The 57671-nt window shown below is 40.6% G+C and carries 57 protein-coding genes and 1 pseudogene (2 of these 58 cut by a window edge); 50 read left to right on the forward strand and 8 right to left on the reverse strand.

From position 1 onward, the window contains the following. On the forward strand, positions 1–125 hold the 3' portion of the coding sequence (locus LS684_RS20760) for an outer spore coat protein CotE (protein ID WP_169215919.1). It extends 412 nt beyond the left edge of the window; only the last 125 of its 537 coding nucleotides appear in the window; its start codon lies off the left edge, out of view; its stop codon occupies positions 123–125. A 142-nt stretch (positions 126–267) separates the two neighbouring features. On the opposite strand, the gene LS684_RS20765 is transcribed toward LS684_RS20760, so the two are convergent. Then, complete coding sequence (locus tag LS684_RS20765; protein ID WP_233811749.1) at positions 268–1257, reverse strand: YeiH family protein; 990 nt, start codon at positions 1255–1257, stop codon at positions 268–270. A 149-nt stretch (positions 1258–1406) separates the two neighbouring features. Between LS684_RS20765 and LS684_RS20770 the strand changes: the two genes are divergently transcribed. From LS684_RS20770 to LS684_RS20835, 14 genes are all read left to right on the forward strand, one after another. After that, the gene (locus LS684_RS20770) at positions 1407–3575 is read left to right on the forward strand and encodes a DNA topoisomerase III (RefSeq protein WP_233811750.1); all 2169 of its coding nucleotides are present in this window, start codon (positions 1407–1409) and stop codon (positions 3573–3575) included. 99 nt (positions 3576–3674) lie between these two features. Further along, positions 3675–4196, forward strand: a complete 522-nt coding sequence (locus LS684_RS20775) for an ankyrin repeat domain-containing protein (RefSeq protein ID WP_233811751.1) — start codon at positions 3675–3677, stop codon at positions 4194–4196. 279 nt (positions 4197–4475) lie between these two features. Beyond that, the gene (locus LS684_RS20780) at positions 4476–5924 is read left to right on the forward strand and encodes a carbon starvation CstA family protein (protein WP_169215915.1); all 1449 of its coding nucleotides are present in this window, start codon (positions 4476–4478) and stop codon (positions 5922–5924) included. A gap of 615 nt (positions 5925–6539) precedes the next feature. After that, a complete protein-coding gene (locus tag LS684_RS20785; protein ID WP_169215914.1) occupies positions 6540–7430 on the forward strand; it encodes a nitrilase-related carbon-nitrogen hydrolase in 891 nt (296 codons plus the stop codon). A gap of 94 nt (positions 7431–7524) precedes the next feature. Beyond that, on the forward strand, positions 7525–8880 hold the full coding sequence (locus tag LS684_RS20790; RefSeq protein ID WP_233811752.1) for an NAD(P)-dependent oxidoreductase: 1356 nt from the start codon (positions 7525–7527) through the stop codon (positions 8878–8880). Between the two features lie 23 nt (positions 8881–8903). Beyond that, entirely contained in the window at positions 8904–10190 is a 1287-nt protein-coding gene (gene preA, locus LS684_RS20795) for an NAD-dependent dihydropyrimidine dehydrogenase subunit PreA (protein ID WP_225003056.1), read from the forward strand. Positions 10191–10207: 17 nt separating this feature from the next. Further along, on the forward strand, positions 10208–11635 hold the full coding sequence (gene hydA, locus LS684_RS20800; RefSeq protein ID WP_233811753.1) for a dihydropyrimidinase: 1428 nt from the start codon (positions 10208–10210) through the stop codon (positions 11633–11635). A 128-nt stretch (positions 11636–11763) separates the two neighbouring features. Further along, positions 11764–13236 (forward strand): NCS1 family transporter, encoded by a 1473-nt coding sequence (locus tag LS684_RS20805; protein ID WP_233811754.1) that lies wholly within the window; start codon positions 11764–11766, stop codon positions 13234–13236. Further along, on the forward strand, positions 13236–13499 hold the full coding sequence (locus LS684_RS20810; protein WP_432418838.1) for a hypothetical protein: 264 nt from the start codon (positions 13236–13238) through the stop codon (positions 13497–13499). The genes LS684_RS20805 and LS684_RS20810 overlap by 1 nt, the downstream gene beginning before the upstream one ends. 21 nt (positions 13500–13520) lie before the next feature. Further along, a complete protein-coding gene (locus tag LS684_RS20815) occupies positions 13521–13694 on the forward strand; it encodes a hypothetical protein (RefSeq protein WP_225003059.1) in 174 nt (57 codons plus the stop codon). An 80-nt stretch (positions 13695–13774) separates the two neighbouring features. Beyond that, the gene (locus tag LS684_RS20820) at positions 13775–15373 is read left to right on the forward strand and encodes a PucR family transcriptional regulator (RefSeq protein WP_233811755.1); all 1599 of its coding nucleotides are present in this window, start codon (positions 13775–13777) and stop codon (positions 15371–15373) included. A gap of 145 nt (positions 15374–15518) precedes the next feature. Beyond that, on the forward strand, positions 15519–16985 hold the full coding sequence (locus LS684_RS20825; RefSeq protein ID WP_233811756.1) for a CoA-acylating methylmalonate-semialdehyde dehydrogenase: 1467 nt from the start codon (positions 15519–15521) through the stop codon (positions 16983–16985). Between the two features lie 21 nt (positions 16986–17006). Further along, on the forward strand, positions 17007–18362 hold the full coding sequence (locus LS684_RS20830) for an aspartate aminotransferase family protein (protein ID WP_284701594.1): 1356 nt from the start codon (positions 17007–17009) through the stop codon (positions 18360–18362). A gap of 102 nt (positions 18363–18464) precedes the next feature. Beyond that, a complete protein-coding gene (locus tag LS684_RS20835; protein ID WP_233811757.1) occupies positions 18465–18833 on the forward strand; it encodes a VOC family protein in 369 nt (122 codons plus the stop codon). Between the two features lie 162 nt (positions 18834–18995). Here the strand turns inward: LS684_RS20835 and LS684_RS20840 are convergent, their stop codons facing one another. Further along, entirely contained in the window at positions 18996–19883 is an 888-nt protein-coding gene (locus tag LS684_RS20840) for a VanW family protein (protein ID WP_349293134.1), read from the reverse strand. Positions 19884–20015: 132 nt separating this feature from the next. Here LS684_RS20840 and LS684_RS20845 point away from each other — a divergent pair, with 132 nt between their 5' ends. The 4 genes from LS684_RS20845 (at position 20016) to mutL (ending at position 26245) form a co-directional block, all read left to right on the forward strand. Beyond that, positions 20016–20834, forward strand: a complete 819-nt coding sequence (locus LS684_RS20845) for a hypothetical protein (protein ID WP_233811758.1) — start codon at positions 20016–20018, stop codon at positions 20832–20834. Positions 20835–20948: 114 nt separating this feature from the next. After that, positions 20949–21566 carry a DedA family protein gene (locus LS684_RS20850; RefSeq protein WP_233811759.1) on the forward strand — a complete coding sequence of 206 codons (618 nt, stop codon included), beginning with the start codon at positions 20949–20951 and terminating at the stop codon, positions 21564–21566. Positions 21567–21732: 166 nt separating this feature from the next. Further along, complete coding sequence (gene mutS / locus LS684_RS20855) at positions 21733–24351, forward strand: DNA mismatch repair protein MutS (RefSeq protein WP_233811760.1); 2619 nt, start codon at positions 21733–21735, stop codon at positions 24349–24351. A 13-nt stretch (positions 24352–24364) separates the two neighbouring features. Further along, the gene (gene mutL / locus LS684_RS20860; RefSeq protein WP_233811761.1) at positions 24365–26245 is read left to right on the forward strand and encodes a DNA mismatch repair endonuclease MutL; all 1881 of its coding nucleotides are present in this window, start codon (positions 24365–24367) and stop codon (positions 26243–26245) included. Between the two features lie 58 nt (positions 26246–26303). Here mutL and LS684_RS20865 read toward each other — a convergent pair. Then, a pseudogene (locus LS684_RS20865) lies at positions 26304–26751 on the reverse strand (DUF4385 domain-containing protein). A 225-nt stretch (positions 26752–26976) separates the two neighbouring features. On the opposite strand from LS684_RS20865, the gene LS684_RS20870 reads away from it, so the two are divergent. The 4 genes from LS684_RS20870 to spoVK all read left to right on the forward strand — a co-directional run bounded on the left by LS684_RS20870 (position 26977) and on the right by spoVK (position 32212). After that, positions 26977–29349 carry a penicillin acylase family protein gene (locus tag LS684_RS20870; RefSeq protein ID WP_233812131.1) on the forward strand — a complete coding sequence of 791 codons (2373 nt, stop codon included), beginning with the start codon at positions 26977–26979 and terminating at the stop codon, positions 29347–29349. 303 nt (positions 29350–29652) lie between these two features. Continuing rightward, on the forward strand, positions 29653–30606 hold the full coding sequence (gene miaA, locus LS684_RS20875) for a tRNA (adenosine(37)-N6)-dimethylallyltransferase MiaA (protein ID WP_284701596.1): 954 nt from the start codon (positions 29653–29655) through the stop codon (positions 30604–30606). Between the two features lie 28 nt (positions 30607–30634). Continuing rightward, positions 30635–30871, forward strand: coding sequence for an RNA chaperone Hfq (gene hfq / locus LS684_RS20880; protein ID WP_169215898.1), 237 nt, complete (start codon positions 30635–30637; stop codon positions 30869–30871). Positions 30872–31258: 387 nt separating this feature from the next. After that, the gene (gene spoVK, locus LS684_RS20885) at positions 31259–32212 is read left to right on the forward strand and encodes a stage V sporulation protein K (protein WP_169215897.1); all 954 of its coding nucleotides are present in this window, start codon (positions 31259–31261) and stop codon (positions 32210–32212) included. Positions 32213–32278: 66 nt separating this feature from the next. Here the strand turns inward: spoVK and LS684_RS20890 are convergent, their stop codons facing one another. Next, positions 32279–32887: a trimeric intracellular cation channel family protein gene (locus LS684_RS20890; RefSeq protein WP_169215896.1), complete on the reverse strand. Its 609-nt coding sequence runs from the start codon at positions 32885–32887 to the stop codon at positions 32279–32281. 199 nt (positions 32888–33086) lie between these two features. Here LS684_RS20890 and hflX point away from each other — a divergent pair, with 199 nt between their 5' ends. The 4 genes from hflX (at position 33087) to glnA (ending at position 37564) form a co-directional block, all read left to right on the forward strand. Then, the gene (gene hflX, locus LS684_RS20895; protein WP_233811762.1) at positions 33087–34340 is read left to right on the forward strand and encodes a GTPase HflX; all 1254 of its coding nucleotides are present in this window, start codon (positions 33087–33089) and stop codon (positions 34338–34340) included. An 18-nt stretch (positions 34341–34358) separates the two neighbouring features. Next, positions 34359–35636 (forward strand): methionine gamma-lyase family protein, encoded by a 1278-nt coding sequence (locus LS684_RS20900; protein ID WP_169215894.1) that lies wholly within the window; start codon positions 34359–34361, stop codon positions 35634–35636. 139 nt (positions 35637–35775) lie between these two features. Then, a complete protein-coding gene (locus LS684_RS20905) occupies positions 35776–36192 on the forward strand; it encodes a MerR family transcriptional regulator (protein WP_169215893.1) in 417 nt (138 codons plus the stop codon). 37 nt (positions 36193–36229) lie between these two features. Then, the gene (gene glnA / locus LS684_RS20910) at positions 36230–37564 is read left to right on the forward strand and encodes a type I glutamate--ammonia ligase (RefSeq protein ID WP_169215892.1); all 1335 of its coding nucleotides are present in this window, start codon (positions 36230–36232) and stop codon (positions 37562–37564) included. Between the two features lie 108 nt (positions 37565–37672). On the opposite strand, the gene LS684_RS20915 is transcribed toward glnA, so the two are convergent. The 4 genes from LS684_RS20915 to LS684_RS20930 are packed head-to-tail and all read right to left on the reverse strand — an operon-like array spanning position 37673 to position 40630. Then, positions 37673–38824, reverse strand: a complete 1152-nt coding sequence (locus tag LS684_RS20915; protein ID WP_233811763.1) for a site-specific integrase — start codon at positions 38822–38824, stop codon at positions 37673–37675. An 8-nt stretch (positions 38825–38832) separates the two neighbouring features. Continuing rightward, on the reverse strand, positions 38833–39171 hold the full coding sequence (locus LS684_RS20920; protein WP_233811764.1) for a zinc ribbon domain-containing protein: 339 nt from the start codon (positions 39169–39171) through the stop codon (positions 38833–38835). 27 nt (positions 39172–39198) lie between these two features. Then, positions 39199–40263 (reverse strand): ImmA/IrrE family metallo-endopeptidase, encoded by a 1065-nt coding sequence (locus LS684_RS20925; RefSeq protein WP_233811765.1) that lies wholly within the window; start codon positions 40261–40263, stop codon positions 39199–39201. Next, entirely contained in the window at positions 40235–40630 is a 396-nt protein-coding gene (locus tag LS684_RS20930; RefSeq protein ID WP_233811766.1) for a helix-turn-helix domain-containing protein, read from the reverse strand. The genes LS684_RS20925 and LS684_RS20930 overlap by 29 nt, the downstream gene beginning before the upstream one ends. Positions 40631–40752: 122 nt before the next feature. Here LS684_RS20930 and LS684_RS20935 point away from each other — a divergent pair, with 122 nt between their 5' ends. The 23 genes from LS684_RS20935 to LS684_RS21040 form a co-directional block, all read left to right on the forward strand. Next, positions 40753–41013, forward strand: a complete 261-nt coding sequence (locus tag LS684_RS20935) for a helix-turn-helix transcriptional regulator (protein WP_233811767.1) — start codon at positions 40753–40755, stop codon at positions 41011–41013. Positions 41014–41101: 88 nt separating this feature from the next. Beyond that, the gene (locus tag LS684_RS20940; RefSeq protein WP_233811768.1) at positions 41102–41392 is read left to right on the forward strand and encodes a helix-turn-helix domain-containing protein; all 291 of its coding nucleotides are present in this window, start codon (positions 41102–41104) and stop codon (positions 41390–41392) included. Between the two features lie 81 nt (positions 41393–41473). Beyond that, a complete protein-coding gene (locus tag LS684_RS20945) occupies positions 41474–42217 on the forward strand; it encodes a phage antirepressor KilAC domain-containing protein (protein ID WP_233811769.1) in 744 nt (247 codons plus the stop codon). Positions 42218–42282: 65 nt separating this feature from the next. Continuing rightward, on the forward strand, positions 42283–42453 hold the full coding sequence (locus LS684_RS20950) for a hypothetical protein (RefSeq protein WP_233811770.1): 171 nt from the start codon (positions 42283–42285) through the stop codon (positions 42451–42453). A gap of 267 nt (positions 42454–42720) precedes the next feature. Beyond that, positions 42721–44253 (forward strand): AAA family ATPase, encoded by a 1533-nt coding sequence (locus tag LS684_RS20955; RefSeq protein ID WP_233811771.1) that lies wholly within the window; start codon positions 42721–42723, stop codon positions 44251–44253. After that, positions 44241–44837 carry a hypothetical protein gene (locus LS684_RS20960; RefSeq protein WP_233811772.1) on the forward strand — a complete coding sequence of 199 codons (597 nt, stop codon included), beginning with the start codon at positions 44241–44243 and terminating at the stop codon, positions 44835–44837. Before LS684_RS20955 ends, LS684_RS20960 begins: the two co-directional genes overlap by 13 nt. A gap of 80 nt (positions 44838–44917) precedes the next feature. Continuing rightward, positions 44918–45454 (forward strand): hypothetical protein, encoded by a 537-nt coding sequence (locus LS684_RS20965; protein ID WP_233811773.1) that lies wholly within the window; start codon positions 44918–44920, stop codon positions 45452–45454. Next, entirely contained in the window at positions 45454–46350 is an 897-nt protein-coding gene (locus LS684_RS20970) for a RecT family recombinase (RefSeq protein ID WP_233811774.1), read from the forward strand. Before LS684_RS20965 ends, LS684_RS20970 begins: the two co-directional genes overlap by 1 nt. A 6-nt stretch (positions 46351–46356) precedes the next feature. Then, a complete protein-coding gene (locus LS684_RS20975; protein WP_233811775.1) occupies positions 46357–46524 on the forward strand; it encodes a hypothetical protein in 168 nt (55 codons plus the stop codon). 12 nt (positions 46525–46536) lie between these two features. Beyond that, complete coding sequence (locus LS684_RS20980) at positions 46537–47343, forward strand: winged helix-turn-helix domain-containing protein (protein ID WP_233811776.1); 807 nt, start codon at positions 46537–46539, stop codon at positions 47341–47343. Next, positions 47343–47726: a replicative helicase loader/inhibitor gene (locus LS684_RS20985; RefSeq protein WP_233811777.1), complete on the forward strand. Its 384-nt coding sequence runs from the start codon at positions 47343–47345 to the stop codon at positions 47724–47726. Before LS684_RS20980 ends, LS684_RS20985 begins: the two co-directional genes overlap by 1 nt. Then, positions 47707–49038 (forward strand): replicative DNA helicase, encoded by a 1332-nt coding sequence (dnaB, locus tag LS684_RS20990; RefSeq protein ID WP_233811778.1) that lies wholly within the window; start codon positions 47707–47709, stop codon positions 49036–49038. Before LS684_RS20985 ends, dnaB begins: the two co-directional genes overlap by 20 nt. Before the next feature lie 13 nt (positions 49039–49051). Beyond that, positions 49052–49237 (forward strand): Fur-regulated basic protein FbpA, encoded by a 186-nt coding sequence (locus tag LS684_RS20995; protein ID WP_233811779.1) that lies wholly within the window; start codon positions 49052–49054, stop codon positions 49235–49237. Next, a complete protein-coding gene (locus LS684_RS21000) occupies positions 49234–49764 on the forward strand; it encodes a RuvC family protein (RefSeq protein WP_233811780.1) in 531 nt (176 codons plus the stop codon). The genes LS684_RS20995 and LS684_RS21000 overlap by 4 nt, the downstream gene beginning before the upstream one ends. Before the next feature lie 38 nt (positions 49765–49802). Continuing rightward, entirely contained in the window at positions 49803–49928 is a 126-nt protein-coding gene (locus tag LS684_RS24175) for a hypothetical protein (RefSeq protein ID WP_267930436.1), read from the forward strand. A gap of 16 nt (positions 49929–49944) precedes the next feature. Continuing rightward, positions 49945–50418, forward strand: coding sequence for a hypothetical protein (locus tag LS684_RS21005; RefSeq protein ID WP_233811781.1), 474 nt, complete (start codon positions 49945–49947; stop codon positions 50416–50418). Between the two features lie 1232 nt (positions 50419–51650). Continuing rightward, positions 51651–52109 carry an ArpU family phage packaging/lysis transcriptional regulator gene (locus LS684_RS21010; protein ID WP_233811782.1) on the forward strand — a complete coding sequence of 153 codons (459 nt, stop codon included), beginning with the start codon at positions 51651–51653 and terminating at the stop codon, positions 52107–52109. An 89-nt stretch (positions 52110–52198) separates the two neighbouring features. Continuing rightward, positions 52199–53173, forward strand: coding sequence for a hypothetical protein (locus LS684_RS21015; protein ID WP_233811783.1), 975 nt, complete (start codon positions 52199–52201; stop codon positions 53171–53173). Continuing rightward, positions 53151–53726: a hypothetical protein gene (locus tag LS684_RS21020; protein WP_233811784.1), complete on the forward strand. Its 576-nt coding sequence runs from the start codon at positions 53151–53153 to the stop codon at positions 53724–53726. The genes LS684_RS21015 and LS684_RS21020 overlap by 23 nt, the downstream gene beginning before the upstream one ends. 716 nt (positions 53727–54442) lie before the next feature. Then, complete coding sequence (locus LS684_RS21025) at positions 54443–54940, forward strand: hypothetical protein (protein ID WP_233811785.1); 498 nt, start codon at positions 54443–54445, stop codon at positions 54938–54940. A 243-nt stretch (positions 54941–55183) separates the two neighbouring features. Beyond that, positions 55184–55516: an HNH endonuclease gene (locus tag LS684_RS21030; RefSeq protein WP_233811786.1), complete on the forward strand. Its 333-nt coding sequence runs from the start codon at positions 55184–55186 to the stop codon at positions 55514–55516. A 219-nt stretch (positions 55517–55735) separates the two neighbouring features. Continuing rightward, positions 55736–56077: a P27 family phage terminase small subunit gene (locus LS684_RS21035; RefSeq protein ID WP_233811787.1), complete on the forward strand. Its 342-nt coding sequence runs from the start codon at positions 55736–55738 to the stop codon at positions 56075–56077. Continuing rightward, positions 56074–57671 carry the 5' portion of a terminase TerL endonuclease subunit gene (locus LS684_RS21040; protein WP_233812133.1) on the forward strand. 46 nt of this gene lie beyond the right edge of the window, so 1598 of the gene's 1644 nt are visible here — the first part of the coding sequence; it begins with the start codon at positions 56074–56076; the stop codon falls past the right edge of the window. The genes LS684_RS21035 and LS684_RS21040 overlap by 4 nt, the downstream gene beginning before the upstream one ends.

Raw genomic sequence — 57671 nt, forward strand, 5'->3', positions numbered from 1 at the left:
GAGAAACAAAAGTATGTGTCCTTGTAAATCCTGAAGGTTGTGACGATGAAGACTGGGATTGTGACTTGGATGATGAAGAATTCGAAGAGTTAGATCCAGACTTCTTAGAAGGAGACGAAGAATAACGTTTACTAGGAAGACGGCCTCTTCCTAGTTTTTTCTTCTTCTTGGTTTAAAACAATTAGTGCATAAGGGATGGGAATCAGTACAAGGAGCATCTAGAAAGATGCTCTTTTTTTATTTGTAGAACCCAGCAAAGGGAAGGTATCAGAGAATAAGGTATAAACTTATGACAGCACAGGTAAGGGATGCAATCAGACCCGTCAGTATAGGTTTGAACCCCAACCTGACAAGGTCTCGTATTCTCACTTGCAGACCGACAGCCGCCATCACCATGATGATCAAGAATTTGGAAATGGTTTTCATGTACGTTTCGATCATTACTGGAATCCATCCAATAGTATGGAGTACGGAGACCCCCAAAAATAAGAAAACAAACCAAGGGAATGCCTTTAAGTATTGCGATTCACCATCAGTTCCGCTTCTTAGGATAAAGGGTAAACAAAACATAACAGGGATCAAAAATAATGTGCGTGCGAGCTTGACCGTTGTAGCAACATCTCCTGCTTCATCCCCAAATGCATAACCTACTGCCACGGCTGATGATGTGTCATGCACAGATGTACCCGCCCAAATACCGAACGATAATTCAGTCATATTGAGGAGGTGGCCAATGAAAGGGTAAGTGATAAAAGCAATCAGATTAAAGAATACAATGGTCGATAATGCATACGCAGTTTCATTTTCTCTGGCCCCGATAATTCCTTTAACAGCTGAAATGGCAGTGGCACCGCAAATGCTTGTGCCGATCCCGATCAATAAGCTCAGTCGTCTATCGACTCCAAGCCATTTACCCACGAAATACGTCACAGTGATCCCCAAGGAAACCGAAAGAAATATCACCCATAATGCCCTTTGTCCGATATGAAGGATATCAAATAAGCTCAACCCCACCCCTAGAAATACAATCGCCACTTTCAAGAGGGTTTTAAGGGTGAAATGTATACCAGGATTAAATGTGGATGGAATGCTGACGGTATTTTGGAGAAGGACTCCGATTAATATGGCAAACAGCATACTGCCGACGAGAGGGAAGAGTGATCCTAAACCTTTAGATAATAAACTGATTAATACAATGATGATAATGCCCCAAGCTTCTCTGGGAAGAAAGGACCTTTTATGTAAGTCATGCTGCAATGTCCAATAGCTCCTTTATGAAAAATCAACTAGTCATAAGTATAGTATAACCCCTTAGAAACGTGAACTCATAAGCACTAATCATTTTATTGTATGTTAAAATAGAATGGTTAAAAAACAAAACACCCAGTATTGAAAGGATTTTTTTTATGAAAAAGATATTAGTTCTGGCAGAAAAGCCTTCTGTAGGAAGAGATATTGCCAGAGTTCTCCATTGTACAAAAAAAGGAAACGGATATTTAGAAGGAAGCGAATATATTGTCACCTGGGCCCTTGGACATCTTGTAACATTAGCGGAGCCTGAAAGGTATGATGAAAGATATAAGTCATGGAACCTTGAGGACCTGCCTATGCTTCCTCCATCCCTGAATCTGGTAGTCATTAAAAAAACAGGTAAGCAGTTTAATGCAGTCAAAACACAAATGAACCGTCCCGATGTAAAAGAAATTGTCATTGCAACAGATGCAGGAAGGGAAGGGGAGCTTGTTGCCCGCTGGATCATCGAGAAAGCGAGAGTAAACAAACCATTGAAGCGGTTATGGATTTCATCCGTTACAGACAAAGCAATTAAAGATGGGTTCAGTAGACTGGAAGATGCAAAAAAATACGAAAATCTTTATGCTGCCGCCCAGTCAAGGTCTGAGGCAGATTGGTATGTGGGGATGAATGCCACCAGGGCTTTGACAACAAAACATAATGCACAGCTATCATGCGGACGAGTACAAACCCCCACTTTAAGCATCATTGCTCAAAGGGAAGAAGAGATCAGAAACTTCAAACCACAGCCTTTTTATGGCATTCATGCCGTAACAGAGCGTGGTGGGTTTATTTGGACCAATAAGAAGAATAGTGATACGAAGACTTTTTCTAAAGAAGAAATCAAGAAGGTTATGGAATCTCTGAAAGATAAAGATGAACTTACGATACAGTCCGTTAAAAAATCATTAAAGAAAAATTTTGCCCCTTCTTTATATGATCTGACTGAACTTCAAAGGGATGCTCATAAGTTCTTTGGCTTTTCTGCCAAAGAAACTCTGTCCGTTATGCAGAAATTGTACGAGCAGCACAAGTTGATCACTTATCCTAGAACAGACAGTAAACATTTATCCAGTGATATGGTCGCGACACTGAGTGACAGGTTAAAAGCTGTGAATGTACAGCCTTATCGTAAGATGGCCCATACTGCATTACAAGGCTCAGTAAAGCTATCTAAAGCTTATGTAGATGATCAAAAGGTGACGGATCACCATGCCATCATTCCAACGGAAGAGACACCATCATTGCAACGTTTACAAGATCGTGAAGGGAAAATCTATGATTTGATCGTCAAACGATTCCTGGCCGTTTTCTTTCCTCCTTATCAGTATGAACAAACCACTGTAGAAGCATCTTTGGGTAAGGAAATGTTTCAAACGAAAGGGAAGCGGATAGTTGAAATGGGCTGGAAAGAAGTATATGACTTTGATTCAGAGAAAGATCAACTAGTAGCAAAAATGGAAAAAGGGGATACGTATCGTATACTGTCTGTGAAAGAAACAGAAGGCCATACAAGCCCCCCGGGCCGCTTCAACGAGGGAAGCCTCTTATCTGCCATGGAGAACCCAAAAAGGTTCATGAAAGAAAGCAGTAAAGAACTTCTTGAAACGATACACGAAGCGGGAGGTCTCGGAACAGTCGCGACAAGAGCAGATATCATCGAAAAACTCTATAATTCAGGGGTTATCGAGTCAAGAGGAAAAGAAATTCACATCACTTCAAAAGGGAAGCAGTTATTGGATTTAGCGCCTGAAGAATTACAATCACCGACCCTTACAGCAGAATGGGAGCAAAAGCTAGAGCAAATCGCAAACGGCACCCTAAATAAAACAGCATTTTTGAAAGAAATCAAGGATTACACAAAGAAATCTGTCAGTGAAATTAAGAATTCCACAAAGAAATTCTCCCATGACAATCTAACGGGTACGAAATGTCCCGACTGTGGAAATCTAATGCTGGAGATTAAAAACAAGCATGGCAAGAAATTGGTCTGTCAAGACCGGGAATGCGGTCACCGGAAACATATCAGTAAAAAAACGAATGCACGCTGTCCGAACTGCCATAAACGCCTGGACTTAAGAGGGGAAGGAGAAGGACAAATGTTCACGTGTGTATGTGGGCATAGGGAAAAACTGTCAACCTTCAATGATCGAAGAAAAAAAGAAAAGAATAGTAAAGCAACAAAACGGGATGTAAATAAATATCTGAAAACACAGCAAAAAGAAGAGCCAGTCAATACCGCATTGGCCGATGCTTTAGCCAAATTGAAATTGGATCAATAATATAATGATAGGGAGGATTTCCTTTTTTGGGATTTCTCCCTATCTTTTTTTTATTTAAATTGATAGAATATTTTTAATTATAAGAAAGAGGTGAGCAGGGTGACTTCTCCATCAATTGTAGAATTCTTTGCATTCATAGAAAGAGGAGACATGGCGGCAGTAGAAAAGTCTTTAAGAAATGACACGAATCTGTGCAATGCAGAAAATGAATTGGGGCTAACGGCTTTAGGGGTTGCCGCCCATAATGGCCAACTTGAAATTGTCCAAGTATTATTGAATTTTGGGGCAGACATTCATTCTGTGTCAAATTCAAAAGTTGCCTGTATTCCCTCTAATACGGCCTTGCATGCCGGAATTGCTGGTAAGGCATCCAGGGAGCTGGTAGAGTTCTTATTAGATCAAGGAGCGAACGTAGATCAACCTGATTCATCCGGTTACACCCCTTTACATATTGCTGCCTTCGGCGGAAGTGAAGAAATCGCTTCTCTACTGCTGGCTCATGGAGGAAATCAAGAGAATCATCCAGGAAGTGAACGGTCTCCTTTGGAGATTGCAAGGGAGAAGAACAATAAAGAATTTCTTAAAGCTCATAAAGAATTTTTAAAGGGAAAAGTTCAATAAGTTGCTTTTCTTGGAGCGCGACTCACATAAGAGGGGCGCTTTTTTATTAGGATTGATCAAGCCTGGAAGGAACAACATTTGAGAGTCAAGGCGATAAAAAATCAACGTTCTCCCCGGTTGATGAAATCCCTTCCATTGTTTGTTCATCAAGGCTTGATGCAGTAGATTGGAATTTGTTTTATTCGGAATAAAAAATATTTTTAGAAAATTCTGTTGTTATTTGTCGGTTCCCGTATTAGAATAAACGTTAAATTCAATTACTGAAGGGAGGACATCGTGATGCTAACATTTCTTGCATCCATCTGTATTTTAGTAGCAGGCTATTTCATTTATTCAAAGGTGGTAGAGAAGATTTTCGGTATTGATGATTCAAATGTGACACCTGCATACACCAAGAAAGACGGTATGGATTACATGCCTATGAGCTGGTGGAGAGCAAGCCTGGTTCAATTATTGAACATTGCAGGGTTAGGACCGATCTTCGGTGCTATTTTAGGAGCTCTGTATGGACCGGTAGCATTTATATGGATTGTGATTGGTACACTGTTTGCCGGAGCGGTTCATGATTACTTTTCAGGAATGTTGTCCCTTAGACATAATGGCGCTCAATTTCCATCGATCGTTGGAAAATACTTGGGGAAGCCGGTCCAATCTTCAATGAACATTTTATCGATTGTCCTCATGGTACTCGTAGCGGCAGCTTTTACATCGGGCCCTGCTCAGCTGATGGCAGAGGTGACACCACTTAATTTTATGACATCCCTTGTCATTATTTTTACATATTTTCTTATTGCGACTGTCTTACCGATCAATAAGATCATTGGTAGGATTTATCCGTTCTTTGGAGCCATCCTGATCTTTATGGCGGTATCAATCGGAATCGGTTTATTCTTTTTTGAGCATCCCGTACCGAATTTAACATTTGAAAATTTGCATCCAAATGAATTGCCCCTTTGGCCACTGCTGATGGTGACTGTATCATGTGGAGCGATTTCAGGATTCCATTCCACTCAAAGTCCCATCTTAGCAAGAACATTGAAAAGAGAAAGTGAAGGCAGGAAAGTATTCTATGGTGCAATGGTCGCCGAAGGGATCATTGCATTAATATGGGCTGCTGCAGGAATGGCATTCTTCAATGGAACAGGTGGTCTTCAAGAAGCATTGGCCGCTGGAGGACCTGCCGGAGTGGTCAATGAGATCAGCAAAACGACTTTGGGTACTTTAGGTGGAGTGCTGGCAGTCCTGGGGGTCATTGTCCTTCCAATTACAACAGGGGATACGGCGTTGAGATCTTCAAGAATGATGCTGGCTGATTTGATGAAAGATTTCCGGAAGAAGGAATTTGACGGGAAATGGACGCCAATATTCCTAGTCTTCCCTGTGGCAATCCCGACATTTTTACTTACACAAATAGACTATACTTTCCTATGGAGATATGTAGGCTGGTCCAATCAGGTAGTTGCCACTGTCATGTTGTGGACTGCTGCAATCTATTTGCTGCAGCAGGCAAGGTTTCACTGGATCTGCAGTATTCCTGCATTATTTATGACAGGAGTTGTTAGTTCGTATATCTTTTATGCTCCAGAAGGTTTTGGTTTGCCTTATTCCACAGCGATGCTGATCGGTTCCATCATCTGGTTGGCTGTCTTGGCTTGGTTTGTCCTTCAAGTGATAAAATACAACCCGAAGAGACAACAATCATTAGAGGTGAAGTCGGTCAGTTCATAACGATTAGCAACAGAATAGAGACTGGGACACAGAAGTGTTTTAGTCGAAGATCAATCCGAACAATCATTCAATTGAAAAATCGAATGATTGTTCGGATTTTTAATTGGTTTTGTTTGAGCAAAATTTGGTTTTCTCCCTATTCTAGCTGTTCATTGGAGCGGGGGGCGAAACTCCTGCAGTAAACCAGTGACATGTGGATCGTACGGATCGACATCGGTATGAGAAACCGATCAATTTTAATTTTAAGGAATAACCTGTGAAAAGCGTCAATGGATTTTCAGTTTTTGTCGAATAAAAACTGAATTTTTGAAAGATTAAAACAAATCATTCTACAAATTTCGTATTTCCCATATGCTATTTTAATAGAAACAAGCATTCTTTCAGATAAGGATGATTGAGATTTGGATGTACATATTGACAAATGCGTTACGGGATTAGAGTTACAGATTGTATAGTGCATTATGTAAAAGTACAAGTTAAAATTAAGTGAAAATACTTAAAATTCAGATTTTTTTACTCCGTCTTTTGAAAACTAGTGAGTGTGGACAAATGAATTAAAAAATAATGAAAGCGCTTACTATTTTAATAATTCTATTTGTGTAGGGGGAAATGAAAATGTCAGATTTAGTGAAAATCGGACTTATTCAAGCTTCTCATGATGTTGATGGAAGCGAAGCTGTTGATGTCCACAAAGAGCAGGCAATTAAAAAACACGTAGAGCTGGTAAGGGATGCAGCAAAAAAAGGAGCTCAAATCATTTGCCTTCAGGAGATATTCTATGGTCCTTACTTTTGCTCAGAACAAAATCCCAAGTGGTATGATTCTGCTGAAGAAATTCCCAACGGTCCCACAACCAGACAGTTTCAGGCATTAGCCAAAGAGCTGGGCGTCGTCATCGTCCTCCCAATCTATGAACGTGAAGGGATTGCTACTTACTATAATACGGCAGCCGTCATCGATGCAGATGGATCCTATCTTGGAAAGTATCGAAAACAGCATATTCCACATGTCGGGGTCGGGGAAGAAGGCTACGGATTCTGGGAGAAATATTACTTTAAACCAGGCAACCTTGGATATCCGGTTTTTGATACGGCTTATGCAAAAGTGGGGGTTTATATTTGTTATGACCGTCATTTCCCTGAAGGGGCCCGTCTTTTAGGATTGAAAGGTGCTGAAATTGTATTCAATCCATCTGCTACAGTAGCAGGGTTGTCTGAGTACTTATGGAAACTTGAACAGCCGGCTCATGCAGTGGCAAACGGATATTATTTAGGAGCGATCAACCGTGTAGGGTATGAAGGTCCGTGGAACATGGGGGAATTTTACGGACAATCTTACCTGGTAGACCCAAGAGGCAGCTTTGTTTCCATTGGTAGCAGAGACCATGATGAAGTCATCATAGGAGAAATGAATAAAAAGCTTTTACGTGAAGTTCGCGATACGTGGCAGTTTTATCGTGACCGCAGGCCGGAAACGTATAACGATATGACCGCTTTACTTCCTTAGATTATAGAGGCTGACGATCAATCATCATTGTCAGCCCTTGGGTGTTGAATCGGATCGTGTTGGAAAAACAGGAAATGAAGAGGGGGAAGCCAGTTTGTCTAATACACTTTCATTACTCAATCTTGAGAAGAATTTTCTTGAAGCACATGAAGGGTTAAGCAATAAGGAAGCGGTGGAGGAAGCAAACCGCTGTTTGTATTGTTATGATGCACCATGTATTCAGGCATGTCCGACAAGCATTGATATACCTTCATTTATTAAAAAAATCGCATCAGGGAACTTGAAGGGATCGGCGAAGACCATTATGTCGGCAAATCCTGTAGGTGCAAGCTGTTCACGTGTCTGTCCGACTGAAGAGCTTTGTGAAGGAGCTTGTGTGTTGAATCATTCCACCAAACCCATTATGATCGGCGACCTTCAGCGTTATGCAACTGACTGGGCAAGACACAATGATAGTGTCCTTTTTGAAGCTGGTGAGCCAAATGGAAGGAAAGTAGGCATTATCGGCGGGGGGCCAGCAGGTCTGTCAGCAGCAAGGGAACTTGCACGCTTGGGTTATGAAGTGACAATTTATGAGGCGGAAAAGGAAGCTGGAGGATTAAATACGTATGGCATCGTATCTTTCCGCCTGCCTCAGTCCATTTCTTATTGGGAAGTGGAACAGGTGAAAAAATTAAATGTCGATATCCGAACCGGTGTGAAGGTGGGGCAGGATATATCTGCTGATGACATTCTGGAGTCACATGATTTTGTCATCCTGGCAGCAGGGATGTCCCATGTTCCCGCACTGAATATTGAAGGGGAACAATTAAAGGGTGTCCATGACGCAATTGAATTTGTCAAGGCAACTAAGGGTGGCGAACTCACTAAAGACTACGTAGGCAAAAAAGTGGCAGTGATAGGGGCCGGGAATACGGCCATTGATGGAGCAACTTGTTCCGTGCGCCTAGGTGCGGAAAATGTGAAGATTTTATACCGCCGTACTCAGGAAGAAATGACGGCTTATGATTTTGAATACGAGTTCGCCAAACAGGATGGAGTAGAATTCCGCTGGCTTACGGCACCTCAAAGAATCATCGGAAATGATGCAGGGGAAGTGACCGGGATCGAATGCATCAAGATGGAATTAGGTGAGCCAGGTGGAGATGGGAGAAGGCGTCCCATTCCTGTAGAGGACTCCCAATTCACCCTGCCAGTGGATGCGGTCATTAAGGCAATCGGCCAGACAAGGCATCTATCACTGATTGAACAATTCGGTTTAGACCATTTCGACGGGGTAGTAAAAGTGAATCAGGAAACCTTTCAAACATCTAATCCAAAGATCTTCGCCTGTGGTGATATTGTTTTTGGTAAAGGTATCGGAGAAGCGATGGTCGTTACAGCTGCAGAACAGGGGAAGCAGGCAGCCTATCATTTACATGAACAATTGTCTAACGTTCAAATGAATTAACATTGTCTTAAGGGGGGAAAGTCATGGCAAATTTAAGTATTGATTTAGCAGGGATAAAATCACCTAATCCTTTTTGGTTGGCGTCAGCTCCGCCAACGAACTCAGGCTACCAGGTTCAAAGAGCCTTCGAGGCAGGCTGGGGCGGTGCAGTTTGGAAGACATTGGGGGAGCCGATCATTAATGTATCTTCAAGATTCGCGGCTGTCAGCTTTAATGGACAAAAAGTAGCCGGGTTCAACAATATCGAACTTATAACCGATCGACCTCTTGAAGTGAATTTAAAGGAAATATATGAGACGAAGAAGCGTTTTCCTAATCATGCCATCATTGCATCATTGATGGTAGAACCCAAACAGGAAAAATGGCATGAAATAGTGAAGAAGGTTGAAGATGTAGGCGTGGATGGACTTGAGCTGAATTTCGGATGTCCCCATGGAATGGCTGAAAGGGGAATGGGATCTGCATCAGGTCAAGTACCGGAATTAGTCGAAAAGCAAACCTTTTGGGCGAAGGAGGCGGCTAAGACACCGGTAATCGTAAAGCTGACACCGAATATCACAGACATTACGGTCACTGCTGAAGCAGCTGTCCGGGGTGGTGCAGACGCCGTCAGCATGATCAATACCATTAACAGCCTAGCAGGTGTAGACCTGGATTCTTGGAATACCATACCCCATGTTGCCGGGAAAGGGGCTCATGGAGGATATTGTGGACCTGCAGTGAAGCCGATTTCATTGAACATGGTTGCAGAATGTGCAAGGAATCCGCGAATCAATGTACCGATTTCAGGAATGGGCGGAGTATCCAATTGGCAGGATGCCGTCGAATTTATGCTCATGGGGGCTTCCGGGGTCCAAGTCTGTACTGCTGCCATGCATCACGGTTTTAGAATCGTCGAGGATATGCTGGATGGACTGAATAATTATCTGGATGATAAAGGGATCGCTTCTGTTAAGGATATCGTAGGGAAATCAGTGCCGAAATTTTCAGACTGGGGTAACCTTGATCTGAATTATAGTGTTGTGGCCAAAATCAATCCGGATGTTTGCATTAACTGTAATAAGTGTCATATAGCCTGTGAAGATACATCCCATCAATGCATCGACATGCTGAAAGATCCAAAAGGAAACAGCTACCTTAAAGTAAGGGAAGAGGATTGTGTAGGATGCAATTTATGCTCGATTGTATGCCCGGTTGATGGAGCCATCGACATGATTGAAGTTCCAAGCGGTCATATGCCGATGACCTGGAATGAGCGTCAGGCTGCAGTCGCAAATGTATCCGGCGCTAGAGAAAATGCAGTGAAATAAGTCTGGAGGTACAAAAAATGGATAAAATCATTCAAAATGGAACGATTGTGACAGCTACCGACACATATAAAGCGGATATTTTAATACAACAGGGAAAAATTGCAGCCATTGGGAAAGAATTTGAAGTTTCAAATGCAGAAGTCATCGATGCGAAAGGGAAATATATCTTTCCAGGAGGGATTGATCCCCATACGCATTTGGAAATGCCATTCGGGGGAACGGTATCAAAAGATGACTTTGAGACTGGAACCATTGCTGCAGCATTTGGAGGTACGACGACACTGATAGATTTCTGCCTGACCAATAAGGGAGAGCCGCTTCAGAACGCCATAGATACCTGGCATGCAAAGTCCAGAGATAAGGCTGTGATCGATTACAGTTTTCATCTGATGATCGGGGAAATCAATCATGAAGTCCTCTCTCAGCTACCTGAAGTAATAGATAAGGAGGGAATAACCTCTTTCAAAGTTTTTATGGCATATAAAAACGTCTTCCAGGCAGACGATGAAACGCTGTTCAGAACATTGATTGCTGCTAAGGAATTGGGAGCACTCGTCATGGTGCATGCAGAGAATGGCGATGTAATTGAGTATTTAACTGAAAAAGCATTGGCTGAAGGCAAAACTGAACCAATTTTTCACGCGTTGACGAGACCGCCTGAGCTCGAAGGGGAAGCAACTGGGCGAGCAGCTAAACTTACCGGGTTGGCAGACTCTCAATTATACGTTGTACATGTGTCCTGCTCAGAAGCCGTGGAGCAAATTTCTGCGGCCAGAAGCAAAGGGTTGAATGTTTGGGGAGAGACCTGCCCTCAATATCTGGTACTTGATCAGACCTATTTGGAACGTCCAAACTTCGAAGGGGCTAAATATGTTTGGTCTCCGCCCCTCCGTGAGAAGTGGCATCAAGAAGTACTGTGGAACGCCTTGAAGAGCGGTCAGTTGCAAACATTGGGATCCGATCAATGCTCGTTTGATTTTGCTGGCCAAAAGGATCTTGGCAAAGAAGATTTCACTAAAATTCCGAATGGCGGACCCATCATTGAGGACCGTGTATCTATATTATTCTCAGAAGGAGTTGAAAAAGGGCGGATAAGTTTAAACCAGTTCGTTGATATCATGTCTACGCGCAGTGCAAAGCTGTTTGGACTGTACCCTCAGAAAGGAACCATAGCAGTAGGTTCAGATGCAGATCTGGTCATTTTTGATCCAGATTCTGAAAGAGTGATCTCTGCTGCAACCCATCATATGGCAGCAGATTATAACCCGTTTGAGGGTATGAAGATCAAGGGAGAACCTGTTTCAGTATTATCGAGGGGTAAATATGTCATTAAAGACAAACAGTTCGTAGGCAAGCTTGGAACAGGAATGTATATTAAGAGAGCGAAATACGGTAAGCTTCTTCTGAATGAAGAGAGTGAAGCATTTCAATCTTCAAAGTCATAGTAAATATGGTAGCCATGCACCCAAATAATAGAACCACTCCTGCCAGAAGAAGGGTATCTCCTTCTTCTTGCCTCTCTTATAAAGAAAAGGATTTGCCATTCGAAGCAAACAAATAAGGGGTGTTCGTGTTGAAAAAGAGCTATTTGAAATCTCCAGATTTATTACCGATTAAAGAAAGTGAAAGAAAAATCACCAAGCTGGGTTATTCATTTATGTGGGTAGGGATGGTAGTGGTCCTTGCAACCTTCGCCATCGGTGGAGCAGGAGTCGTTTCTTTACCCTTGCCGCTTGTTGTGCTTGCCACCATCATCGGGTCACTTGCCATCGGACTGTTCATTACATTGACGGGAGATATCGGAATTGAGCATGGAGTTTCCTTCCCGGTATATATGAGGGCTCCGTTTGGAACGATTGGAACACATATCCCTTCAATTGTACGTGGTCTGGCTGCATCGATGTGGTTTGGCATAAACACCTATTTCGGGGCAACTGCAATGAACGGTATTTTAAATATTTTATCTGGTTTCGATAACTGGTTTGTTTGTTTCCTGATCTTTGCGGTACTGCAATTGGTGAATACAGCCCTCGGCATAAAAGCGGTGGAGCGTTTTGCAGACCTGGCGGCACCGGTCATTATTCTTATTTCTGTATGGATGTATTCTTCCCTGTCCGAGTCAGCTGCTTCTCAAGGGAGAGACATTTGGAGTTGGGTTGAAAGTCCGGTAACGGGCGCCGCTACATTTACAGCCTTCCTGGTGGTCATCTTTAGTAATATGGGGTTTTGGGCAACGCTATCAGCTGACATCCCGTCCATCTCACGATTCATGAAGGCCCCCAAAAATGAGCGGAACTGGTTTAAAAGAAACAAAAGCTCATTGATTGGTAATCTTATAGCCCTTCCTATTACCCAGGCATTCATGGTGCTGATCGGGGGGATATCATACATTGCCGTTTTAAACTATGATCCTGTTGTCGCTCTGCAGGAAGCAGCGAGCGGATTCATTTTAGGGATCCTGCTCCTAATGATTGTCCTTGCTCAATGGTCTACGAATATTGCTGCAAATATTGTACCGGCGGCAACGATCTTCTCTAATGTGGGAGGTCCTAAATTTCCATTTTGGGCAGGTGTCGTTACGGCCGGTATTGTAGGTACGATCGTCCAACCGTGGAATTTATTCGGGATCATCATCCCTGTCCTTCTTTTTGTGGGAGGAATTCTGTCTGCAATCGTGGGGATTTTGATAGCAGACTATTATTTCATCCGGAAACGAAGAGTGAATGTGCCTGCATTATATGAGGATAAAGGACAGTTTAAGTATATGAACGGAGTCAACCTGGCTGGGTTCATTTCATGGATCTTGGGAGGAGTGGCTTCCTATTACGTTCCCAATTTCTCCTTCTTAGTCGGCTTCGGGGTTGGGGCCCTTTCTTACTATGTATTAGCGAAATTCTGGTGGTTCAAGAAATTCGAACAGGCAGAACTGCTGGATCCGAGTGATGAGAAGTATCTTGGTTTGTCTGTAGGGCGTGACTGGGAAATTGAAGTTGAAGAAGATGTCATGGTCACTGAAGGATCTCCAACCGGCACAAGTTTTTCTTAATGTATTCAGAACAAAACGTTTCAGGTCGTATTAGAAGAAATGGTGGAAAGGGTGTCGTCATGTCCGATTATCAAGAGTTCTTAAGCGAACGGGATAAAATTGATTTTCTCATTCAAAAAGGGTTCAAAATTGAAAACATCACGGAGAACCTGAGTGGGGCATTCGTTCTTTTCAAGCATAAGGAAAACAAAAGAAGGGCAACCCTCCATGTGAAAACGGCAAATGCAAGAAAATATTTTTCCAACCTGCTGCTGGAGAAGTAAGGGTTGAAAGGGGAGTCTTGGATGAGTGATGTGAATGAACCGTGTGAGGGAAAGGAACTTCCACTCTTACCTCGAAATCTGCAAACGTCTGAAGAGTTAATCGATTGGGTGTTATCCGTCTTATCTTCCCATCAACTTTCAGATGAGGACCTATTGAGTTGGTGGAATGAAGAGATTCAGTTTGCGGTCTCCTAAATAAGAATAAAAGGAAAAAAGGATTGGTCACTCCAATCCTTTTTCTCCATTTTTCCATGGCAAACCATAAGGAGCGAAGCATGAAAAGTAATTACTATTTATCGGTAGAAGATATTCTAGGCAGAAGATATTTTGAGCATGCTAAAGTGATTGCCGGCCTTAATGGACTCAGCCGACAGGTGAAGTGGGTTCATGTTGTCGAGGTGACATCCATAAAGAATCTACTCAATGGACATGAGATGATTCTAACTACAGGGATGGCCCTGAAGGAAGAAGAGCCCTTTCTATCTCTCCTGGAACAACTGATCGAAACGGACGCAGCCGCCATTTGTATTGAACTGGACACCAATATTTCCACTATACCAATGTCTGTTTTGAAATGTGCAGATGCATTTGATTTTCCAATCATTGTCTTCCAGAAGGAAGTACCATTTGTCAGTATTACGCAGGATATACACTCTGTTTTAATCAATCAACAATATGACATGATCAAAAAGCTGGATTTTTACGCACAGGAGTTAAATAAGAAGCTGCTCTGCGTCAAGCATTATAAAGAAATCCTTCATGTATTACATAAGGAGCTTTCAGTACCGGTCCTTTTTCAATTGAAGGAACAGGAGGCTGAAATATACCCACCTCTTTGCCCTCCGGAAGAAGAGAAGATACGAAAAAGTTATATCAGTCCTGGAAGGTCCAACAATCATATTGCTACGGCCAAGGTAATTTTATTTGATCAGGAATATGCACAACTAGGCATTTATCGAAGCGATCATCCTTTTAGTGAATATGAACTTCTCATATTAGACAGAACTTCAACGGCATTGGCCCAATTTTTAATGAGAGAATTGTACTTTAATGAGCAAAAACGACAGGAAGATTCAAAGTGGATCACCACCTGGCTAAAAGGAGAACAGTCTTACGATAGACTCTCCATATTTCTGGATGATTTAAAACTGTCAATCTACGGAGGCGTCGTATGTATTTGCCGGACGAATAAGCTGATTGAACAAGAACCCATCGATTTGACTTATTTTAACCTTGTAACCAGGAGCATTTTTGAACAGCTAGGCTTTCATGTATTACCTGAAAGAGTGGGAAATAATCTCGTGTTCATTCTTCTTGATACAAGGAGGACAGGGGATTGGAAGGCAAGAGCCACCTCTGCCTACAATAAGCTGCTGCAATCTGACTTCTTTAAAGAGGCAACACATACTGTTTTTGCGACAGGCAAATACCAGGAAGAGACAATGGATATCTATAAAAGCTATGAAACTGCGAAAGACAGCCTAATGTTCCAGTCAAAGATCGATGCTTCTAAATCCTTTATTTTCTTTGATGAATTGCATCTGTACAGATTGATCTCCATTGTAAGCAACAATGTTAATCTTGGGGAAATGATTGAAGAATACCTTTCACCACTCCTCGATTATGACCGAGACCATGATGGGAATTTAGTACAGACGTTGAAGGTTTTCCTTGCCTGTCAAGGTTCTAAACAGGAAACATCCAAACAATTATTTATTGTAAGACAAACGCTCTACCATCGTTTGAAGAAAATTGAAGATCTACTTGGAGAAGATTTTATGACTTCCGACAGGCGCGTGGCCATTGAATTTCTGTTGGCAGCCCATGATTATTTGCAGCCAGTAACCTCGGTGAAAAAGCTGAAGATCAATTAATAAAATAATGTCCATTTCATGAGGAAGGTTCTTTTACACATTGTCTAATGAAAGCACTACCAATTTCTTTCATAATGAAATTATAGGGATGCGACAGGTTCAATACATCAAGTGCAAATCCATTAATTAGAAGGAGGAACTTAAAATGACGATCATAAAAAAAGATGTGGCAGTATTAAAGAATTATATTGGTGGTGAGTGGGTTGATTCCCTTAGCTCACAAACATTAGAAGTTTTGAATCCGGCTACGAATGAAGAAATTGCAAGAGTGCCGATTTCTACCAAAGAAGACGTTGCAAGGGCGGTGAAAGCAGCGAAAGAAGCATCCCTTACCTGGAAGAAGACTCCTGTTCCAAAGCGGGCTCGTATTTTATATAAATACCATTCCCTGCTTTCTGACAATCATGAGGAGCTGGCGAAACTTGTTGTACAGGAAAATGGTAAATCCTTTAAAGAGGCGTATGGAGAGGTGCAGCGTGGGCTTGAATGCGTGGAATTCGCATGTGGGGCTCCTACCCTCATGATGGGTGAAACGTTAAGTGGGATTGCAGAAGACATAGATTCAGAAATGTTCCGTTATCCACTGGGTGTAGTGGGGGGGATCACTCCTTTTAATTTTCCGATGATGGTACCTCTTTGGATGTTTCCCCTGGCAATCGCGTGTGGTAATACATTCGTTTTGAAACCGTCTGAGAGAACTCCGATTTTAGCCAATAGACTGGCAGAGTTACTTACAGATGCTGGTATGCCGCACGGCGTATTAAATGTTGTACATGGCGCTCATGGTGTGGTAAATGGACTGATTGAGCATAACGATATCGCGGCCATTTCGTTTGTAGGATCCCAACCGGTGGCTAAGTATGTTTACCAGCAGGCTGCCTCTCAAGGAAAAAGGGTTCAGGCATTATCTGGAGCGAAGAACCATCATGTCGTCATGCCTGATGCGGACATGAATAAAGCGGCTGATCATATTATCAGTTCAGCGTTCGGTAGTGCGGGGCAACGTTGTATGGCGTGCAGTGCAGTGGTGGTTGTAGGCGATAATGAGCCCTTTATCAAGGCCTTGAATAAAAAAGCAGACGAACTATGCATGGGGAACGGGATGGACGAAGAAGTCCTTCTGACTCCAGTCATTCGAAAAGAACATCGGGAAAAAACACTAGGGTATATCGAAAAAGGCCTTAAAGAAGGTGCGTCTCTCATAAGGGATGGACGAAAAGAAATGGACGAATTCAAGGAAGGGAACTTTCTGGGTGCCACCATCTTTGACCATGTTTCACCCGAGATGACCATTGCAAAAGAAGAAATGTTCGCTCCAATCCTTAGTCTTTTGAGAGCCAAGGATCTGGAAGAAGGACTGGAGTACATCCGTCAATCCAGATATGGGAATGGCGCAACGATTTACACGAAAGATGCAAAGGCAGTCAGACAGTTCAGAGAAGAAGCTGATGCTGGAATGCTCGGTATTAATGTCGGGGTTCCGGCAACGATGGCGTTCTTCCCGTTCTCAGGGTGGAAAGATTCTTTCTACGGTGATATGCATGTTAATGGTAAAGATGGAGTAAATTTCTATACTAGGAAGAAAATGATCACTTCTCGATTTGATTTTTAATCAGAGTTAGGAGGAACCTTCATGGTGAAAGCAGGTCAATCTCAAGATTTATGGTTAAAGAATGATGAGAAGCTCCTTTGGCATTCCATGAAACCATACAATCCTGATGCAACAATGGTTGTAAAGGAGTCAAGCGGCTCGTGGATAACGGACAAAGATGGTCAAAGATTTCTGGATGGCATGGCAGGACTTTGGTGTGTGAATATTGGTTACGGTCGACAGGAGTTAGCAGAGGCTGCCTATGAACAGCTAAAAAAGATGGCTTATTTTCCACTGACACAAAGTCATCAGCCGGCGATTGAGCTTGCGGAGAAATTAAACCAATTGCTTGGTGATGAGTATGTCATTTTCTTCTCTAACAGTGGATCTGAAGCCAATGAAACCGCCTTTAAGATTGCCAGGCAGTATCACCAGCAAAATGGGGAGCATGGCAGGTATAAAATCTTTTCAAGATATAGAGGCTATCACGGAAACTCAATGGGGGCCCTTGCAGCAACCGGGCAAGCACAGAGAAAATATAAATATGAGCCTTTAGCACCGGGATTTATCCATATTGCCCCGCCTGATTCCTACCGGGACGAAGCATCAGGTGATCACCCTCATGAACTTCCCGGTGTAAAGGCTATAGACCAAGCGATGACATGGGAGTTGAGTGAAACAGTAGCGGCGTTAATCATGGAACCGATCATCACTGGTGGAGGAGTTCTCATGCCACAGGACGGTTACATGAAAGCAGCGAAGGAAGTATGTGATAGGCATGGCGCTCTCTTGATTGTCGATGAAGTGATCTGCGGGTTTGGGCGAACAGGTAAGCCTTTTGGATTTATGAACTATGATGTAAAGCCTGATATCATTACGATGGCGAAGGGGATCACCAGCGCGTATCTTCCCCTGTCTGCAACAGCTGTGAAGCGTGAGATATATGAAGCGTTCAAAGGTTCTGAGGAATATGATTACTTCCGTCACATTAATACATTTGGTGGGAACCCGGCAGCTTGTGCCCTGGCCATGAAAAACATCGAAATCATGGAAAACGAAAGGTTATTCGAACGATCTTCCGAGCTTGGTGAAAAAGCCCTGAATACATTGAAGAATCGTCTGCAAGATCATCCCTATGTTGGAAATGTCAGAGGGAAAGGGTTATTGATCGGGATAGAATTGGTAAGAAGCAAAGAAACGAAAGAACCATTGGACGTTTCAAAAGTAAATTCAGTAATCTCATATTGTAAACAAAATGGGGTGCTCATCGGGAAAAATGGAGCAACCGTAGCCGGCTACAATAATGTGCTCACATTGTCCCCTCCATTAAATATCGAAGAGAAAGACCTGGACCTATTATTATCAACCGTCATGGAAGGAATCGGACAATTATCATGATTAATGGGAAAACATCTGCCAAAGCAGATGTTTTTCTTTTTAAACAAATTCTATTTAATGGTAATATATAGTAGGTAGGAACAATGAGGAGGGGAAACATTCGTGAGTATTCTTTTTAAAGGTATTGACCATATTCAAATCGCGGCTCCCATAGGAAGTGAAGAAGAAGCCCGATCATTCTTTACTGATATTCTCGGTTTGAAGGAAATACAGAAACCCGAAAACCTTAAAGGAAGAGGCGGGTGTTGGTTCCAAATTGGCCCTCAAGAAATTCATGTTGGGGTACAAAAAGATTTTATGCCTACAACTAAAGCACATCCCGGTATACTTGTTTCCAATTTACCATCTCTTAGACAAACTCTGATTGAGAAAGGGATCAAGGTAAAGGAAGATTCCCCAATCAAAGGCAGAGATCGTTTTTTTGTCTCTGATCCCTTCGGTAATCGGTTAGAATTTCTCGAATATGATTAAAATAATTCTCACCTCATAAATAATAAGGTGTTCATTATATGTTCTCATTGTGTAACCTAATGAATGTCAGTTTCACCATAAGAACAGAACTTCTCCCATGACACTGCAACGTATGCTGATAATAAAACGTTTGTGGCCTGTGATAGATCTTCGCCTTGACCTTTACGGATGTAAAGCGCTGGGCACATTTCTCTTTTTCACATTAATAAATTCCGAAGAGTAGATCGTAATGTGAACTTGCCCGTCTCTTACTTTTGCCCTGATAAGCAATGGCTGGTTATAGGTGTTCTTAAAAACAAAGTCAGGTCCGTACCAGCTGACAGTAGCGTCTCTGCCATCAGGCACGTAAGGAACACGTTTTGAGTGGTGATATAGCTCAACTATTTCAACACCTGCCTGGTCCACCGCATTGAACAAGGTAGATGACACCTGGCATATCCCTCCGCCAATATCTTCTGAAAGTTCCCCTTTCAATATGACAGGGGCTTTTTTATATCCTTTATCCCTTGTCCTTTTTCCTACCACACCATTGAATGAGAACTCTTCTCCAGGGAATACGACCGTATTGTTGATTTTTTCGGCTGCCAGAGAGATGTTTTGGGAACGTTCCACATTATGGACATTAAAGTAAGTGACGTAGCTACCAATCTGCTCGGTCCGTATATGGGCGATTGTCTCACTATCTACTTTTGGATACATTACTTTAAGAGGGGCAGTCAAATGATTTTTGTCTCTGGAAATTAAGTAAGAAAGGATAAATTCGCGAAATTTTATTTCATCAAGTTTGTAACCTGGTTTTTCAGAAACGATTTGGTTACTCTCATTGAGATATGCATTCTGAGGGGGGAGAAAGACCTCTTTTCTTACTTCAGATATCAACATTTCATATCGCTCTTCGTTTAATAAGGGTTCATCTACAAATGGTACATATAAGGCATTTTGTTCTATTGAGATTGTTTCCTCTTTAGGAAGGTGAATATGCAATGGGTTTTGAGCATGTACGACAGGTAGTAATAAGAGACAGAATGTACTAAGTTTCATCATAAGCATATGCCCCGCCCCCCTTTCGTTTGTAGTATGGATAAGAAGGGGTTCTTTCATGTTAGAAGATAATTGCCAAAAATTGATGGTCATTTAATTGAGGTGGTGATTAAAGACTAAGGAAAAAAAGAGGTTTCGTACATGCTTTTTCTATTCAGATTCATTATGGTTGTGTCATTATTGACTGTTTGCTTCCCTAAAGCTGCAGAGGCAATGCCTGATTTTAATATAGAAATAGTACCTTGGGAGCAAGTAGAAGAAATCATTCCAAACCGGACTTATTTTACAATCATTGATGTGGAAACGGGTCTGTCATTTAAAGTGCAAAGAAGAGCTGGAAATAAACATGCAGATGTTCAACCTGTGACAAAAAAAGATACGAAGATTATGAAATCCATCTATGGAGGGAAATGGAGCTGGGATCGACGAGCGATTCTGGTGTTAGTACATGATCAGCTCATAGCGGCATCCATGAACGGTATGCCTCACGGTGCAGGAGCGCTTCAAAATGACTTCCCTGGACATTTCTGTGTTCATTTCTACGGAAGTACGACTCATAAAACCCCGACACCGGATTTAGGGCATAAAATCATGATTTTAAAAGCAGGCGGGGTATTGGATGAATTTCTGTACAAATCGGATCCTTATGAATTGATTAGGGTAATGGAGATTGCCGTCAATCAGCATGATGAAAGGCTCCTCTCAAAAGTGATGAGTAACAACGACATATCAGCAAAGGAAATTCTTCACAAGGTGAGACATATTGAAGTCACACAGAAGTCGATTCTTCCTGTAGAAGATTTACCTGTCCTGGTAGGAATGGAGCTTCAAGTCAGTGTGAAATGGATACAGACCGATCAAACACAACAAACAAAGTCCATTTCTCTTATCGTACGTAAAGAAGCGGTGGAGGATCAATGGAAACTAGACGGTCAGTCATTCCTTTCAATGATGGAATAAGAATGTACGACATTTCGTTCCTCCAGTGGATGAAATCTTTTCTATCTTAAAGTGTTATTCATATTAGAAAAGGGGAAAAGGGTATATATAATGAATCATGGAGGGACCAAACCGATGTTTGAGTTTGTCATAAGCTTAATAAAGGATCTTGGCATGTGGGGATTGTTCGCAGGGAATGCCATTGAAGCATCATCCCTGCCATTTCCGGGGGCACTCGTAACCTTAACCTATGGATACTTATTAGATCCTACCTGGATGGAATTAATAGTTCTTGCAACCACAAGCAGCTTGGTTTATACGGTTTTTAGTTATATCCCATATGGTATTGGACATAAATTAAAAGATAAAATTAAAGAGAAAACCAGTTCGAAAAAAATGGAGAAAGGACAGAAATGGTTTCGGAAATGCGGCTTGTGGAGCATTGCCATCACAAGACCTCTTGGGATTGGTAACTATATCTCCTATGTTGCAGGAATCAGTAAAGTGAACAAATGGAAGTTCGGTGGATTAACATTCATGGGCATATTCCCCATTACCTTCACGATGTTGATTGTGGGGAAAAATGGCAATCTCAAAAATGTACAGACCTTGATGAATGACATTCAAACGTATGTCATTGTTGGAGTTGCTGTATTGGCGGCTGGTTTCTTTTTCGTTAAATTTCTGATCAAGCCCAAGGAAAACACCGGCTGTTTGGACAAAGAATCAACCATGGCAAAGCAAATAGAATAAGAAAGATCGATTCACTCCTGAGTCAGGGAGTGAATTTTTTGTTAAAAGAGATGACGCTAAAGAACGATTTTGGTTTCCTCAAACTACTAAATGCTTCATATCTTTCACCTGTGGTATAATAAATAGTTGAGAATAGAAGATTTACTGGAAAGGTTTGAATGAAACCATGACACAATATACCCCAATGATAAAACAATATTTACAGGTAAAGGCAGAATATCAGGATGCCTTTTTATTTTTCCGTTTAGGCGATTTCTATGAAATGTTTTTCGATGATGCCATTGCTGCATCTCAAGAACTTGAAATAACATTGACAAGCCGTGACGGGGGAGGAAAGGAACGGATTCCCATGTGCGGTGTCCCTTATCATTCTGCTCCCAATTACATAGAGCAGCTCATAGACAAAGGCTTTAAAGTAGCAATCTGCGAACAAACAGAAGACCCCAAACAGGCAAAGGGAGTTGTCAGACGGGAAGTCGTACAGCTCATTACACCTGGAACTGTTATGGATGGTAAAGGATTAAATGATAAAGAAAACAACTATATCGCTTCTGTGACAGATTTTAATGATCAAACGTTTGGGTTGGCATATAGTGATTTATCAACGGGGGAAACGAAGGTGACTCTGGTTACGGACGGTCTCCACGCTGTCTTAAATGAGCTCTCCACCATCGGGGCTAAGGAAGTGGTCATTCACCCGGATCTTATGAAAGAAGTGCAGGATAGGATTAAGGAAAGAAACGATGTGACATTATCCTATGAGAGGGAAGCAAACCCAGGGGAAGCTTTTGCCCATCTTGTCGAAAATTTGAGAAATGAAAAACTGAAATCGGCATCCTCCACTCTTCTCCATTATCTTTTCCGTACACAGAAGAGAAGCCTTGATCATCTCCAAGCAGTTGAAACGTATCAGCAGCATCAATTTATGAAAATGGATTACTATTCGAAACGTAATCTGGAGTTGACAGAAACGATCCGATCCAAGGGGAAGAAAGGATCTCTTCTCTGGTTATTAGATGAAACGATGACGGCCATGGGAGCACGACTATTGAAACAATGGATAGATCGTCCCCTCATTCATAAGCAGGAAATCGAAAGACGTCAAACGATCGTTGAAGTGCTTCTGGAAAGATTTTTCGAGAGAGAGGACCTTAGGGAAAGGCTGAAAGAAGTGTATGATTTGGAAAGGCTGTCTGGACGGGTCGCGTTCGGGAATGTGAATGCACGAGATCTTGTTCAGTTGAAGAAATCCCTTCAGCAAGTACCATTCCTAAAGAATCTGGTGGAATCACTGGGAAATGAAGTAACAGACGACTTTGTGACAAAACTTGATCCATGTGAAGAATTGATGGATCTCCTTGAACAGGCTCTTGTGGATAATCCGCCTTTATCCATCAAAGAGGGAAGCATTATCAGGGAAGGATATCACGAGGAGCTTGATCAGTTCCGTGATGCAAGTAAGAACGGGAAATCCTGGATTGCGCAATTAGAGCGGGATGAAAGAGAACGGACGGGAATAAGGTCTCTGAAAGTCGGATTCAATAGAGTTTTCGGTTACTATATAGAAGTAACAAGAGCAAATCTTCACCATTTGGAAGACAACCGTTATGAAAGAAAACAAACGTTAACAAATGCAGAGCGGTTCATCACGCCTGAGCTGAAGGAAAAAGAAGCACTTATCCTTCAGGCTGATGAAAAAAGCGTAGATCTCGAGTATGAACTGTTCGTTTCCATTCGAGAAAGAGTGAAGGAATTTATTCCACGCCTCCAAAAGCTTGCCAGACTAATAAGTGAACTGGATGTTCTTCAGTGCTTTGCAACGGTGAGTGAAAAAAGGCATTATACCCGTCCGGTTTTTAATGAAGAGAGAAGGATCGTTCTGAAGGACGGACGCCATCCGGTTGTGGAAAAGGTGATGGGTGCACAGGAATACGTCCCAAATGATTGCAATATGGACCATGAAAGAGAAATCTTTCTTATCACAGGACCGAATATGTCAGGGAAAAGTACGTATATGAGACAGGTGGCTTTAACGAGTATACTTGCCCAAATTGGCTGCTATGTTCCGGCTGCAGAGGCAAATCTTCCAATCTTTGATCAAGTATTCACGCGAATCGGGGCTGCCGATGACTTGATTTCCGGTCAAAGCACATTCATGGTTGAAATGTTAGAGGCGAAAAACGCAATCATTCACGCAACTCAGCAGAGTTTAATCTTATTCGATGAAATCGGGAGAGGCACTTCCACTTATGATGGGATGGCACTTGCTCAAGCCATTATCGAATATATTCATGAACATATAGGAGCAAAAACGTTATTCTCGACTCATTATCATGAGCTGACGGTTCTTGATGATGAGTTATCAAAGGTTAAAAATATACATGTCAGTGCCATGGAACAGAATGGAAAACTTGTTTTCCTCCACAAGATCAAGGAAGGTGCCGCTGACAAAAGTTACGGAATCCATGTTGCCGAGCTTGCAGAGCTCCCTGAATCCCTGATTAAGAGAGCGAATGAAATCCTTCTTGAGCTAGAACGAAAGGAAGATTCATCTATTTCTAAGGAATTAGCGGCCACAATGGAAACCAATACACAGAAATATGAACAAACAGAAGACTTGACCCAGCTTTCCTTTTTTGGTTCTGAAAAGAGGGAAAGGAAAGAAACTCTCTCTTCTAAAGAAAAGAAATGCCTGGAAGAGTTGAAGAACTTGGATATTCTTGAAATGACACCATTAGATGCACTGAACTCACTGTACACGATCCAAAAGAAATTAAAAAATTAAAGGAGGAGGAACGGTGGTAAAGATATTTCAGCTTGATGATTCACTCTCGAACAAGATCGCAGCCGGTGAAGTGGTTGAAAGACCTGCATCCGTTGTAAAGGAACTCCTTGAAAACAGCATAGATGCAGGGGGATCAATGATCGAGATTCATATTGAAGAAGCAGGATTGCAGTCGATACGGATCATCGATAACGGGGATGGTATTGAAGAAGATGATGTGAAAACAGCATTTAAGCGACATGCAACGAGTAAAATTAAAGATGAAAATGACTTATTCCGTATTCGAACCCTTGGATTTAGAGGGGAAGCTCTCCCGAGTATTGCTTCTGTCTCACATTTCACATTGAAAACGAGTACCGGTGATGGCCCAGGAACGTGTATTGAGCTTGAAGGCGGAGAAATCCATACCTTTGAGAAGTCATCTTCAAGGAAAGGCACAGATATCACAGTTTCACAACTGTTCTACAATACACCCGCTCGATTGAAATATATGAAAACCATTCACACTGAGCTTGGTAACATTACAGATGTAGTGAACAGAATAGCTCTTGCACACCCTAGCGTGTCCATCAAGCTCCTTCACAATGGGAAATCTTTATTGCATACCAATGGGAACGGGGATGTATTACAGGTATTGGCAGCGATCTACGGCCTTGGAATCGCCAAGAAGATGGTTCCAATCGAAGTGAATTCCCTGGATTTCAGAGTGAAAGGGTATATTTCCCTTCCAGAGGTTACTAGGGCTTCGAGAAATTATATTTCGACGATGATCAATGGACGTTTCATCAAGAACTATGCTTTAGCGAAAGCAATAGGGGAAGGGTACCATACTCTTCTGCCGATCGGACGTCATCCTATCGTATTACTCAGTATAGAGATGGATCCGATCCTGGTAGATGTGAATGTGCATCCTTCTAAGATGGAAGTCCGCATCAGTAAAGAAAATGAATTGAATTCCTTGGTGACGGAAGGGATCAAAGCAGTCTTCAAAGGAAAAGAATTGATCCCTTCAGGTGCGGGTTCACCGAAAGTTGCACGAGCTGAATCAGAGCAAACGTTTATGAATCTGGAACATTCCCCCATCCCTGGACCAAAGGTAGAAAGAACAGACTTTGTTGACAGAGTAAAGGAACGACCACTTCCTCAAGATGAGATCATTGAGCTTTATAAACCAGTGCCGCTCATGGAAAAACCGTCTGAGTCTGCAAAGCAGGTAGCTGTTGAACCGCATGAATCCTCTTTTGTGGTTGAAGAAAATGAGGAGGACCTGATAAATGGGACTGATGAGGATACGGGAGTAAATCAATCTTATCGAGTGCCGCCTCTTTATCCAGTTGGACAAATGCACGGCACGTATATATTCGCTCAAAATGATCGAGGATTATACATTATTGATCAACACGCAGCTCAAGAGCGCATCAAATATGAGTTCTTTAAGGAAAAGGTGGGGGAAGTGGCAAAGGAGCTCCAAGAACTCCTGGTCCCTCTCACGCTTGAATTTTCTACAGATGAGTATATCAAAATAAATGACTATCGCTCACTTCTGGAAGATGTAGGGGTGTTCCTCGAAGAGTTTGGATATAACAGCTTTATCGTTCGGTCTCACCCACAATGGTTCCCAAAAGGGGAAGAGCAAGAAACGATCGAAGAGATGATTGAACAAGTATTAAAGATGAATCGGGTGGATATAAAAAAACTCAGGGAAGAAGCAGCCATCATGATGAGTTGTAAAGGGTCCATCAAAGCGAACCATCATTTGCGCAAAGAAGACATGGAGGCGTTACTGGATGAGTTGAGAAGGACAAGTGATCCATTTACCTGTCCACATGGCAGGCCGATCATCATTCACTATTCAACATATGAAATGGAAAAGATGTTCAAACGAATTATGTAAGCGTAGACTAAGAGGATGAATCCCTATGATTCATCCTCTTTTAATGCCTGTATGTTTTTTACCCGAATTTATCCTGGTGTTCTCTTTTCATCTTTAGATATTCTTCATCTTCTCTTACCAGTTTCCATTTCACTTCAAATAGGGCAGCCGATTTTGCTTTCTCATTGTCCAATCTTCTTTCCTTGATGGTGCCGTCATGATTGTATTTCTTTCCTCCTGGGTAATTGGCATATCGTCTTGCCCTTGTATACCCCATCTGTAGAAACTTCCTGGCCATGTCCATTCCTACAAAATCATTTTCTTGTTGGTACCGAAGAAACAGGTCATAAATCCTTTGAGAGGATTTTTCAGCAATCTGTGGCGTTTTGAATCGCCAGTGTGGAAGGATTTCGCTTTTGTATGGCTCGACTAATAGAACACCTTGTTCGCCCCTCCCCACACGGTATTTTTTCAGGCTGTTTTCGAAAATCAATCCCTTCGAAATCAAGATCGTAATCAAATGGCATTTCCCTATCCCTCCTTTAGATCTTGTACCCGGTATGGTGAGTTCCGTAAACAAAAAAAATGTGGTTACAATAAAAATATTATGTTAACTAAAGAGTTTGTATCATTTTCCTCACATTCAGAAATAAATAATAGAAGGAATTCCGTGCAAGGAAGGGAAATAGTAAAGAGGTATCTATATTCAGAAAATTCAATATATAAAAGGGGGATAAGGAATGCATGGAGGAATAGAGATACAGCGGGAGAAAAGGAGTAAGCGTTTTAAACTTACATTATGGATAGCGGGATCTCTCCTATTTGTCCTGCTTGTAACACTTATATTTGTAAACTATTACATTGACAGGTCCCTGCCTATTACATCAGGTACGATTTCATTAGAGGGACTGTCTGAAAATGTTGAAGTAACCAGAGACAAGGATGGTGTCCCTCATATTCTTGCTCAAAATGAAAAAGATTTGTACCTGGCACAAGGTTATGTACAAGCCCAGGATCGCTTATTCCAGATGGACCTCAGCAGGAGGCAGGCTTCTGGCCGTTTGAGTGAAGTGGTTGGTGAGAAAACCATTGACCGGGACAAGTTTTTCAGGACATTGGGATTGAGGAGGGCAGCGGAAGTATCATACGCAGCATATCCCGATGAAGCCAAGCAACTTTTGGAATGGTATGCTGAAGGCGTCAACTTGTTCATAGAAGAAGCGAAAGAAAAAGGGAGGCTCCCCATTGAATTCACTCTCCTTGGTTATAAACCAGAAATATGGACGCCGATTGATTCGTTGACTATAGGAAAGTATATGGCTTTTGATCTGGGAGGTCACTGGCAAGGGCAGGCGTTCAGATATTGGGCAATGGAACATTTGCCAAAGGAAAAAGCATATGATCTATTCCCGTCCTATCCGAAGGAGGCACCTACCATTCTCTCTGAAATTGGAGGAATGGAGGTGGACCTAGGGAAATCATTTGCAGGGGCAGTTATTCCACCTGAGTTTAATGGAAGTAATAACTGGGTTGTGAGCGGTAAGAAAACAGAAAGTGGAAAACCCCTCTTGGCAGATGATCCACATCTTTCATTGGGGACTCCTTCCATTTGGTATCAGATGCACCTGGAGTCACCACAAGTCAATGTCAGTGGCGTGATCTTTGCAGGCATCCCGGGGATAATCCTCGGCCACAATGAACAAATTGCGTGGGGGGTTACGAATACAGGCCCTGATGTTCAGGATTTATATGTGGAGAAGCGGAATGAACAAGACCCCACGCTGTTCTTATACGATGGCAAATGGGAAAAAGCAACGATTATAGAAGAGCCTATCATCATGAAGGATGGAGAGGTCATTCCTTATGAAGTGACGATTACGAGACATGGGCCGGTTATTTCGGAATTTGCCCTTCAAAATGATAGTGAAAAGGTCTTATCCATGAGGTGGACCGCACTTGATCCAAGCCTTGAACTTCTTGCCATATTGAATATTAATAAAGCGGAGAACTGGGAAGAGTTTGAAAAAGCCCTGGAGGACTTTCATGTCCCCACTCAAAACTTTGTATTTGCATCAGCAGATGGAACGATTGCCTACAAGGCAAACGGAAAAATCCCCATCAGGAAAAAAGGGAACGGATTGCTGCCTGTTCCCGGCTGGAACCCGGATTATGAATGGGAAGGGTTTATTCCTTTTGAAGAGCTACCCAAAGTGGTCAATCCAGAATCCGGCTTCGTTGCAACCGCAAATAACAAAGTAGTTTCAGATGATTACCCTTATCACATTAGCCATCACTGGGCTCAGCCTTATCGATACATGAGGATAGAGGAATATTTAGAAGGAAGAAATGACCTCTCTCTTTCGGATATGAAAGCCCTGCAAATGGATCAAGTGAATCTACATGCCCGTGAAATGATCCCTATTCTGATTGAAGATATGATGAGGGATTCTTTAACAGCTAAAGAAAAGGAAGCGATAGATCTCTTTGAGACATGGAACTTTAAAGATGATAAAAAGTTCGCTGCACCACTTATTTTTCATCAATGGATGAACGAGATTTCCACCGGCCTGTTTAAAAAAGAAGTACCAAAGGAAATGATGAAGCTGTTTGAAGGCCGACAAAGTGTCGTGGATGAACTCATTCGAAAAGCTCATAATGGTGAGGAATCGCAGTGGTTTATAGACAGGGGAGGATATCGTACGTTCCTCACATCTTCACTTACCCAAGCCTTGCTTGAGCTTGAGGAAGCCTATGGTTCATCAATGGATGAGTGGGAGTGGGGAATGTATCATCGGGTATACTTTGAACATCCTTTATCAGGAGCTTCTCCTGTGTTGAAATGGTTCTTAAATGACAGAGACCCTGAGCCGACAGGGGGTAGCAGAGTGACGGTTGGTGCAGCAAGCTACAATGAGAACGGCATCGTCAATCACGGGGCTTCTTGGAGGTTTGTCATTGATACCGAGGATATGGATAAGGGCTATCATATTGTTGGACCTGGACAGGCTGGCCATTACAAAAGTGAATGGTATCATAATCAGATTGACGCATGGAAAAACGGGGACTATCATCAAACCCATATTTCAAATCCAAAAGGAGAAAGATTAATTCTACTTGCCGAATAGATTCAGATGAGGGTATACAGAAATCCGAAAGGGTTCTAAGGAAATACCGCATGGAATAAATGACATACAAACAGTCTGGAGATGAACTTCAGACTGTTTTGTTTGACTGGCGATACAGGTACATAGGTTTATTTCTCGTTGAGATGGGTACATTCTTTTTCAAGGAAGGAGAAAAATGAGGAGGACATGGAATATTCATAAAGGAATTGGGGATACTATCAAGATGTGATTTAACAACATCTATTATTATGGTACGATAATATGTAAAGAAACAGTTACATAGAAAGCAGTGAATGTATGTCAATGATAGAAAAAGAAAAAGTAATCGTTCTTATCGGTCCGACAGCCGTTGGGAAAACGAATGCAAGTATAGAACTTGCTAATAGGTTCAATGGGGAAATCATCAGTGGGGATTCCATGCAAATCTATAAAAGGATGGACATCGGTACCGCAAAAATTACCCGAGAAGAAATGGAAGGCATACCACATCATCTGCTGGATATTAAAGACCCCCGGGAATCTTTTTCTGTTGCGGATTTTCAAGAACTTGTCAGGAAGAACATTTCAGAGATACACTCCCGTGGAAAGATTCCTTTAATCGTGGGAGGGACAGGGTTATATATTCAGTCGGTCTTATACGATTATCAATTTACGGACACCCCTGGTGACGAGGATTATCGTAAAGAGCTGGAAGCAGAACTTGAAAAGAATGGTCCTGATTGGCTTCATGGGAAGTTATTGCGTATCGATCCCGTTTCCGCAAGCAATATTCATCCCAATAATACACGGCGTGTTATCCGTGCCCTGGAAATTTATCATTGTACCGGAAAAAGAATGGCTGAGTTTCAAGCATCACAATCAAAGGAGTTGCAGTACAATGCAGCTATAATCGGATTAACAATGGATCGGGAAAAGCTCTATGAAAGAATAAACCTCCGCGTGGACATGATGATGACCCAGGGTCTATTAGAGGAAGTGAAGGAGTTATATGATGAAGGTGTCAGGAATGTCCAATCCGTTCAGGCCATCGGTTACAAAGAGCTGTATGAATACCTTGATGGTTTAATCGGACTCGAAAGAGCAAAGGAAAACCTGAAGCAAAATTCTAGAAGGTATGCAAAGCGGCAACTGACATGGTTCAGAAATAAAATGGATGTAGCCTGGTTCGATATGACAGATGAGAATCGGCACTCCGAAATAATTGAGGATATTTCAGAATTTATTGCAGGAAAGCTTCAATTAAAGTCGAATAAGTAATGTAGAGATAGAAGAGGAGGAATAACCCATGAAACAATCCATTAATATCCAAGATCAATTCCTTAATCAACTGCGTAAAGAGGGATCGCTTGTTACCGTATTCCTTTTAAATGGCTTCCAGATCCGTGGCCAGGTAAAGGGCTTTGACAATTTTACCGTGTTGTTCGAAACGGAAGGAAAACAGCAACTTGTATTTAAACATGCCATTTCAACATTCGCTCCGCAGCGTAATGTCCAAATAAATTTTGATGAACAAAACAATTAAAAGCTATATAAAGCTAAAGCTGCCCTGCAAGGGCGGCTTTTTTTATTCCTTTTTTGAACGTTTTTTAATCAATGAGTCATTCTCATGAACGAATACGATATTTAATTAATGAAACAAAAAGTAATTGAATAGGATGATAAAAGAGGGTTTTTATTCATCCCTCATTGAACATGAACGAACCGGTTATGAAATGACTATCGTATGATGAACCCTGATGAAAACAAGCGAAGAATGACTAACACTCCCTAATTTTTTTTATTTCTCGGGAAAGCGCAGGAAAAGACAGGATTCTTCTCATTTGTCGAAAAAAACAGGTAAAATATAGGCGTTTGTCACCCTAAAGCCTTCAGGGGCGTATACTGTCTTTAGAATGGTGAGGTGAAACCATTGGATCAACCAATGAGAATGAAAAATAACGGGCAAATCAGCATAGTGTTGAATTCCCAAAAACGGAGTCCGGTTCGAGATATATTGAAGCATGAATCCGTTCCTCAGTCCCTTCCTCATGAACATGTTGCGTTAAGGGAAATTGAAGAAGAACTTGGGTCTCTAGTTGGAATGGACGAAATGAAGAAAATGGTGAAAGAAATTTATGCATGGATATACGTGAACAAAAAAAGAGAAGCAATGGGGTTGAAAGCAGGAAAACAAGCACTTCATATGATGTTCAAAGGAAATCCAGGTACGGGAAAGACAACTGTTGCACGAATTATCGGAAAGCTTTTCCTTAAAATGAATGTATTATCCAAAGGCCACCTGATTGAAGCGGAAAGGGCTGATTTGGTAGGTGAATATATTGGCCATACAGCTCAGAAAACAAGAGATCTCGTTAAAAAAGCTCTTGGAGGGATTCTATTCATCGATGAAGCTTACTCCCTCGGTCGAGGCGGAGAGAAAGACTTCGGTAAGGAAGCGATTGATACACTGGTCAAGCATATGGAGGATAAGCAGCATGAATTTATCTTGATATTGGCAGGGTATTCGAGGGAAATGGATCAGTTTCTTACGTTAAATCCCGGATTACAATCGAGGTTTCCCCTTGTTTTTCATTTTCCGGATTATTCAGTTGATCAACTGATGGAAATAGGAAGAAGAATGTTGGAAGAGAAGGAATATGTATTAAGTCATGATGCAGAGAGAAAGATAAAGGAGCACCTCCATTCAGCCAAAAATACTCTTTCTCCAATGGCATTTTCAAACGGAAGGTATGTCCGGAATGTAATAGAGAAGTCGATAAGGGCTCAGGCCATGAGACTATTGATGGAGAATTGCTATGACCGGCTTGATTTATTAACCATACGCAGTAATGACCTGGTATTTAACAAAGGGTCTTCTGAATGAATATACTTAGTAAACCAGGAGAATAGCAGAATAAAAAAATGCATTCAGGGATGAATGCATTTTTCATTAAACATGTGCTCGTAAACTCTTATTGGGCAACCGCCACTTATACAAGTAGGAAAGAACACGTAATGCTGTTGTAATGACAAATAATGAATATAGTTCAAAAGGAGAATGGACAATGCCGAGCCCGATTGCTGCACCGCAAAGGACTGCCCAAACGGCATAAATTTCTGAACGGAGTACAAGGGGTTTTCGACCCGCCAGTAAATCACGGATGATGCCACCACCGCTTCCTGTTAAGACGGCAGCAACAATGATCGCGCTGATTGGGTGATTCATTTCAGAAGCATATAGTGCTCCTTGGATAGCGAAGGCGGAAAGTCCGATGGCATCAAAGAAATTACCCCATTTTCTCCAATGTTTAAGAAGATTATTAGGGAAGAGAAAGACCGCTGTAATGGAAAGGAGTGCAATCTGAAATAGCATGCCCTGCTCCCACAATGCAGACACCGGTACACCAATCAGTAAATTTCGGATGGCCCCCCCGCCAAATGCAGTGACAATTCCTAATATATATACACCGAGGATATCGTATTCCTCTTCCATGGCAATGATAGCCCCTGAAATAGCAAAAGCAATGGTACCAATAATACTCAAGACTTCCCACGTCATACTCATTCCTCCTTACGTATTACAAAATGCTACATGCCATTATGTAGAGTGAGAGGGTTCCTTCGTTTATTCAAACATACTGATTTTAACACGTGTGCACTTAATTGCAAGCATTTTTCATACCTTTTTACATAGAGTTTACGAGGGGATTTTGATATGATGAAGGTGTTCATGAAATGTACAGAAAGAAGGATGTTTATTGAAGAATGAAGTGAAGGAAAAAGTCATCCTTGTTGGATGTCAACTTGAAGATGATGACTTGCGTTTTCAATATAGTTTAGAAGAACTTGAGGAGTTGACTCAAACGGCTAATGGTCAAGTAGTGTCCATTCTCACTCAAAAAAGGGACCGTGTTCATCCAGGCACCTATATAGGGAAAGGGAAAGTGGAAGAGCTTATCCTTTTGGAAGAGCAATTTGACCCTGATATCATCATATTTAATGATGAACTCTCCCCTAGTCAAATAAGGAACCTGTCGAAAGACTTAAGTGCCAGGGTGATTGATCGCACTCAACTGATACTTGATATTTTCGCTCAGAGGGCCCGATCAAGGGAAGGGAAATTACAGGTAGAACTGGCGCAGCTTCAATACTTACTTCCCAGATTGATCGGACAGGGGGCATCCCTCTCAAGGTTGGGTGGAGGGATTGGAACAAGGGGTCCCGGTGAAACTAAACTGGAAAGTGATCGCCGCCACATTCATCGCAGAATCGATGATATCAAGACACAGCTTCAAACGATTGTGGAACATAGAGAAAGGTATCGTAAAAGAAGAAAGCGCAATAAGACCTTTCAAATTGCCCTGGTGGGTTATACGAATGCAGGGAAATCGACATTATTCAACCGTATCTCTCTGGCGGATTCCTATGAAGAAAATCAACTATTTGCCACCCTTGACCCAATGACGAGGAAAATGCCCCTTCCTAGCGGATACACGACTTTGCTTACGGATACTGTAGGATTCATACAGGATCTTCCCACTTCGTTAATCGCCGCATTTCGCTCGACACTGGAAGAGGTGAGGGAAGCTGACCTGCTTCTCCACGTTGTGGATAGTTCAAACCCCGATTACAATCAGCACGAAAAGACCGTTCAGTCCTTGCTGGAAGACTTGGACATGAGCGGACTGCCACAGTTAACGGTATACAATAAACGCGATATGGTCCACCCCGACTTTGTTCCGTCCGGTGAAGGGGCCCGCATGATCATCAGTGCATTGAATGAAGGGGATCGTGGAGACCTATTGGTGAAAATGGAAGACATCGTAAAAAAACATATGATCTCCTATCATGTGTTGATCCCGGCAAGCGAAGGAAAGCTTCTTTCTCAATTAAAGAATGAAACCATTCTAGGGAAATTGGAATTTTTAGAAGAAAACCAGATTTATGAATTGACTGGGTATCACTTGGAAGACCATCCAATCTCAGGGCATATCAAGAAATTTCAAAGGTAGAAGGGAAACAAAAACCTCATGTTTGAACAATTAATGAATGGAAATACTCTAAAACCGCTTGTAACAAGAGTGGAAGAAAACATTAAAGAAATACACAAAAAGATTGAAGACAGAGCTGAAAGTAACCAGTTTAAAGTACTCCGGTCTTATCAAAGGCACAGGGTTAGTGATTCCCATTTCATACCAACTACAGGTTATGGGTATGATGATACTGGGAGAGACACATTGGAAAGTATTTATGCCGATGTCTTCGGTGGTGAAGCAGGGCTTGTCAGGCCACAGATCATTTCAGGCACTCACGCGATCTCCATTGCTTTATTCGGGGTGCTGAGACCTGGGGACGAATTAGTATACATAACCGGAAAACCCTACGACACCCTCGAAGAAATCGTCGGCATCAGGGGTAACGGGACCGGTTCCCTTAAAGACTTCCAGATTGGTTATCAGAGTGTTCCATTACTCGAATCGGGGAAGGTCGATTATGAATCGGTCAAAAAAGCGGTCACTTCCAAAACTAAAATGATTGGGATTCAGCGATCTAAAGGATATGCCAATAGACCATCCTTTACGATTGATGAAATCAAAGAAATGATTGATTTTGTTAAAAAGATTAACCCCGGAATTGTTGTATTTGTAGACAACTGCTATGGGGAATTCGTTGAAGAAAGGGAACCTTGTCATGTAGGGGCGGATCTGATGGCAGGCTCCCTTATTAAAAACCCTGGTGGCGGCCTTGCGAAAACAGGCGGGTATATAGTAGGGAAGAAAAGGTATGTAGATGCCTGTTCCTACAGGATGACATCCCCAGGCATTGGGGCAGAGGCAGGTGCATCCCTGTACAGCCTTCAGGAAATGTACCAAGGATTCTTCCTTGCTCCCCATGTGGTTGCACAATCATTAAAGGGCGCTGTATTTACATCGGCTCTATTGACAGAGCTTGGTATGGATACGAACCCAGGCCCTCACGCAAAGCGGACAGATTTAATCCAGTCGGTACAATTCAATGACAAGGATAAGATGGTAGCATTTTGTCAGGCGATACAGTTTGCATCTCCTATCAATTCGCACTTCACACCATATCCCAACTATATGCCTGGTTATGAAGATGATGTCATAATGGCAGCCGGAACCTTCATACAAGGCTCCAGCATTGAACTATCTGCCGACGGGCCAATCAGACCCCCCTATGTAGCATATGTCCAGGGAGGGTTAACCTACGCTCACGTAAAGATCGCCGTGTGCTCAGCAGTAGATCTTTTAATAGAAAAAGGTTTAATCTCTGTGACCTCGGGATAATAAAGGAGTAACTGGATAGTCTAAATGTGACTGTCCTTTCCTTTTGAATTCTCATGTAAGAAAATCTAACATTTGATTGACAGAACTCCTGACATTACATATAATAAGGTCAAGAAGGAAATGAAAAGGAGGAATCAAGATGAGCGGAAGTGAAATTCGTCGAACGATGGCACTGTTTCCAATCAGTATTGTCATGCAGCTCACGGACCTATCAGCTCGTCAGATTCGATACTATGAAGAGCACAGTCTGATAAACCCGGCACGGACCGATGGTAATCGAAGGCTCTTTTCCTTGAATGACATTGATAAGTTATTAGAAGTAAAGGATCTGTTAGATCAAGGCATTAATATGGCTGGAATTAAGAAGATATTTGCTGTATCCAGTCACAATGAATCTGAAGTCGTATCTGACGTAAGCAATGAAAAGGAAGAAAAAGCACGACAGGATCTATCTGATGACGAGCTCCGTAAATTGCTTAGAAATGAATTAATGCATTCAGGCAGATTTACTAAAGCATCTTTACGTCAAGGTGACATGTCCCGCTTTTTTCATTAAATAAAACCTTTAATAAACTTGAGGAGGAATTACGTAAATGGCAAAGTATACTCGAGAAGATGTTTTAAGATTAGCGAATGAAGAGGGAGTCAAGTTCATTCGATTACAATTCACAGATATCCTGGGGACGATCAAAAACGTAGAAATCCCTTTAAGTCAGCTTGAAAAGGCTCTAGACAACAAGATGATGTTTGATGGTTCTTCCATTGAAGGATTTGTCCGCATTGAAGAATCAGATATGTACCTATTCCCTGATTTAGATACTTGGCTTGTGTTCCCTTGGACTGCTGAAAAAGGGAAAGTAGCACGACTGATCTGTGACATCTATAATCCGGACGGCACTCCATTTGAAGGGGATCCGCGTAACAACCTAAAGCGTGTCTTAGCAGAAATGGAAGAGCTTGGATTTACTGATTTCAATCTTGGACCAGAGCCGGAATTCTTCCTCTTCAAATTAGACGAAAATGGAGAGCCTACACTGGAACTGAACGACAATGGCGGTTATTTCGATTTAGCACCAACAGATTTAGGAGAAAACTGCCGTCGTGATATCGCATTGGAATTGGAAGAAATGGGCTTTGAAATCGAAGCTTCTCACCACGAAGTTGCTCCTGGACAACATGAGATCGATTTCAAATATGCAAGTGCATTAAGAGCTTGTGACGACATCCAAACATTTAAATTGGTAGTTAAAACAATTGCCCGTAAGCATGGATTACACGCAACTTTCATGCCAAAACCTCTTTTTGGTGTGAATGGCTCAGGGATGCATTGTAACATGTCCCTGTTCAAAAATGGAGAAAACTCTTTCTTTGATGAAAAGGGAGATTTACAATTAAGTGACACAGCCCGCCAATTCCTGGCTGGAATCATTAAGCATGCCACTGACTTTACAGCGATCACCAATCCGACTGTAAACTCATACAAACGACTGGTTCCCGGATATGAAGCACCTTGTTATGTTGCTTGGTCCGCGCGTAACCGCAGCCCGCTAATCCGTATTCCTGCTTCCCGTGGGTTAAGTACACGTGTGGAAGTACGAAGTGTCGACCCAGCGGCAAACCCATACCTTGCCATGGCAGTATTACTGGCAGCCGGATTGGATGGAATCAAAAATAATCTTCCTGCACCTAAGCCCATCGACCGCAACATCTATGTTATGGACAAAAAAGAGCGTGAAGAAGCAGGGATTGTCGACCTTCCAGCAACATTGCATGCTGCATTGGAGAACCTAAAAACAAATGAGGTAATCGTTAAATCTCTTGGTGAGCATATATTCGAACACTTCGTAGAAGCGAAAGAAATCGAGTGGGATATGTTCCGTACACAAGTACATCCTTGGGAACGTGAACAATATATCCAAATGTATTAACAGAGGAATCCCTTGACACCACTGGTGTTGGGGGATTTTTTTATTTTGGTCCAAGAAGAAAAGAAGGGAAGGGAATTTCAAATGACCAAAATACGACCAAAATCAAAGTCAAAAAAAATTAGGGTTTCTTATTTTGTTCATGTACTCTTCAAAACTTGAGACTGTCTCCTTATCGATTTTCTCACTAATATGAGCATATATATCTGCAGTTACTGCCATGCTTTTATGACCTAATCTTTCTTGAATATATTTCATACTTGCACCAGCTTCTAATAACAAGACTGCGTGTGTGTGTCTTAAATCATGAATGGGGATGCGGTCAATATTAGCTTGTTTAAGGATTTTGTTAAATGCATTAAATAAAGTGCTTTTTGGAAGATGGGATCCATCTATTTTGCTGAAAACTAAATTCAAATCATGTTTGTAATCACCTTTCAGCATATTTTTATTCTGGAACTGCCACTTTTTATGCTCTTTTAATACCTCTGCAAATGCATCTGTGATAGTAATTCTTCTGGAGGACTCAAATGTCTTCGGGTCTCCAAATAGTTTGTCCTCGGACTCTGCTTGGAAATCTAGAGTTTTGTTAACGTCAATATATTTTTTCTTTAAGTTAATATCTTGCCATTGAAGTGCAGCTGCTTCACCTTTTCTCATTCCAGTTTCAATTAAAGCTAAAAAGAAAACATAGTAAACATAATTATATTTAAAAGCAGTCTGCAAGAATGAAGGAATATCGTTTGAAGAAATGTAGCGGATGCCTTCTTTTTTATTATTTATTTGTTTAGGTATTGTAATTCCATCACAAGGGTTTTTGTCAATCATTTCAAGGATAACTGCTTTTTTAAATGCACCAAACATAGTTCCGTGAATTATCTCTATAGTTCTTTTACTATAATTCTGGCTTGCTAAATGGTTTATAAATTTTTGATACATAATGGGTTTAATAGAGGTAATTTGTATATCTTTAAAATAAGGAATAATGTGGTTCTTAATATTTCTTTGATGCAATTCGAATGTGTTTTTTCGAACAGTATTCTTTTTATAGTCGTTTAGCCAAACGACTAAATATTCTTTTAATGAGGTAGGGGACTCATTAATCCCATCTTCAATTCTTTGTTCTTGGAGTCTAGCTGCATTTTGTGCATCTTTTTTTGTGTTAAAACCACTTTTGGATTTTACTTTGTATTTTTGAGAGAAAGGATCTTTGTAAGAGATCCTGAACTCCCATTTGTCTCCGCGCTTTCTGAAAGTAGCCATATTTAGCTTCACCTGCCTAATTCTTTTCTTAATACATCTAATTCACTATATGAAATCGAGTTTTTTTCAACTTTCCAATGATCTAACATTTCATACCAGAAAAATATTGAATGGTTCCCACAGAAAGGACAGTATCTCGCATTTGAATCCAAGATCGAATTACAACTCGGATGAGTATATGCCCATCCATTCTCTAAGTATTTATTTTCATCTGCACATTTATTAATTACTGGAGAACCACAGCTTGGGCAATAATCCCTGGGCGAAATATCAAAATCTCCTTCTCCGCACATAGGACAAACAGATGTATGACCGTAAATGTTAACCTTTATACCAGAATATTTCATAAAACCACCTAAGAATTTTTAGTAATATTAAAAGGGCGAATTCATAAATTGTTCTTGTTCTTCCATTTCTTCCTTTTCAGCTTGCCAAGTCCTAAGAATTTTATTTTCAAAAAAAGTTGTTGCGTGACCACACTTAGTGCAAAATCTTGCATTTCCTTCAGCTAGCTCCCCGCACTCCCATTGAAGTTCTCCATTCCAATACTCCATGTTTCCGCATTTATTTATCACTGTAACACCACAAATTTTGCAAAATGTTCCATCATGTACTTCTTCATTTTCACACGTAGGACACGTAATTGCTCTGCCTTCATCGTCTAATTCAATTTTGTTATATAACATATCTTTTTCAACTCCTAAAATGCGAATTGTTTTGTATAGAGTGGAGGCTCCACAAACAGGACAAAACTTTATGTTTTTCTTTATTATTTCTGATCGACATTCTCTGCAAAAATGTTTGTTATTTAATTTATAAATATAGTTAGAAAAGAGTTTTATTGGTTTTGTCTTCTGGCTATAAGAAATCCCCATTTCACGGCCTCGTTGTAAAAAAGAGATTATATGAGATGATGCTTCCCAAGAAATGTGGCATAAATCTGAAATCAGCGGTACATCTATATTCCCTAAATTAGAAAGCACAGGGAGAGGAGCTAGAATCGTTCTAGCGAAACAGTTAGCTTCTTTTTCAAATACATCATATTCTGTTTCAGAAAGTGAACTTCTTGCAAAGATCGCCTTATTACTTTTTTCGTTATGCTTTAGAATGTAATGACCTAATTCATGCGCAATTGTCCACCTGACCCTTCCGATATTTTCAACTTGGTCATTATATAAAATTAAGTATTTGTCCTGAGATTTTATGTACCAGCAGCATCCCTCGTCACTGTCAGCAAACTCACAAACTTCATCAATAGTGAGTCTCCATTTATCAGCATACCAAGAATAAGTTTTTATTTTTAAATTCGGAAAAAGCTTTGCTAATTTTTTCACTTTAACTGGAAGTTCACGAACATTTGCTGTTTCTAAAAGTAGGTAAGCTTCTTTTTCAGCTTTTTTAAAATTTGGTTTAGATATCATCATCATCACCATCATCATCTTCTTCTTCAAAAGCGTCCAAAAAAGACAATTTAATTAATTCAACCATTCTCTCCATTCTTTCCTTCTCTGCTGGAGTTTTTAATCTTTTCTTAGCTCTTTGAATTTGACGTAAATCATCATCAAGGGGATTTGCTTTTCCTTGAGGATCATCAGCGCGCCCTAATAAATAATCAGTTGTAACGCCAAATATATCTGCCAATTCAAGTATTATGTTTCCTGGTGGAATTACTCTCCCTGCTTCGTAATTAGCAATATTAGTTCTTTTCATACCTAGTTGATTTGCTAAACCTTCTTGAGATAAGTTAATTGCTTGTCTACACGTCCTTATTCGCATACCCATCTTCTTCTTCTCTTCTGGATTCAACTGATTTTCCTCCTATAAATTAAAAAATTCATTTAAAATGACGCAATAAGGGTTGACGTGTTTTAAAATGACGTGATATGATGTGGTAGTCAATTAAAAGCACATCGAAAGGAGAACCGATTATGGAAGATATATCACGTCGTAGGGAAACTTTTAAATCGTACCGTAAACAATTTAAAGTTACCCAGCGTCAACTCTCTATTGACCTTGATGTAACTGAAAGCCATATCCGAAATATTGAGAGTGGTAGAGGCAATCCCGATGCAAGATTATTATTTAAACTTGCAAGGTATTTTGAGACATCTCCCGAAAAATTGTTTCCGGATTTAGCGGATGTTAAGGTAATACGTTCTTCAAAAGATCCCTCACAGTCATTATTATAAACCGTCATTTATAATAACGCAATAGAAAATAGCGTTTTTTATCCCGTATTATATGTGTTTTTAAAATTGGTTTCTAGGAGGTGATGAAATGTTTGAGATTTCAATGAAAACAGAATCAGATACTTTTAAGCAAGCTATGTATGATGCTGTTCTAGAAGTAATGATTCAAATAAACGAAGATAAGAAGCTGGGAAATGATCTTCCTGTCTTACTAAGTAAATCCCAGTTAGCCAAACACATATTTAATGTAAGTCCTCAAACATTAGATGCTCACATAATTCAGAGGGAGGACTTTCCGAAGTTTAAAGTGGGAGAAAGGTTGCTCTTTCCTAGGGATATGGTGATGGAATGGCTTAGAAAAAACATAAATGCTGATTAGTCAGTAGGTAAACTTTTTCTACCCCTGGTGCAGAATTTTGATAATTAATATTTGGAATATTTATTAGGAGGAGAGAATGAGATGAATGAATTGATAAACACTAACCAGAATGAAAATGGAGAAATCTTAGTAAGTGGTAGAGAGCTGCATGAGTTCCTAGAAGTAAAAGCAAGATACAATGATTGGTTACCTAGAATGGCTGAATATGGGTTTAAAGAAAATCAAGACTTTATAGCTATTACTCAAAAGAGAGTAACAGCACAGGGTAACTCAACGACTTATATAGAACATCATTTGAAACTAGATATGGCAAAAGAGATCTCGATGATCCAACGATCTGATAAGGGTAAGCAAGCCCGTCAATACTTCTTAGAACTCGAAAGAAAATGGAACAGTCCTGAAATGGTCATCAAACGAGCACATGAGTATCTAGAGAAAAGGGTGAAGGCTTTAAGTACAGATAACCTGGTATTACATCAACAGGTAAATGAATTACAGCCTAAAGCTTCTTACTATGACATGGTCCTTCAAAACAAATCGCTTTTATCAGTTTCAAAGATTGCTAAGGATTACGGAATGAGTGCCAGGGCAATGAATAAAAAGCTTCATGACTTAGGGGTTCAATTCAAACAAGGTGACATTTGGTTAATGTATGCAAAACATCAAGACAAAGGGTACACGCAGACAACCACCCACGTAATCGATGCTGACAAATCAAAAGTGAGCACTAAGTGGACTCAAAAGGGGAGATTGTTCATATACGACCTACTGAAAAAAGAAGGTATTTACCCAGTTATTGAGCGCCCAGATAGTCAGATAGTTTAGTTGATAATTAGTTCAGAAGTATAAATGGTTCATAACCAAATAAGAAGCAGAGGAGATTTATTAATATGAATGGTGTGTTTACCGCAAGTAGAATGATGAAAGCGAGTGAAGTACTTCAGATGTGTAGAGAGGCTAAAAAGGCTCCGGCATTACTTATCGCTGTGGAATTAGAAGCGAAAGAAAAGTTATACAAAATGTCACATGATACTGAATGTGTCAAAGTTCAATCGGCTTAATCGGCAGCCAAAACCTTGAAAGAGGGTGAGCATATTAAGGGGTACCAGGACGATCGAGGAGAGGTTATTGAAATCACATGGGAACAATATCAATCCTTCCTATGGAACGGTTTCCTGAAAGGAGTGGTGATCTTAAAGGCACCGGCGGCTCCTGAAAATGAAAAATGACCCGTGCGCCAACACGGATCATTTAAAAGGTGATTCTATACAGCAACTTTATTTAAATAGTATCGGAATCACCAACCAAAATCAACTGGAGGGTGAAAAATGCAAATCGCTTTTAAAACATTAGCACTTGAAAACTTTAAAAATCATAAATCAGTAACAGTAAAGTTCGGTGATGTTACCAACATCCAGGGCAGGAATGGCGCCGGGAAATCTTCAATAGGGGATGCAATCTCCTGGGTTCTATTCGGAACGGATATTTCAGGCAGCAAGTTGGATCCTCGGCCAATCGATACGGAAGAAGAAACGGAAACCCAGGTAGAGCTCCTGGTAAACATTGCAGGCAAGGATATCTTGTTCGGTCGTAAGCAAAAGAAAACCGCCAAGTATTTTCTAAATGAAGTACCTAAGAAGGCAACTGAGTTCAATGAGTACTTGGAAAGTCAGTTTGATAAGAACCTGATTCTCTCTTTGTTCAACCCAGCCTTTTTCTTTACTCAACACTGGCAGGATCAAAGAGCTCAGCTACTTCAATATGTGAGCGAACCACTGAACAAAGAAGTGCTGGCCGAACTTTCAAAGGTTGACCTCGAACGACTTGAGGAGCCATTGAAGAAACACTCACTTGATGACTTAGATAAACTTCATCGTGAAAAAGTGCGCTCAAGTGATAAGGCATACGAGAGAGCAGCTGAGCGTGTTGCAACCCTTGAAGAACAGATGTCAAAGCATAGCAACAAAGCAGACGATGTTCAACACGTTAAGAAAGAAGTTGAGCTTCTACATAAGAAGCGCACTGAAATCGATGAAGAGAATGCAAAGACTCAAAAGATCATCATCGAAAGAAATCGACTGGAAGGTCAAATCGATAATTTAACTTCTCAGGTTGCCAATCAAAAGGTAGTAGTTCAAGGGATTAAAGATGAAACGGTTAAGGAGCTATGTTCCACTTGCGGACAACCTTTGGACGAGTCGGCCATTCAGAAAGTAAAGGAAGACAGGGTGAGGCGATTCAATAAAGAAGTCGCAAAAGGACAGGACCTTGTTAAAAAAGTAAACGAGCTTAAAGGAAAACTTGCTGAAATTCAGGATCCAGGTGAAATAAATCGAGTTGAGTTAAACGATATTGAAGATAAATTGATGCAGCTACAAATAGCGATCAGGGATTCAGAGCAATCAGCAAACTTGGAATCTGATCATAAGGAAGCAATGGAGAAGAAGGAAGCCTTTCGAAAAGAACTGGTCACATCAAAGGCAATTGTCGATGCTATCAAAAAGTTCAAGTCTAAGCGATCGGAATTAATGGTCAGCAAGGTGGATGAGCTATTTACCACAATATCCATCAAGCTCTTTGAAACTCTTAAAAACGGAGAAGAGAAGGCGACATTCGAAATTGAAATGGATGGCAAGCCATACAGCAAGCTTTCCACTGCAGAGAAGATTAAAGCAGGTCTGGAGTTGATTGAGGTATTAAGCCAGCAGTCAGAGGTTATTGCTCCGACATTTGTAGATAATGCCGAATCGATTCTAAACTTCACTGCACCGGCAGGTCAGCTAATTGTGGCCAGGGTGAAGGATGAGGATCTAAATATTAAAACTGTAGAAACAGAGGGGGCTAAATATTGGCGAAGATAAATATTGAGTTGGAACTGGACTGGTTTGGAGAAGAAGACAACTTGGATGATGTAATCAAAAGTCAGGTTATATCAGGTTTGCAAGATAGACTTATTCAAAAGGCCGAACAAAAGGTGCTTGCAAAAATCGAAAAGGAAGTTGAATTAAAAGCAAATGAAGTTGCTGATAATTTCATTCATGGTGCATTGGAAAATAAAATCAGTGAATTGAAAATCCCATATAAGAAAAACGGTTGGGGTTCAGAAGTTGAGTTAATACCGATAAGCGAATTTATTGGAATCCGGTATGAAAGCTATCTCACTGAAAAAACCCTTGATGGAGATGGAAAAGAAGCACGTTATAGCAGTGATAAAAAACTCTCAATCTCTGAATATTTCATTAAGAATTACCTTGCTAAGGAGCTAACTGGAAAAGTAAGCGCCATGATCCAAACGGCTCGTAAGGATGCAGAGGAAACAATTGTTAAAGCTCTTGAAAATAACCTGAAAGAGCAGTTATCGGTGGACATTATCGAAAGACTTAACATTCCTAAAATGTTAGAGAGTCTGCAAAATAAAGCTGCTGAATTAGATATCAAAGAATAAGGGGCTGAAAGGATGAAACAACCAGTTAACATCTGCACTAATCAAAACTGTGAGCAACCAATTTATAAAGGTGACCAGGTATGGCACCGGGGAAAAGGTTTGTTCTGCAATCTCGGTTGCTTGGTCCAACGAATGAAGGAGGAGATGAAGTGAGCCAACATATAACTAGTACTCATTTAGATTTCTTAGACGAAGCAATAGAAGCGTTTATGAAAAATGAAATCTTAGAAACGTATTGGGATAAAGGTACCTTTGATCTAATTGCTATGAGATTTGGTATGGACAGGGATTGCGTACTTATTTATGAACTTGGCGAAGAGATTGCTAATTTCGTTCAACAAATGGAACCTGCACCTAAACCAAGAGCAGAGATAAGAAGATTCAGCTATAGCATGGAAAGAAAAATGAAATATGACGAAGAAACTTTTCGGGAGAGTTTAGAGTCACAACATCATCAAGATCTAACAGGATACATCCTTACGAGGACTGAACAACTTCGGAAGGAATTGATTCGGCATGATAAAGATAAAGATATAATTTCTGAGTTTTGTTCGGAAATAGCAAACTACTCGATGGTGATTTCACAAAAACACGGAAAATTAGGAGGTTCTAATTAATGAGCAAAAATCAATTATCCGCAATCAATACTCAAGAATTCGAGAATGTGTTCACTCAAAAGGAGTTAGAGGTCGTTGTAAACTCGATTGCCAAAGGAGCAACTAACGAGGAGCTGGCACTTTTCATTCAAATTTGTAAACAGAACAACCTTAATCCTTTCAAGAATCATATCTACTTCATCAAGTACGGCAATCAAATGAGCATCCAGGTGTCTGTGGAAGGCATTCAGTATCTTGCTCAACAGCGTGAAGATTATAAAGGGGTAACGGTTCAACTGGTCCATGAAAACGATGACTTTGAAATTGGTGTAGATCCTGATACACAGGAACTTAAGATTGAAAAGCATACCATCAAAATCCCTCGGGGCAAGGTAGCCGCGGCCTATGCTATTGCCAAACGTGAAGGTTACCCGGACAAAGTCGTTGTCATTGAGGCAGAAGAGGTTGATCATCTAAGAAATAAGTCAGGGTCCCAATGGAAGACATACTACAATGACATGTTCAAAAAGCACGCTTTGAAGCGTGCATTAAAGCTTCAATTCGGAATTGATGTGGATGATGCTTCAACCGCCCAGGAAGATAACATGGACTCTTACCAGTCAAGGGAACGAAAGGACATCACGCCGGAAGACCTTGGACAAGAAGCTGAAGTAGTCGATGAAACGGCAGATATCAAAAAAGTTTGGGGTGAGATTGATGCAAAGGTGAAAGCATCAACTCTTACTAAAAAAGACGTGACTGCCCTGGTTAAATCAAACTTCAACAAAAAGCCGGACGACCTTAATCTTGGCCAAGTAACCGGATTGTCGAAATTGGTAGACATGAAGATTGAAGAAGCGAAGAAAAATGAATCCATTGAAATAGAATTCGACTTCGACGAAGGTCAGCTGGACTGATTGTAAATGAATGGCCAATACCGGGTCCTATTACCAAAGTGGATTTGGAAACAAGCAGCCAATAAAGAAGAAGCGAAGCAATTCATTATGGACTACATGAAGCACTATCCTCATTACAGAGTGGTTGCTGTTAAAAATGGTTTTGCAATTTGTCAACGATCGGAAGAGTTGTAAGGGGGTAAAACGATGCCCGAAAGTTTCTTCTTTCCTGTTTACTCAGGACTGATCTCACCAGATCACAAAGAAAATATCGGTCCTGCTCTTTGGGAATTCCTATGGTTAATCTCAAAGACCACCAAGGAGGAAGTGGAGGATGATGAAACCTGGGGCATCGTCCTTGGTGGAAAGCCAATTAAAATTTGTGAAATATCAAATGATCTTGGTGGAAGCGAAAGGACCGCTAAAAGAAATATAGCTCGCCTCAAAGAATTTGGATATATCGAAACAAAGAGAGCTCCTTATGGAGAAATCTACAGAGTGAAGAAATCGAAAAAATTCATCAACAAGAGAGGTGCCAAAAATGGCACATCTGAAAATAAGAGAAGTGCCAAATCTGTCATATCTGAGCAGAGAGAAGTGCCACATTTGTCCAAGAGAAGTGCCAAATCTGTCATATCTAATAAAGATATAAAAGATATAAAAATAAAAGAAGATATAAAAACAACAGTTGGGGTGGATGAAATGTCTAATTCAGAAATTAATAATCCTTCTCCTAGGGATCAAATCAAAAACAAATATCTACGGAGAAGAGCTAAGGGTTTTGATTTATCCCCTAAGGATGAAAAATCAATTGAACGATTGTTGAAAGATGATATTCCTCTTGAAAAGATACTTACCTGGATTGATGAAATTTTTGACAACTATGAACCTAAACATCGAATGGATGAAATCAAGAATTTTAAATATGTAGAAGCGGCTATTTTAGGGAAGTGGGCGAATAGTCAAGATGTTAGAAAGCAAAAAGCAAATAACATTGATTGGGAGAACCTGTAATGAATAGGGAACAGGTGAAATCACTGTTTAAACGAATCAAAGAATTCTATGGGAATTTCGATGTTTACTCTGAAAAAGTAGATGCTTGGGCAAGTGTTCTCAAGAAATTTGAATACGAATTTGTCACTAACAATCTTGAACAACATATTCTTACAAACAAATTTGCTCCAACAATCTCTGACCTGGTTAATGCTCCCGAAAAAGAAATCCCATCAGGACCAGTGGTTCCTACAGCTGAAGAAACACAAAACATGTTTAAGGAAAGAGCGAAGGAAAGAAAAAACGCAGCAAGTCCAGAAGTAAGGGAACGAGAACTGGCGAAGATCAGAAAGATATTGAACATCCCGAATGAGGTGACATCAAATGACACAACTGATAGATGAGCCTCAAATCGTGAATGCAGAGGCTGAACACTCCGTTATCGGATCCATACTCCTGGAAGGGGACCTGATAAAAGATTGTGTCTTGCAGCATTCTCACTTTCACATAATGGAGAACAAGCGAATCTTCTGGGCGATGAGGAGGCTGGACAAGAAGGGTATTCCCATCGACATCACTACTATTGCCGACCTATTGGAGTCAAGCGTAGAAAAGATCGGTGGAATCGAGCACTTGTTGAAGGTAGCCGAGTCCGTCCCGACCATTCGAAACTTCAAATTCTATGAATCTCTTGTACTTGAAAACTGGAGAAAACGTCACTCCATTCAGCTGGCGAATGACTTCAAAAAGCAACTGGTCGAAGAGGACCCTGCAGAAGCTATCCAAACGGTGATCAGTGAATTGATGAAAATGCAGGAAGAGGAATCTGCAGATGATGACGGAAGCATTAAAGACGAGCTTCTTAATCTTTATGAACAACTGACCACCCAAACAAACGAAATGACCGGGATCTCAACGGGGTTTTACGAACTGAACAAAATCACCGGCGGGTTTCAGGAAAGTGACTTGATCATAATAGGAGCCCGGCCATCGATGGGGAAAACAGCTTTTGCTTTGAATGTCGCATATAACGCAGCTGAAAAAGGCGATATCCCATGCATATTCTCCTTGGAAATGCCGAAAAAGCAATTGCTTAAGAGATTGGCATCTATTGCTGGAAACATTGATGCTCAGAAGATGCGAAACGCGAGCGAAGACTTTACGGATAATGACTGGACAAAGTTCTCACAAGCACTTGGGATCTTAAACAACCTTGACCTACATATATTCGATAAGCCGAGTGTGACAGTCAATTATATCTGGTCGAAAGTTCGTAAAGTCAAAAGAGAAAATCCAGGCAAGAAGATACTTGTCATGATCGATTACCTGCAGTTGATCATGGGGAACGCGAGTTATAAGGGGAACCGGCTTCAGGAGATCAGTGATATCAGCCGGACACTCAAGGCAATGGCGAGGGAGCTTGATGTCAACGTGGTAGCTCTCTCTCAGCTTTCCCGGGGCGTTGAGCAACGACAGGACAAGCGTCCAATGATGTCCGATCTGAGGGAATCTGGACAGATTGAGCAGGATGCCGATGTCATCGGATTCCTTTACCGGGATGAATATTACTACAAGGATTCAGAGCTAAAGGGCATTACAGAATTGATTGTGAGCAAACATCGGAATGGTCCAACTGGAACGGTAAAGCTTGGATTCATTAAAGAATATGGGAAGTTCATCAATCTCGTTAAACAAGAAGAAATGAATTTTATGTAAAGGGGCGGTGATCATGATTACTCAAATACCATTCGGCCAATTAAGAAAAGGTATTGAAGTGAAGATGGATTTTTATAAAAGTGAGCTACTTAAGATGGGCTATTTCAAATCACCGGACGGCAGCCAGCTATATGAGCTGACTCTCACAGAGTTGGAACAAGTCTATGAGAAAGAGAAAGCGAGGAGGAGAGCATTATGAGATTTGTCGGTATCGATCCATCCACAAAGACAGGATTAGTTGCCGTAGATGCTTACGGAACGATCTTGAAAGCAAAAGAACTGACCGGTGCAGGAAGCGAGGATCCATACAGGATGATTACTCTCATCGATGAGGTTATGTCGTTTATGCAAAGAGGAGACACCATTTGCATCGAAGGATTTGGCTTCGCTTCTCAACAGGCGATTCAGCTTGGTGGAATTGGATGGGGATTGAGAATGGCACTTACCAGGAAAGGATTTAATTACATTGAAGCTTCACCTAGCCAATTGAAAAAGTACGCAAGCGGAAAAGGTAACACACCCAAAAACCAGTTAGCAGTCCATGTTTATAAATCATTTGGGTTTGAACACAGGAGTGACAACGTAATTGATGCTTATGTATTAGCCGAAATTGCCAGGTGTTTCAGTATCGGACCGGAGAGGATTACTAAACTTAAATATCAACACGATGTGATCGATGCGATAAGAAATCCGAAACCTAAAACCAAAAAGAAGAAAAAAGCATGACAAAACATCACAGGATACTCAAAAAAGTGGTCTTCGGGATGACAGAAAGTTCTATTGGTAAGGTCATTGAAAGCCATGAGGACCGAGGCTGGAAGAAATCAAGTCCAATTAAAAAACATGGATATGGGTTAGGCTGCCAGATGGTTTGGCAGAAAAGTAAATGATAAGGGAGACAGGATTATGAGTAAAACTCAATTTAACGTATTCTTCAAGATGCAGCAGAAGGACGATAAAAAAGAGGTTCTCAAGTTTGAAATAAAGGGGCAGGAGGATGGAGACGAATCTACTTCTAGCCTATATTCTTTGGCAGGCAGCATCATCTTATTTGAAATCGAAGGGTGTGCAGCTGGAGAAACATCGGCCGAGTTCATGAACATCCAAAGGGACTCCAAAAAGACATCCATGAAGTTTGCTATTAAAGGAGATTCAGAGAAGAAAGCGCAGGAGCTATATAAATACGCTGGCCGAAACGTAAACCTATCCATTCAGGCTTCCCAGATGAGCATAGAGGAATTTTATGAAGGTCCCGAAGGCATTGAGTACCAAGTGGACGGTAACGGGAATGTCGATGTTCCAAAGGACCAGCTGAGTATCGATGATGTCGATGATCAGGAAGAAGAAAGGAGCCCATTTGAGGAAAAAGAGCTCCACTAAATTTAGATCAGAGGTATAAAATGGCATGTGAATAATGTGAAAAAACATTAACTTCTGGAAATAACAAAGGGATTTAGCACTGCAGAAAATGCTGTTCCAGAAGTTTGAATCAATACCGGCGAAGGTAAGGTTAATTAGACTGGTTCTTGCAAAGGTGGCTAAATAAAGAACATTGTTTTAGCGCTCATGTTAATTTATGAAACAGAAATCATTTTGATTGGGCGCTTTATAATTAAACAATTTAGGAGAAGATGAATAATTTGAGGAAAATGATCTGCATTAATCCTTACGCACATTCAAGACTTCTGGAACTCCTCAGGGATTGTATCCTGGGGGTTCCAGGAGCCCTTGAGGAATATGAACAGCGATATGGTGTAAGGTTTCATCAAAAATAACATGAAGCCAACAGATACTGATTTCATGTTACCGAAAGGAATAGGATTAACCTATAATATGTAATTCGGAAAGTGATGTGATTTCTAACTTTTATGAGCTGTTCAAAACATGAGTAAAAAATAAAAAGAGAAATTCAAAGCACTGGGGTGTCCCCATTGGTGGCTCTGAAATCTCTCAAACTTTATGATAAACCAGTTTTGCAATGAAGTAAAGACTCATGTAACAAAGAAATAAAGACGAAAAATAAAAAGAGGATCGGTCATCGTGCAAACCGATCCTAAAATGAGCTTTACTTGGGAAATAAGAGACACTTAGGATATATCTATATGTTATCCTATGTTCCAAAAAATTGTTTGATTGTGTGTTAGCGGATGTGACTCATGTTGTTCAGCATTCACTATTTCGAAACTTAATCAAAGAAACATGTTCACCTGTAGGGGGCTAAGTGAACATGCTTCAATGGAGTACAAACTATATTAGAGAAATTTAAAAGGTGGATGGAGACCTTTAAATATCTCTAATATAAATAGTACCCATCATAATTTTTACTATTCCCTTATATTTTTACTTAGTTTGCGATTATAAAGTAATGCAGATATTGATTTCAAGATATGCTTTAATAGTTCTCGGACAATTATTAAAGGAGTGAGGACATGGAAGAGTATAAAATAACATTAGAATCAATAAAGGATCGTGTTAAAAACGGACGCATCACTGTAGAAGAAATAGAATGGTTGATTGCTAAAGTTGAAGAAAACAATAAAAAATAGACCGAGATTCCTCCCGATCTACAAAATATTTTCGCTAAGAATATTTTACCATAACGGGAGGGGTCAATGTTGGCTAAACAATTAACCTTTATGCTTCCTGAAATCGACAGAGAAAAAACAAGAGCAGCAGTTGAATCAGCATTAGAAAAATATCGTTTCTTTTTACTTACTGTCCCAGAAGACAAGCTTCCAAAGGTTACTGCAACTTATTCACTCGTTCCTCCTTCATTTTCAAATGATTTTCATTCATCAACTGAACAGGCTGCTCTCGATAGGATTGAATTGGACTTGGCAAGAAATAGGCACATTGATTGGGTCCTTCGAGGTGTTAATCGATTGAGTAAGCTGGAAAGGGAAATTATTTATAAGCGTTACCTTGAAAATGAAGAGGTTTTTGATTATGAGATATATAACGAAATTGGGATGAGTGAAAGGAGGTATTATCGACTTAAGGCTAGGATATTTTATAAGCTGGCATTTATTTTAAGAATCGAAGTTTATATCGGTAAAAGCCATCCTATTTAAAAAAGGGTGGCTTTTATGACGTGGTTTGACAACATTCGACATTAGGGAAATGTTAGTCTTCTTTTAGTACTAAAGTAGGGGGAAGAAATATGTCGAATAAAACGGTGGAAAGAAATTTTTATGCATATCAAGTTGATTTCCAGGAATTAGCTAAGGTTGAAAAAGATAAAGAAGTATTCAGAGATATTTGGGATATTCAAAGTTTTAATGAAATGCTTACTGGAATGATGTCTAAGCATATAAATGATTTACGTGTTATCCACAATGGTTGGTTTTTGATGTTAGATAAATTTAAACAGGAAAAGATTACATTCAAGGTTAAAGGGAAAGAAATTACAAAAAAATATATTGTAGGAAGATTTCTTTACGCTGAGTTTGGTTACGTCGGTGGGCTTTGGAATGTAGACACTTTATCCAGGAGAGAAAATACAAAAAAGCCTAGAGAGGGAGAAGAGAAGTTTGTATATTTTTATATAAGAGAAGACGGTTTACTACTTCTTCAAGGCGATATGAAAGTCATTAGGTCTAAGGTGGAAAACTACTTTCAAACTTTGGGCAAAGAATATATGGATAATAGAAACATTTATGGAATATCCATTAGTACACTGCTTCGTGGAGATTTTATTGACGAAGTAAAAAAATTGGATGCTGTTAATAAAATTGAAATTGAATTAGCCGTTGAAAAGGCGAGTTCATATGAGAACGAAGTGTTACTAACTGCAAAAAATCAGGCACAAGACTTTGAAGCTAACTACGCTACTCTTACAATGCAGTCTAAATATAAAAAGACAGGTCTTTCGGGCTTTGAGGGATTTTTAAATAAAATCAAACCAAAAGGAACCAAAGCTCCAGTAGGTGGAGTAAACAATATAAAAGTAATTGGTAAGCAAGATGGAGAGTTTAAAAGGGTATATCTTAGTAAAATTTCTGAGAAATATCCCGTGAGCGTTAAAGTGGATGAAAACAATAATATTTTAGAAGAAGATATGTATAATAAGGTTAAGGAAATGGGCAAGAGGCGCGAATCACTTTGGAGGGAAGATGGAGATGGGAAAAAGGATTAAGCTATTTTGGGAAGCTAATAACTTTCCTTTTGTAACATCCTTTAATTATTTGCGTTTTGCAAGTATGGCTGAAAAAGTTTTTGATTTCCTAATTCCTGCAATTTTAACGGGTTTAATATTATTGATGGTAGCTGTTATAGAACCATCTACCAGTACTGTGTTAAAAGGAATAAAGGACATCAACAATCAATCTTTGACATTTATTTCAATATTAGCCGGGTTTAACATTGCAAGTGTTTCTGTCTTAGCCACTGCAGGCTCTTCTCTGTTAAAAAAGCTAAAAGATACAGAAAGTAAAACACTTAAGGGTAAAACTTTATATGAGATTATGATGACTTTCTTCTGCGCAGCTGTAGTAAGTCAATTTCTTATAATTTTAATTGGAGTTATTATACTCGTGCTATCTTCTTTAGTGAATTTGCCTGCAAACTTTAATATCTCTTACCTTTGGTTTCTAATCGCAATATGGGTTTACAGTCTTTTATTAACTATCTTTATTTCACTAAGAAACCTAAAAATTTTATTCTTTATTATGGTTAATGAAGAGTACTAATTCCTGGCAGACAAAATGCAGAAAAATGACAGAATAAAGGCAGAGCATTTCTCTTTAGAGGTGCTAATATGGTATTAACGAAATACTTCAAAGAGGGCTCCTTTCAGACGAAGGGAGCTTTTTCTGGCACAAAGACATTAGGATGGTCTGTAAAAAGGAAACTGAGCGAATCTGAGAAGAATTTGAGGGTGCTTGTCGAGATGAATTAGTTAGTGTTTAAGGTGAGATTATATTAGTTTATTTAATTAGTTGCCTTTTACCTTATTTATCAATTATTTGAAAGTGGTGGCCGCGATTTGCACGAATGAAAAATTCATATTAATTTATTTTATATATATGCACAAAATAAGGACCACCTCAATATATTGTTAATGTAATGAGATGAGGTGGTGGTGATTGGTGATCATCGTACAAATAGAATTACCACTGCCCAAATAACTATTATTTTAATTTGTAAAGTTAAAAGGATCATATTGTACACCTTCCTTTCTTTATTTTATTTCAATTTATGATGGATACATTTTATAGGTGAAGACCTTTGGCGCCCATTTTTATGGGTGTCTTTTATTATGTCTAAGAGGTGATTGAAATGAAGATAGTAGATTATCTTAGTGAAGTTCAGCTGAGAGAGTTGAATGTGAAACGGCAACAGGTTCCGGAAGGGAAGTAGGGATACTTACAAAAGGCACAAAGGTGCTATTAGGAGGAGGTAACAAATGAATAAAGTCCGACATGTATGTATGAACAGAAGATGCGGGGCAGTTCTGGAATACAAAGGGGTTATCGATGGAATAAGGTGTCCGAATTGCAAAGGGAGGCTTCAACCTGAACATGACAATGACAGGTTATATACACATCATTATGACTGCTTGAATTGTGGCCATAGTACAGCGATTGAAGCAACTGCAGAAGAGCACTCGGATGTTCGAGTGTGTCCAGAGTGTATGACAGGTGCATTTGTTGACCGATGGAAAGTCAGTAAGTATGCGAGTGGATCAGATGGCTCATCACTATTGAAGATTGAACTTCCTGATATCAATAGCGTTCCAAAGGTGTTCTATAAAGGCGAAGAAATCAACCTTAAACAAGACGTATACTTCCATTGGGAAACTGATACAGAGGTTCCTGGCGGATTGACCTATTCATTCCAGCATTACGATGGAGAAGCAATAAGCAGGATTGAACGTAAAGCGAAGAAGCATGCGTGTGATTAAACATTATGTATGTTGAATGGAGCTGAAGAGCAGTGAATAAATTGTTTGGTGCACCTAAAACAGATTTTAATTTTCTCCCTCAGAACACGACGGAGAACTATAAAGAGGATATTGATTATCTCCGTTCGTTACTTAAAGATGACTGCCTTAGCGCAGAAGTAAAAGAAGAGGTTAATGCAAGCATCATGTATATTCTTCGCAAGAGGTTCAACCAGACCATAATAGTGAGAGCTGAATAGCAGTATGTCTGAATATAAAACCAGGCAGCAGAAACGAAAGTTCTATGATAGCAAAGAGTGGAAGCTGATTCGTGAGGAAGTAAAGAAGCGCGACAACTATGAGTGTCAGGAATGTAAGCGCCAGGGCAGGGTAACCATTGATACGAATGAGTACAGTGAGAGTGCTAGGCGCAAGAAGATCCAGTTGATTGTTCATCATATTAAGGAGCTGGAGCATCATCCTGATCTTGCTCTTGAGGAAGATAACCTAGAGACAATCTGTGTGGACTGTCACAACAAGGAACATGGGAGATCATTTGAACACAAGGTTCCGAAGTGGAATGATGAGAGATGGTGATGGCATGAGTATGATCTTAACCATTTTGGCTTTAATCTTTGCAGTCGCATCAATCGTACTTACCATCATGACTTATAAGTGAATCAGGACACCCCCCCGGTCAAAAACTTTGGCCTTTTTTTAATGTCGGGGCACCGGGGAGGGGGTCTCTGCTGTCCAAAAAAATTGAAAAATCCTCCGCTATATTAGGGGGTGTAAAAAAAGAAGGGGGGTGTTTTTGTGAGTGGCGTTGTAAAAATTACTGATTTGGAAAAGCAGCTGTTAAGTCGTGTTGACCAAGACGATTTGATAGAAGTCGATAAGGTGAAGCGGTATATTGCGATTATTAAGCAAATAAGGAAGCTTCAAACCGTAATCAACAAAGACGGTGTAATGACCACAACTGTTAATGCAAGTCAGGAATTTATTAAGACAAATCCAGCGATAAATGAATTAAATAAGCTCACAAAAACATTGATTTCCCTCGAAAACTCGATTAAATTTTCAATGCCTTATGAGAATGTTGAGACAAAGGATGCAGAGAAGGATAATGACGAACCAAAAGTCAGTGATTTATACTGATCAGTCAGAAATATGTTGATGCATATATAGAAGCGTGGAAGAAAGGGCTTATCATATTCAATCAAGAGAGAATTGATTTAGTCAATCATTTGGAGACCGAAGTCCTTATCCGAGACGATATCTATTTTGATGAGACTCAGATTGAACAGTGTATTAATTACATCGAAAAATGGTATTTCAAGCTGGAGTTATTTCAGAAATTCATTATCGCCTTTTTATTCCTGAAGTATAAACGACGAGACAAGCTATTCTATAAGGACATTGTCATTGTCATCGCCCGCGGTAATGGGAAAAATGGATTGATTTCAGGATTGGCAGATTACTTTATCAGTCCCGGTCATGGAATTGAAGGATATAATGTCGATGTAGTGGCAAATAGTGAAGACCAGGCGCAAACATCGGTAAAAGAAGTTTATAACATGAAAGAAAAGAATAAGAGTTTCATGAAGAAATTTTTCTCCTGGACGAAAACTATTATTCGGGGGAAGGAAACGTTATCTGAGTTCATGTTCCGGACATCAAATGCTGATACAAAAGACGGTGGCCGCCCTGGATGTTTGATCTTTGATGAGTGGCATATTTATGAGGACACCAAACTGATCAATACACTAAGCTCAGGTTTAGGTAAAGTAATGCATAGAAGAAGAATTTATATATCCACCAACGGCCATGTCCGGGGTGGTTTTTTTGATAAATTTATTGAACAATGCTTAGAGGTTTTGAGAGGTGGAAGCAAGCGGAAAAACAGGTTTGTCTTTATTTGCAAGATGGATGATAAGGAAGAAGTGGACAAACCGGAATTATGGGAAAAAGCCAATCCGATGTTCAGCAAACCTATGAGCCCCTATGCGGAAGAATTATTCGACACCCTTATGGATGAATACTTGGATTTAGAAGATGACCCTTCCGGTCGTCCAGAATTCATGGCCAAAAGGATGAACCTACCACAGGAAGATAACACAGTCAGGATTGCATCTTGGAAGGATATTGAGGCGACGAATCGGCCCATCCCTTATGAACGCTTGAAGAATAAGAAATGCATTGGAGCGATTGATTATTCTTTCATCAAAGACTTTACCGCCTGCGGAGTGTTGTTTAAGGATGGTGAAGATTACATTTGGGATAGCCATCAGTTTGCCCGGCGTGAATTTGTTAAAGAAGCAAACCTAAAGCCGCCGATCTTTGAATGGGAAGAACAAGGGTTGATCACGCTCCTGGATGAGCCGGTTATTAACATCAAGCATATGGTCAATTACTTTTGTCGGATGAGGGATCAATATGGGCTGGATACCATCATTGGAGATACATTCCGTTTGGACATTGTAAAGCAAGCGCTGGAAGATGCAGGATTCCATGTCTTATACATCCAGAACCCCCATGCGATCTATGCAAAACTTGCTCCAAGGATTGAAATGATCTTTGCCCAACATCGGGTCATCTTTGGGGACAACCCGATAATGAGATGGAATACGAATAACATCGTAGTCAAAGTGAAAAATGACGGCAACAAAGATTTTATTAAGAAAGATGAGGTCAGAAGGAAAACCGATGGCTTTTCAGCTTTTGTTTATGCCATGTGGCAGGCTGATCAGAT

Source organism: Cytobacillus spongiae (assembly GCF_021390075.1).

Coding starts and splice junctions, on each gene's coding strand:
- LS684_RS20815 (WP_225003059.1), top strand. CDS start 13,521: ATGAGTGATGTGAATGAACCGTGTGAGGGAAAGGAACTTCCACTCTTA.
- LS684_RS20985 (WP_233811777.1), top strand. CDS start 47,343: ATGAATAGGGAACAGGTGAAATCACTGTTTAAACGAATCAAAGAATTC.
- LS684_RS20915 (WP_233811763.1), bottom strand. CDS start 38,824: ATGGCTACTTTCAGAAAGCGCGGAGACAAATGGGAGTTCAGGATCTCT.
- LS684_RS24175 (WP_267930436.1), top strand. CDS start 49,803: ATGACAGAAAGTTCTATTGGTAAGGTCATTGAAAGCCATGAGGACCGA.
- LS684_RS20825 (WP_233811756.1), top strand. CDS start 15,519: ATGACGATCATAAAAAAAGATGTGGCAGTATTAAAGAATTATATTGGT.
- LS684_RS20940 (WP_233811768.1), top strand. CDS start 41,102: ATGTTTGAGATTTCAATGAAAACAGAATCAGATACTTTTAAGCAAGCT.
- LS684_RS21025 (WP_233811785.1), top strand. CDS start 54,443: ATGAATAAAGTCCGACATGTATGTATGAACAGAAGATGCGGGGCAGTT.
- LS684_RS21010 (WP_233811782.1), top strand. CDS start 51,651: ATGTTGGCTAAACAATTAACCTTTATGCTTCCTGAAATCGACAGAGAA.
- LS684_RS20845 (WP_233811758.1), top strand. CDS start 20,016: ATGCTTTTTCTATTCAGATTCATTATGGTTGTGTCATTATTGACTGTT.
- dnaB (WP_233811778.1), top strand. CDS start 47,707: ATGACACAACTGATAGATGAGCCTCAAATCGTGAATGCAGAGGCTGAA.
- LS684_RS20965 (WP_233811773.1), top strand. CDS start 44,918: ATGGCACCGGGGAAAAGGTTTGTTCTGCAATCTCGGTTGCTTGGTCCA.
- miaA (WP_284701596.1), top strand. CDS start 29,653: ATGATAGAAAAAGAAAAAGTAATCGTTCTTATCGGTCCGACAGCCGTT.
- LS684_RS20925 (WP_233811765.1), bottom strand. CDS start 40,263: ATGATGATGGTGATGATGATGATATCTAAACCAAATTTTAAAAAAGCT.
- LS684_RS20830 (WP_284701594.1), top strand. CDS start 17,007: ATGGTGAAAGCAGGTCAATCTCAAGATTTATGGTTAAAGAATGATGAG.
- LS684_RS20785 (WP_169215914.1), top strand. CDS start 6,540: ATGTCAGATTTAGTGAAAATCGGACTTATTCAAGCTTCTCATGATGTT.
- LS684_RS20770 (WP_233811750.1), top strand. CDS start 1,407: ATGAAAAAGATATTAGTTCTGGCAGAAAAGCCTTCTGTAGGAAGAGAT.
- LS684_RS20950 (WP_233811770.1), top strand. CDS start 42,283: ATGAATGGTGTGTTTACCGCAAGTAGAATGATGAAAGCGAGTGAAGTA.
- LS684_RS20820 (WP_233811755.1), top strand. CDS start 13,775: ATGAAAAGTAATTACTATTTATCGGTAGAAGATATTCTAGGCAGAAGA.
- LS684_RS20980 (WP_233811776.1), top strand. CDS start 46,537: ATGCCCGAAAGTTTCTTCTTTCCTGTTTACTCAGGACTGATCTCACCA.
- LS684_RS21005 (WP_233811781.1), top strand. CDS start 49,945: ATGAGTAAAACTCAATTTAACGTATTCTTCAAGATGCAGCAGAAGGAC.
- preA (WP_225003056.1), top strand. CDS start 8,904: ATGGCAAATTTAAGTATTGATTTAGCAGGGATAAAATCACCTAATCCT.
- LS684_RS20935 (WP_233811767.1), top strand. CDS start 40,753: ATGGAAGATATATCACGTCGTAGGGAAACTTTTAAATCGTACCGTAAA.
- LS684_RS20905 (WP_169215893.1), top strand. CDS start 35,776: ATGAGCGGAAGTGAAATTCGTCGAACGATGGCACTGTTTCCAATCAGT.
- LS684_RS21000 (WP_233811780.1), top strand. CDS start 49,234: ATGAGATTTGTCGGTATCGATCCATCCACAAAGACAGGATTAGTTGCC.
- LS684_RS20850 (WP_233811759.1), top strand. CDS start 20,949: ATGTTTGAGTTTGTCATAAGCTTAATAAAGGATCTTGGCATGTGGGGA.
- LS684_RS20890 (WP_169215896.1), bottom strand. CDS start 32,887: ATGACGTGGGAAGTCTTGAGTATTATTGGTACCATTGCTTTTGCTATT.
- LS684_RS20955 (WP_233811771.1), top strand. CDS start 42,721: ATGCAAATCGCTTTTAAAACATTAGCACTTGAAAACTTTAAAAATCAT.
- LS684_RS20970 (WP_233811774.1), top strand. CDS start 45,454: ATGAGCAAAAATCAATTATCCGCAATCAATACTCAAGAATTCGAGAAT.
- LS684_RS20900 (WP_169215894.1), top strand. CDS start 34,359: ATGTTTGAACAATTAATGAATGGAAATACTCTAAAACCGCTTGTAACA.
- LS684_RS20975 (WP_233811775.1), top strand. CDS start 46,357: ATGAATGGCCAATACCGGGTCCTATTACCAAAGTGGATTTGGAAACAA.
- LS684_RS20945 (WP_233811769.1), top strand. CDS start 41,474: ATGAATGAATTGATAAACACTAACCAGAATGAAAATGGAGAAATCTTA.
- LS684_RS20810 (WP_432418838.1), top strand. CDS start 13,236: ATGTATTCAGAACAAAACGTTTCAGGTCGTATTAGAAGAAATGGTGGA.
- LS684_RS20840 (WP_349293134.1), bottom strand. CDS start 19,883: ATGCTTATGATGAAACTTAGTACATTCTGTCTCTTATTACTACCTGTC.
- LS684_RS20920 (WP_233811764.1), bottom strand. CDS start 39,171: ATGAAATATTCTGGTATAAAGGTTAACATTTACGGTCATACATCTGTT.
- LS684_RS21020 (WP_233811784.1), top strand. CDS start 53,151: ATGGAGATGGGAAAAAGGATTAAGCTATTTTGGGAAGCTAATAACTTT.
- LS684_RS21030 (WP_233811786.1), top strand. CDS start 55,184: ATGTCTGAATATAAAACCAGGCAGCAGAAACGAAAGTTCTATGATAGC.
- hfq (WP_169215898.1), top strand. CDS start 30,635: ATGAAACAATCCATTAATATCCAAGATCAATTCCTTAATCAACTGCGT.
- LS684_RS21015 (WP_233811783.1), top strand. CDS start 52,199: ATGTCGAATAAAACGGTGGAAAGAAATTTTTATGCATATCAAGTTGAT.
- mutS (WP_233811760.1), top strand. CDS start 21,733: ATGACACAATATACCCCAATGATAAAACAATATTTACAGGTAAAGGCA.
- hydA (WP_233811753.1), top strand. CDS start 10,208: ATGGATAAAATCATTCAAAATGGAACGATTGTGACAGCTACCGACACA.
- LS684_RS20995 (WP_233811779.1), top strand. CDS start 49,052: ATGATTACTCAAATACCATTCGGCCAATTAAGAAAAGGTATTGAAGTG.
- glnA (WP_169215892.1), top strand. CDS start 36,230: ATGGCAAAGTATACTCGAGAAGATGTTTTAAGATTAGCGAATGAAGAG.
- LS684_RS20780 (WP_169215915.1), top strand. CDS start 4,476: ATGCTAACATTTCTTGCATCCATCTGTATTTTAGTAGCAGGCTATTTC.